49 protein-coding genes and 3 tRNA genes are annotated in these 45,534 nt (G+C 48.0%); 6 read left to right on the plus strand and 46 right to left on the minus strand.

What is annotated here, in order from left to right; all coding sequences use genetic code 11:
- On the plus strand, positions 1-1,129 hold a 1,129-nt coding region (locus GT1_RS18825; RefSeq protein ID WP_188400012.1), incomplete at its 5' end, for a collagen-like protein.
- 166 nt (positions 1,130-1,295) lie between these two features.
- Here the strand turns inward: GT1_RS18825 and GT1_RS18830 are convergent.
- Positions 1,296-1,712 (minus strand): cupin domain-containing protein, encoded by a 417-nt coding sequence (locus GT1_RS18830; RefSeq protein WP_223226373.1) that lies wholly within the window; start codon positions 1,710-1,712, stop codon positions 1,296-1,298.
- Between the two features lie 217 nt (positions 1,713-1,929).
- Here GT1_RS18830 and GT1_RS18835 point away from each other — a divergent pair, with 217 nt between their 5' ends.
- Entirely contained in the window at positions 1,930-2,127 is a 198-nt protein-coding gene (locus GT1_RS18835) for a hypothetical protein (RefSeq protein ID WP_075757317.1), read from the plus strand.
- A 144-nt stretch (positions 2,128-2,271) separates the two neighbouring features.
- Here the strand turns inward: GT1_RS18835 and GT1_RS18840 are convergent, their stop codons facing one another.
- The 20 genes from GT1_RS18840 to GT1_RS18935 form a co-directional block, all read right to left on the minus strand.
- Positions 2,272-2,541, minus strand: coding sequence for a hypothetical protein (locus GT1_RS18840; RefSeq protein ID WP_188400013.1), 270 nt, complete (start codon positions 2,539-2,541; stop codon positions 2,272-2,274).
- 125 nt (positions 2,542-2,666) lie between these two features.
- Positions 2,667-3,443, minus strand: a complete 777-nt coding sequence (locus GT1_RS18845) for a Zn-ribbon-containing protein (protein ID WP_188400014.1) — start codon at positions 3,441-3,443, stop codon at positions 2,667-2,669.
- A 47-nt stretch (positions 3,444-3,490) separates the two neighbouring features.
- Complete coding sequence (locus GT1_RS18850; RefSeq protein WP_188400015.1) at positions 3,491-4,036, minus strand: hypothetical protein; 546 nt, start codon at positions 4,034-4,036, stop codon at positions 3,491-3,493.
- Between the two features lie 109 nt (positions 4,037-4,145).
- Positions 4,146-4,874, minus strand: coding sequence for a polysaccharide deacetylase family protein (locus GT1_RS18855; protein WP_188400016.1), 729 nt, complete (start codon positions 4,872-4,874; stop codon positions 4,146-4,148).
- A gap of 252 nt (positions 4,875-5,126) precedes the next feature.
- A tRNA-Arg gene (locus tag GT1_RS18860) sits at positions 5,127-5,202 on the minus strand.
- Positions 5,203-5,220: 18 nt separating this feature from the next.
- A tRNA-Gly gene (locus GT1_RS18865) sits at positions 5,221-5,294 on the minus strand.
- Positions 5,295-5,315: 21 nt separating this feature from the next.
- Positions 5,316-5,392 (minus strand) — tRNA-Pro (locus GT1_RS18870).
- A 113-nt stretch (positions 5,393-5,505) separates the two neighbouring features.
- Positions 5,506-6,063 carry a Fe-S-containing hydro-lyase gene (locus GT1_RS18875; protein ID WP_188400017.1) on the minus strand — a complete coding sequence of 186 codons (558 nt, stop codon included), beginning with the start codon at positions 6,061-6,063 and terminating at the stop codon, positions 5,506-5,508.
- 12 nt (positions 6,064-6,075) lie between these two features.
- A complete protein-coding gene (locus GT1_RS18880) occupies positions 6,076-6,921 on the minus strand; it encodes a fumarate hydratase (protein ID WP_075757308.1) in 846 nt (281 codons plus the stop codon).
- A 65-nt stretch (positions 6,922-6,986) separates the two neighbouring features.
- Positions 6,987-8,033 carry a [citrate (pro-3S)-lyase] ligase gene (gene citC, locus GT1_RS18885; protein WP_188400018.1) on the minus strand — a complete coding sequence of 349 codons (1,047 nt, stop codon included), beginning with the start codon at positions 8,031-8,033 and terminating at the stop codon, positions 6,987-6,989.
- 363 nt (positions 8,034-8,396) lie between these two features.
- Positions 8,397-9,935, minus strand: a complete 1,539-nt coding sequence (citF, locus tag GT1_RS18890; RefSeq protein ID WP_188400044.1) for a citrate lyase subunit alpha — start codon at positions 9,933-9,935, stop codon at positions 8,397-8,399.
- Positions 9,936-9,943: 8 nt separating this feature from the next.
- On the minus strand, positions 9,944-10,816 hold the full coding sequence (locus tag GT1_RS18895) for a CoA ester lyase (protein ID WP_188400019.1): 873 nt from the start codon (positions 10,814-10,816) through the stop codon (positions 9,944-9,946).
- Positions 10,816-11,106: a citrate lyase acyl carrier protein gene (gene citD / locus GT1_RS18900; protein ID WP_188400020.1), complete on the minus strand. Its 291-nt coding sequence runs from the start codon at positions 11,104-11,106 to the stop codon at positions 10,816-10,818. The genes GT1_RS18895 and citD overlap by 1 nt, the downstream gene beginning before the upstream one ends.
- A gap of 19 nt (positions 11,107-11,125) precedes the next feature.
- Complete coding sequence (locus GT1_RS18905) at positions 11,126-12,067, minus strand: alanine-tRNA synthetase second additional domain-containing protein (protein ID WP_223226374.1); 942 nt, start codon at positions 12,065-12,067, stop codon at positions 11,126-11,128.
- Positions 12,068-12,085: 18 nt separating this feature from the next.
- Entirely contained in the window at positions 12,086-13,330 is a 1,245-nt protein-coding gene (locus GT1_RS18910; RefSeq protein ID WP_188400021.1) for a methylaspartate ammonia-lyase, read from the minus strand.
- Between the two features lie 165 nt (positions 13,331-13,495).
- Positions 13,496-14,944: a methylaspartate mutase subunit E gene (locus tag GT1_RS18915; RefSeq protein ID WP_188400022.1), complete on the minus strand. Its 1,449-nt coding sequence runs from the start codon at positions 14,942-14,944 to the stop codon at positions 13,496-13,498.
- Between the two features lie 23 nt (positions 14,945-14,967).
- On the minus strand, positions 14,968-16,350 hold the full coding sequence (glmL, locus tag GT1_RS18920; RefSeq protein WP_188400023.1) for a methylaspartate mutase accessory protein GlmL: 1,383 nt from the start codon (positions 16,348-16,350) through the stop codon (positions 14,968-14,970).
- A 16-nt stretch (positions 16,351-16,366) separates the two neighbouring features.
- Positions 16,367-16,777: a methylaspartate mutase subunit S gene (glmS, locus tag GT1_RS18925; RefSeq protein ID WP_075757301.1), complete on the minus strand. Its 411-nt coding sequence runs from the start codon at positions 16,775-16,777 to the stop codon at positions 16,367-16,369.
- 5 nt (positions 16,778-16,782) lie between these two features.
- Positions 16,783-17,760 carry a GntR family transcriptional regulator gene (locus GT1_RS18930; RefSeq protein WP_075757300.1) on the minus strand — a complete coding sequence of 326 codons (978 nt, stop codon included), beginning with the start codon at positions 17,758-17,760 and terminating at the stop codon, positions 16,783-16,785.
- Positions 17,761-18,130: 370 nt separating this feature from the next.
- Positions 18,131-19,342 (minus strand): hypothetical protein, encoded by a 1,212-nt coding sequence (locus GT1_RS18935; RefSeq protein ID WP_223226375.1) that lies wholly within the window; start codon positions 19,340-19,342, stop codon positions 18,131-18,133.
- Positions 19,343-19,701: 359 nt separating this feature from the next.
- Between GT1_RS18935 and GT1_RS18940 the strand changes: the two genes are divergently transcribed.
- Complete coding sequence (locus GT1_RS18940) at positions 19,702-20,415, plus strand: FadR/GntR family transcriptional regulator (protein WP_075757299.1); 714 nt, start codon at positions 19,702-19,704, stop codon at positions 20,413-20,415.
- A 154-nt stretch (positions 20,416-20,569) separates the two neighbouring features.
- Here GT1_RS18940 and buk read toward each other — a convergent pair whose 3' ends face one another.
- The 22 genes from buk to GT1_RS19050 form a co-directional block, all read right to left on the minus strand.
- Entirely contained in the window at positions 20,570-21,646 is a 1,077-nt protein-coding gene (gene buk / locus GT1_RS18945) for a butyrate kinase (protein WP_188400024.1), read from the minus strand.
- The gene (locus GT1_RS18950; protein ID WP_188400025.1) at positions 21,636-22,565 is read right to left on the minus strand and encodes a phosphate butyryltransferase; all 930 of its coding nucleotides are present in this window, start codon (positions 22,563-22,565) and stop codon (positions 21,636-21,638) included. Before GT1_RS18950 ends, buk begins: the two co-directional genes overlap by 11 nt.
- Before the next feature lie 27 nt (positions 22,566-22,592).
- Complete coding sequence (locus GT1_RS18955) at positions 22,593-24,314, minus strand: methyl-accepting chemotaxis protein (RefSeq protein WP_188400026.1); 1,722 nt, start codon at positions 24,312-24,314, stop codon at positions 22,593-22,595.
- A 167-nt stretch (positions 24,315-24,481) separates the two neighbouring features.
- Positions 24,482-25,786, minus strand: coding sequence for a (Fe-S)-binding protein (locus tag GT1_RS18960; protein ID WP_188400027.1), 1,305 nt, complete (start codon positions 25,784-25,786; stop codon positions 24,482-24,484).
- Between the two features lie 3 nt (positions 25,787-25,789).
- Entirely contained in the window at positions 25,790-27,172 is a 1,383-nt protein-coding gene (locus GT1_RS18965; RefSeq protein WP_188400028.1) for an FAD-binding oxidoreductase, read from the minus strand.
- A gap of 213 nt (positions 27,173-27,385) precedes the next feature.
- The gene (gene larA, locus GT1_RS18970) at positions 27,386-28,681 is read right to left on the minus strand and encodes a nickel-dependent lactate racemase (RefSeq protein WP_188400029.1); all 1,296 of its coding nucleotides are present in this window, start codon (positions 28,679-28,681) and stop codon (positions 27,386-27,388) included.
- A gap of 36 nt (positions 28,682-28,717) precedes the next feature.
- Positions 28,718-29,929, minus strand: coding sequence for a hypothetical protein (locus GT1_RS18975; RefSeq protein WP_223226376.1), 1,212 nt, complete (start codon positions 29,927-29,929; stop codon positions 28,718-28,720).
- A 79-nt stretch (positions 29,930-30,008) separates the two neighbouring features.
- Entirely contained in the window at positions 30,009-30,560 is a 552-nt protein-coding gene (locus GT1_RS18980; protein WP_188400030.1) for a 2-oxoacid:acceptor oxidoreductase family protein, read from the minus strand.
- Positions 30,557-31,309 carry a thiamine pyrophosphate-dependent enzyme gene (locus GT1_RS18985; RefSeq protein WP_188400031.1) on the minus strand — a complete coding sequence of 251 codons (753 nt, stop codon included), beginning with the start codon at positions 31,307-31,309 and terminating at the stop codon, positions 30,557-30,559. Before GT1_RS18985 ends, GT1_RS18980 begins: the two co-directional genes overlap by 4 nt.
- A gap of 2 nt (positions 31,310-31,311) precedes the next feature.
- Positions 31,312-32,379: a 3-methyl-2-oxobutanoate dehydrogenase subunit VorB gene (locus tag GT1_RS18990; protein WP_075757291.1), complete on the minus strand. Its 1,068-nt coding sequence runs from the start codon at positions 32,377-32,379 to the stop codon at positions 31,312-31,314.
- Between the two features lie 14 nt (positions 32,380-32,393).
- Positions 32,394-32,597: a 4Fe-4S dicluster domain-containing protein gene (locus tag GT1_RS18995; RefSeq protein ID WP_075757290.1), complete on the minus strand. Its 204-nt coding sequence runs from the start codon at positions 32,595-32,597 to the stop codon at positions 32,394-32,396.
- A gap of 268 nt (positions 32,598-32,865) precedes the next feature.
- Positions 32,866-33,342, minus strand: coding sequence for a metallophosphoesterase (locus GT1_RS19000; RefSeq protein ID WP_188400032.1), 477 nt, complete (start codon positions 33,340-33,342; stop codon positions 32,866-32,868).
- On the minus strand, positions 33,320-33,946 hold the full coding sequence (locus GT1_RS19005) for an XTP/dITP diphosphatase (protein ID WP_308507637.1): 627 nt from the start codon (positions 33,944-33,946) through the stop codon (positions 33,320-33,322). Before GT1_RS19005 ends, GT1_RS19000 begins: the two co-directional genes overlap by 23 nt.
- Positions 33,947-33,949: 3 nt before the next feature.
- On the minus strand, positions 33,950-34,693 hold the full coding sequence (gene rph / locus GT1_RS19010; protein WP_188400033.1) for a ribonuclease PH: 744 nt from the start codon (positions 34,691-34,693) through the stop codon (positions 33,950-33,952).
- 33 nt (positions 34,694-34,726) lie between these two features.
- Positions 34,727-36,046: a histone deacetylase gene (locus GT1_RS19015; protein ID WP_188400034.1), complete on the minus strand. Its 1,320-nt coding sequence runs from the start codon at positions 36,044-36,046 to the stop codon at positions 34,727-34,729.
- A complete protein-coding gene (locus GT1_RS19020; protein ID WP_188400035.1) occupies positions 36,043-37,716 on the minus strand; it encodes a hydantoinase/oxoprolinase family protein in 1,674 nt (557 codons plus the stop codon). Before GT1_RS19020 ends, GT1_RS19015 begins: the two co-directional genes overlap by 4 nt.
- Before the next feature lie 52 nt (positions 37,717-37,768).
- Entirely contained in the window at positions 37,769-38,533 is a 765-nt protein-coding gene (locus GT1_RS19025; RefSeq protein ID WP_188400036.1) for an acyl-CoA dehydratase activase, read from the minus strand.
- 32 nt (positions 38,534-38,565) lie between these two features.
- On the minus strand, positions 38,566-39,558 hold the full coding sequence (locus GT1_RS19030) for a 2-hydroxyacyl-CoA dehydratase (protein WP_188400037.1): 993 nt from the start codon (positions 39,556-39,558) through the stop codon (positions 38,566-38,568).
- Positions 39,559-39,714: 156 nt separating this feature from the next.
- Positions 39,715-40,386: a coenzyme F420-0:L-glutamate ligase gene (locus GT1_RS19035; protein WP_075757283.1), complete on the minus strand. Its 672-nt coding sequence runs from the start codon at positions 40,384-40,386 to the stop codon at positions 39,715-39,717.
- 11 nt (positions 40,387-40,397) lie between these two features.
- Complete coding sequence (locus GT1_RS19040; RefSeq protein ID WP_188400038.1) at positions 40,398-40,940, minus strand: hypothetical protein; 543 nt, start codon at positions 40,938-40,940, stop codon at positions 40,398-40,400.
- 54 nt (positions 40,941-40,994) lie between these two features.
- Positions 40,995-41,816: a glutamate racemase gene (murI, locus tag GT1_RS19045; RefSeq protein WP_188400039.1), complete on the minus strand. Its 822-nt coding sequence runs from the start codon at positions 41,814-41,816 to the stop codon at positions 40,995-40,997.
- A 73-nt stretch (positions 41,817-41,889) separates the two neighbouring features.
- Positions 41,890-42,291, minus strand: coding sequence for a thioesterase family protein (locus tag GT1_RS19050; RefSeq protein WP_188400040.1), 402 nt, complete (start codon positions 42,289-42,291; stop codon positions 41,890-41,892).
- A 301-nt stretch (positions 42,292-42,592) separates the two neighbouring features.
- Between GT1_RS19050 and GT1_RS19055 the strand changes: the two genes are divergently transcribed.
- On the plus strand, positions 42,593-42,874 hold the full coding sequence (locus tag GT1_RS19055) for a DUF2325 domain-containing protein (RefSeq protein WP_075757279.1): 282 nt from the start codon (positions 42,593-42,595) through the stop codon (positions 42,872-42,874).
- Between the two features lie 291 nt (positions 42,875-43,165).
- Here GT1_RS19055 and GT1_RS22600 read toward each other — a convergent pair whose 3' ends face one another.
- Positions 43,166-43,288 (minus strand): hypothetical protein, encoded by a 123-nt coding sequence (locus GT1_RS22600; protein WP_255430469.1) that lies wholly within the window; start codon positions 43,286-43,288, stop codon positions 43,166-43,168.
- Positions 43,289-43,430: 142 nt separating this feature from the next.
- Positions 43,431-43,694 (minus strand): GlsB/YeaQ/YmgE family stress response membrane protein, encoded by a 264-nt coding sequence (locus GT1_RS19060; protein ID WP_181382950.1) that lies wholly within the window; start codon positions 43,692-43,694, stop codon positions 43,431-43,433.
- Positions 43,695-43,926: 232 nt separating this feature from the next.
- Here GT1_RS19060 and GT1_RS19065 point away from each other — a divergent pair, with 232 nt between their 5' ends.
- Together GT1_RS19065 and GT1_RS19070 are read left to right on the plus strand one after the other, a co-directional pair.
- A complete protein-coding gene (locus tag GT1_RS19065) occupies positions 43,927-44,382 on the plus strand; it encodes a hypothetical protein (protein ID WP_188400041.1) in 456 nt (151 codons plus the stop codon).
- 90 nt (positions 44,383-44,472) lie between these two features.
- Positions 44,473-44,718, plus strand: coding sequence for a hypothetical protein (locus GT1_RS19070; RefSeq protein WP_188400042.1), 246 nt, complete (start codon positions 44,473-44,475; stop codon positions 44,716-44,718).
- Positions 44,719-44,980: 262 nt separating this feature from the next.
- Here GT1_RS19070 and GT1_RS19075 read toward each other — a convergent pair whose 3' ends face one another.
- Positions 44,981-45,370 (minus strand): hypothetical protein, encoded by a 390-nt coding sequence (locus GT1_RS19075; protein ID WP_188400043.1) that lies wholly within the window; start codon positions 45,368-45,370, stop codon positions 44,981-44,983.
- Between the last annotated feature and the right edge of the window lie 164 nt (positions 45,371-45,534).

Raw genomic sequence — 45,534 nt, forward strand, 5'->3', positions numbered from 1 at the left:
CGGACCGACTGGACCTACTGGCGAAACTGGAGCTACCGGACCGACTGGACCTACTGGCGAAACTGGAGCTACCGGACCGACTGGAACTACTGGCGAAACTGGACCTACCGGCGAAACTGGACCTACTGGCGAAACTGGAGCTACCGGACCGACTGGACCTACTGGCGAAACTGGAGCTACCGGACCGACTGGACCTACTGGCGAAACTGGAGCTACCGGACCGACTGGAACTACTGGCGAAACTGGACCTACCGGCGAAACTGGACCTACTGGCGAAACTGGAGCTACCGGACCGACTGGACCTACTGGCGAAACTGGAGCTACCGGACCGACTGGACCTACTGGCGAAACTGGAGCTACCGGACCGACTGGACCTACTGGCGAAACTGGAGCTACCGGACCGACTGGACCTACTGGCGAAACTGGAGCTACCGGACCGACTGGACCTACTGGCGAAACTGGAGCTACCGGACTGACTGGACCTACTGGCGAAACTGGAGCTACCGGCGAAACTGGAGTTACCGGACCGACTGGACCTACTGGCGAGACTGGGTCTACTGGCCCAACTGGACCTACTGGAACGGCTGGTCTATTTATGGTCCCATTCTCTACTGGATATACTGCTATCGCAACCCCCACAACAAATGCAGCTGGCCAATCTTTGCGCATTGCAGTTACTGGTTTTGGGGAAAGTGGACTCAACATTGCACTAGGAGCGCCTAACGGCAATACTTTTTCGCCTGTTATAGCTGATGATTTTTATATGTTTACCTTACCTGCTGACGTAATACTCACTAAGATAGTGGCAAGCGTGGTGAACGGTGCAGCTATTGATCTCACTGCTTTTAACAACCTTGTTCCCTATATTGTTATTGCGACTGCACCACCTAATAGCAGAAACTTCACATTTGTTCCAGAAACTTATTTCGATACAGCACCATACCTAGGGGGACAATTTTACGCCATTAATACTACTATTGTAAACGGCGAATCAAATGACATTAGTGTTACATTGACAAAGGGAACACAAGTCATGATCTGCCTGGGACTTAAAATGCCCGTAGGTCCATCATTGGCACTAGCACCAACGATGGGATTTAATGGCGGTCTGATTATGCGTTTGGCATAAATTTAAGTACCAGTATTTTGGTGCTCAGATTATAAATTCCATTGTAAAGCGGCTGGTCAATTGACCAGCCGCTCTTTCGTCATATCGATACCGAAAATACCGTTTCTTTACTATTAAAAATGTCAGCAATTCTGAATGGGGCATGCTCTAGCCGCGGGCTGTTTAGTTAATAACTGTGTTCGTGTTCGTCTTCCTCGGCATCTGCCTTTGTTAGATGTATTGTTCCTTTTGGATGTTGGGGTGGCGCATAGATTGAATACAGTTTCAACGGTCTTTCCCCAGTATTAATTAAGTTATGCCAGGTCCCTGCTGGAATAATAAAGGCATAACCAGGGCCTACGTTTTTTTGGAAACATAAATCATTTTTGCGAAGACCCATTTTAACAATCCCTACCCCTTTTTCAATACGAATGAACTGATCAAGATCGGAGTGAACTTCCAACCCGATTTCACCGCCAACAGGAATACACATTAGAGTTAGCTGCATAAATTCGCCCGTCCACATAGTGGTGCGAAATGCCTTATTTTGTTTTGCTGCCTGCGCTATATTTATAACAAAAGGTTTTGGACCATGGTCAGACAATTGATATCATCCTCCTTTTCCGGAGTTTATTACCATTATATGACGCTGCGCAGAATTAGGTGATGTAATCTATTATGTCTTCCATACCTGTCCTTGTCCCATGTAATAGTAATAATATTACATTTTAAGCAGGAATATATTGTAAGTTAATCGTATTTTATAATTGGAAAATATTAACATAGTAATTAATATATAGGAAGTTTTAGAGGTGGTTCATATGCCATTAACCAAAGAGCAAAAGAAAAAAATTTATGAAGAAGAACGTGAACGTATTAGAGCCAGAGAACGCATCGAAGCTGAACGTGCTCGGCGCAACCAGCCAAAATTCCCAAAGATAAAAGAACGGATAAAAAATTGGATCATTGTGTTAGGTTTTTTTCTTATGCTTTACATTGTATTAGGTGGAAATAACTAGCCAATCATGGACAAGTCCCTTATTCCTGTCCCACACAGTGATGTTTAATCCATTGTTTGCAATCCTTTAACAATTCGATTACCTTCTTCTGCTCAGATTGTGCTGCAATCTGAGTCATAAAAAAAAGCCGGCTATTATACCGGCTTATATATTAATAACCTTTTTAAGTCTATCTATCTCTCTGTCATGTTTACGTATTAATAAGTCTTGTGTATCAACCTTCATAGCTATAGTATTAAGCTTCTCTATTATCATATCATTGACATCTTGTTGAACTTCTCTAGCGTCAATTAAAGCCTTTAACATAGTACCGTGATTATGTTCTATGCGTGTTGTAGCAGCTTCAATACGTGCTTGTCCCGCTTTGAGTTCCTTAATCTCAGCAAGCATCTGTTTTAGTAATTCTTCCACCATACCACCTCTTAGCAATTATTATAGCATATCAGGCCTGCCACGATAACGAAGTTCGAAAACTTTTCTTCCATGACAAATCCGCCCTTGCCATCCTCTATTGTCTTATAAGTAATAAATACTTATTGCTAGCCTATTGATCGAACTGACCAAGCAATATTTGATAATAACCTGCAACTGTCACACTGAAAATTAAATAATCCATGAAGTGGCTCTTGGAGTAACCATTCCCCTTTACATGATGGACATTTCCTTGCTTGCTCTGTTTTCAGTCCCTTACCGCTTGATTTCAGCAGATAATAGTATGTAGGTACTCCAGTCGTAACGGTTATTCGGTTACAAATCTCTCTTCCTCTTATTGCGAAACTACTATCGTGTTTCGAAAGTTGAGCAAGGCCAAACCGTTCTCCTGTACTGCAATTCATTTGAAGAGTATCACAGGCTTTATAATCGCTTTCCCAGGTAATGATATCCCGGTATTCATCATCCCTGGTTGCCGGCAATCGATACAGAGGTATACTCCCAAAACAAATTCCACACCGGATAGGTGATTCAAGTGATACATATGTCGTATATAAAATATAAGATTTCGGTTTTTCACATTTGCATATATGATCGCTACATGACTCTGGCCCTAACACTTTCCAAGTATATTCAATGCCTAACTCATCCATTTTATTAAGCCATTTTAGGACATACGTATTTGCTAAACACTTATCCAAAGAATTCTCTCCGGGTACAAGAAGAAAGGTCCGGTATCTATCTCCAGCACTTACGACGGGAAACTCTCGACCCAGAATCTGCCCGTTCATCCTTAATGCGCCTAATAAATGATCAAGTACCTCCTGTATTTGCCCAGGACCCTGCGATACGGCAGGTTTAAAGATACCTTCTACAACAAACATGAGTCCATTCTTCCTTTATTAAAAGATTCCACAAGTAGCATATTTGATTACTGCCTATCCGCTTCATGCAGCGGCGTCCTTTTCCACCGATATTCATTGATGAGTTTTGGTTCAAAGTTGTCATATTCGGAGTTATAGCAATGCACGTGAGGGCATGGAATATTTACTGATTCCTTCTTCAATTCCATTCTGTCAATAATATGTAGGTGGTCACCTGTAAAACCATATAAATATATGAGGTTATGCCGATCATAAACGATCGTTGTATTTGTTTCAGGTGAATGAATCCATATATCATGGCGTGCGTCATTCTCAAAGAAGTCTTTATAGCAATTAAGCAGCGTACTGACTTCATCATAAGTAATTTCCCCACTTTGGTATCTACCTTCTTCACATGAATGTGGGGTGTGCAGGACATACAAGATGTAAAACGGTCCATTGCACACGCCTATTAAATCTAACATTATATCAATATGGCTTTGCGTGAGTCCCAAAACAATCCTTTCAGAGCTACTGTTTTGCTCCACATTATATATGTCAGCGTAATGATACTCCTGGGATTCACTGTTGCAGTGACTGCCAAATTTAAACATTCATTCACATCCTTGGAATTCACAAACTCATTTATTATACTACTTCTATTTTCTTCCCTTGTCCTTAAAAACCTTTATGAATAAGTAGCAGCCCCAAACCATCTCCTGCTTAATTTTTAAAAGGACTACTAAAAGGCCTGAACGTATGCCCAACCTCATTGTACTGTAATAATTCGCTTACGGTAACAAATGTATAACCGCGCTCCCGAAGACCGTCTATTATAGTACCAAGTACGCGTGGCGTTGGAATTGGATATTGTCCATCATGCATTAAAATAATACTTCCAGGCTTTACTTCTTTATAAACTTCATCAATAATTCTCTTTTCAGGTGGACACTCCCAGTCTCGTGTATCTATTGACCATAAAACCACCTGATAGCCCCGTTCTCTGGCTATCCTAATCACTCGTTCGTTGCAAGCTCCCCCGGGAGGTCTGAATAAAGTCGGCATAGCAGTAATTGGCAAGATCACTTTTTCCGCTTTTTCAAATTCCTCTTCAATTTTTTTATCGCTTAACTTTGGTAACGACGAATGACTATAAGTATGAACTCCAACTTCGTGACCGTCGGCTATTTCTTGAGCAAAAATTCGAGGATTATTCTCAACGTTTTTTCCTAAAACAAAGAATGTTGCCTTTACGTTTTTGTCTTTTAAAATTGCAAGTATTTCGGGAGTCACCTTAGTGTGTGGTCCATCATCTATTGTCAATGCAACGACTTTCTGAGTAGTAGGAACTTTAGAAATTATTTTAGTGTCGTTGGATGACTCCCTATCTATTAGCACAAACATTGCAGCCATTATTACTGCAGCGCATAGCATCAAGTGAAATCTTCTCATGTGTACTTACCTCCTACAACATATTTTTATTGGTAGTAAAAACCTTCATCAGAAGCACCTCACTGTGCCAAATATATGCAAGGTATACTCAAATATTTCACTAAATTTAAGTTATTGACAAAAAAAAGCCCCAACCCGGAGGTGTGGCTATTTGATGGTGTAAAGTGGGAATAAATGATGATAGAAATACCATAAATAAACATTTATTTACATAACAAAAAGCTTCCGATTTCTCGGAAGCCTTGATTTCTCTGGCACGCCTGGTAGGAATCGAACCTACGACCAACCGCTTAGAAGGCGGTTGCTCTATCCTCTGAGCTACAGGCGCATAATTATGAAAATAGAATGGAGCGGGTGAAGGGAATCGAACCCTCGTAGCTAGCTTGGAAGGCTAGTGCTCTACCATTGAGCTACACCCGCAACAAATGGTCATATATAATGTGGTCGGAGCGGCAGGATTCGAACCTGCGACCCCCTGGTCCCAAGCCAGGTACTCTACCAAACTGAGCCACGCCCCGTAGTCACAAAACATATTATACTGATATTTCAATTGTTTGTCAAGCAGCTACTTGTAAGGTATTTTTTACTGCTGCCCGACACCTGTTTCGGCATTGGGCAGCAGCCTGTTATTTTACAGATTGCGGTATTTAGCCTGTCCTTCATCATAGAAGTTCCGGCCTTCACTGTCAATAACAACAATGGCCGGGAAGTCTTCTACCGTTAAGCGGGACAATGCTTCAGGTCCAAGATCCTCGTAAGCTACTACTTCATATTTCTTAATGGTTTTGGCAATAAGCGCCGCTGCGCCGCCGGTGGCGGCAAAATATACGGCACCATGCTCTTTCATGGACTCTACCACTTCCGCCGAGCGATAGCCTTTGCCAATCATGCCACGTAAGCCTTCTTCCAGCATACGCGGAGTGTAAGCGTCCATACGGCCGCTGGTGGTGGGGCCGGCCGAACCGATAGCATTGCCTGGCTTGGCAGGAGCCGGACCAACATAATAGATGATCTGGTCGGTGAAATCAACCGGCAGCTTCTCACCTGCCGCCAAGGCTTCGGTCATACGCTTGTGAGCAGCATCGCGGGATGTATAGATAGTGCCGGTAATAAGCACCAGGTCACCGGCTTTAAGTTCACGGGCTTTTTCTTTAGTCAGCGGGGTGACTATTTTAATAGCTTCTTTCATCTGGCGTTCCTCCTACAATTCAACTTCGGCATGACGGGTGGCATGACAGTTGATGTTAATCGCCACAGGCAACCCGGCAATATGTGTTGAATAATATTCAATGTTAACAGCCAGCGCTGTCACCCGGCCGCCAAGGCCTTGCGGACCGACCCCTGTATTGTTGACAAGCTCAAGGAATTCTTGTTCCAGCTTGGCGTACTCTTCATGCGGGTTGCGTTTGGTAATAGGGCGCAGCAAGGCTTTTTTCGCCAGCAGGGCCGCTTTTTCCATAGTGCCGCCAATGCCAATACCAACAACGATCGGCGGACAGGGATTAGAACCGGCGTTAAAGATGGTATCAACAAGGAATTTCCTGATTGCCGGCAACCCATCGGACGGCTTGAACATTTTTAAAGTGCTCATGTTTTCACTGCCAAAGCCTTTGGGAGCCAGGGTAATTTTTAATTTGTCACCGGGAACAATGCTGGTATGCAGTACTGCCGGAGTGTTATTCCCGGTATTCTTACGGTTAAACAGCGGTTCCATAACCACTGATTTGCGCAGATAGCCTTCGGTATAGCCTTTGGCTACCCCGGCATTAACGGCATCTTCTAAGTTGCCGCCGGTAATATGGACATCCTGGCCAATTTCCATGAAAATTACCGTCATGCCGGTATCCTGGCAAATAGGCATTTGCTCGTCACGGGCAATACAGGCATTTTCTACTAACTGGCCGAGAATGGCTTTGCCCAGGGGTGATTCTTCTCTTTCCTGGCCTGCCTCCAAGGCGGCGCGGATATCATCTGTCAAATAATAGTTGGCATCAACAGCCAGTTTAGCTACAGCGGCTGTGATTTGAGAAGCTTCAATTGTACGCATCATATCCTCCTTTTTAACGGTTACGCGTAACTCGTTGTACGATTCGAACAGGTTTAAGGGTTGCATTAATGCCGCGAATGACTGGCTTTAATGCGGGCAATGACAGGCTGAGCCTCCGGTGACAGCAGATACTGATAGGTTGTTGCCGGCACCAGTTCTTTGATGGCAGGCCAATTTTCCTGGCGCACAAGTTCTCGCACGCGCGAGGCACTGATAGGCTCACTGCCGCTCATAATCCGGGGCATAACAGTAAGACTGATTCCATATTGCGGCAGTAGGTCAGCCAAGGCTTCGTTATAACTGGAAGTTGTCGCACAATATGGCTCATCACCGACATACCGCCTGTCAACACCAAGTGCCGGCGCAATGTAGCGGGCAAATACCGTGGCATCCAGACGGGTCTGAGCTTGAAAAGCAGCCTCCCCCCGGGTAAAGTAAGCGGGAAAGGTCGCCGCGGAAATAATATATTTTCCGGCAGGCAATACCAGAATATTATCAAATTCGGCCAAACCTTCCTGTACCAGGCGCAAGCGTACTTCAAAAGGAAACAAAGACCGCTCTTCACTGACAACCAGTACAACAACTGCCTTATTATCTGCGGCTGCCTTGGAAATTACCGCTTTGTGCCCCAGGGTAAACGGGTTGCAGTTGACAACAAGCGCCGCTCTGGGACCTGCAGGCAGGCTTTCAGCCTTTTTAGCTATTTCCCGGCAATATTCCTCAATCGAACCTAAGCCTGCTTCCAGCAGCACGGCGTGCGGTTCGGCGCGGGCAATTTCTTTAAAACCTAATCCGGCGAACATCGGAGCGGCAGTAGGTTTGGTGTAAATAAAATAATGATATATGCCGTGCTGTCTGGCCTGCTGCATCAGTTGGCTTACCACATTGGCGGTTAGCCCTTCTCCCTGCAGCCGGGGTGAAACAGCAATATTCCGCAGCACTTCACCTGCCAGCGAGCCGGTGGCAACCATCTCCTCATTCTGAAAAAAGGCTACCGTATATTCAACAGCACCGTCAAAAGTGAGGTCAAAGTCTGCCAAAAAGGCACGGACAGCCTCCACTTCCCGGGTACTGTCAAGGTTAATTTCCCGCATATCATAGTTACCCCACATACCACACACCCCTCCTTAAAACACCGGCAGCCATAGTACCTTATCGCACCTAATTCTTTGGATTATATAGCAGTCTTTTTCCGCCCTGCGTTGTTGGCCCACGGGGCATAAGGGCAACATCGGTTTCTGCTGTCGCTATCGCTCGGCACAAACCGTGTTTACTTTATCGTCGCCTTACATATGTCCGATATGCGCGGCTCCTCCGCCTAGCAGGGCGAAAAAATCTTTGCCACCTAATCTCAAATTTTAAATGCGAAAAGGTACTACATGAAAAACCGAGATTGCCACGCTGGCACTCGCAATGACGGTAAGTCACTTGCCAGGAGGCAGCCGGAGCAATCTCAGGTTATGGTCAACATAGTACTAGCCTACTTGTTTTACAACATCAATTACAGTACCGTCACGGTACTCAACTACAGCAACAATTTTGTCCTGCGTGGAGATGCTTTCCGGTACACCGGCAATTTTTTCAGCCAGTTCTTTTAATTCTTCCACAGTTTTAAGCGGTAAACCTGCCGCTTTAAACTGCTCGTACAAATCGGTCCGGCGGGGATTAACCGCAACACCGCGTTCGGTAACCAGCACGTCGACGGTTTCGCCGGGTGTGGTTGCTGTCAGCACCCTGTCCATGATGATCGGCAGGCGGCCGCGCAGCAAATTGGCAACAATAATGGTTACTTTAGCACCGGCGGCAGCATCGCTGTGTCCACCGGAACCGCCCATAACCACACCGTCGGAACCTGTTACAACATTGACGTTAAAATTGGTATCAATCTCAGTAGCACCCAATACTACGGCATCTAATTTGTTTACGGCTGCCCCCTGGTTGAACGGGCTGGCATAAAAGTCGGCTCCCACTTCCAGGTGATTGGGATTGGCTGCCAAAGAGCGTACGGCTTCCAGGTCAAATCCTTGCACGTCAATAAGCTTCTTGAATAAGCCGCACTCCAGCATTTCCACCATATAGCCGGTGATCCCGCCTAAGGCAAAACTGCCGGTGACATTGGCTTCTTCCATCATTTGGCGCACATAGTAAGCAGCAGCCAGTGATGCTCCGCCCGCTCCGGTCTGGAAAGAGAAACCGTCTTTAATAAGTCCGGCGGCTTTGATGACTTTCGCGGTAGTTTCGGCAATTTTAAGTCCCACCGGGTCGCGGGTTATCTTGGTTGTGCCGGACACTATCCCTTTGGGGTCGCCAATTGAGTCTACTTTAACCACATAGTCCACCCGGGTTTGCGGAATGGAGATAGGAGACAGCGGATAAGGCATCAGGTTATCGGTAATAGCCACCACATGATCGGCGAATTGCGCGTCAGGCATGGCATAGCCCAGCGAACCGCAAGCCGCAGGACCTTCGATACCATTCAGATTGCCATAGTCGTCAGCTGCCGGAGCAGCAATAAAGGCTACGTCAATTTTGAGCTGGCCGCATTCAATGGCGCGGCCCCGGCCGCCATGCGTTCTCAGCACAACCGGGCGGGGGAACTCGCCCCGCGATACGGCCTGGGCTACCGGACCGGACATGTAGTTGGTGTCAAGGCCGGTAACCACACCGTTCTTAACATGCTCAAGAATGGGTGCATGCACCGGGAAAACAGAGCTTAAAGCAACAGTCAGATCTTTAATTCCCAGCTTGGCAGCCACTGCCAGCACCATATTTACAACACCGTCACCATTTCTGAGATGATGGTGAAAAGACAAGGTCATACCGTCGGTAACAGGGATGCGTTTAAATACGGTTTCCAAATCATCTGCCAGTTTTTGCTCACCAGGCAGAATCCGTTTCACTTTAGGCGCCCGGCGCTCCATATCAGGCATGGTGGCAAAAGCGCCGGCAAAAGGCCGTACTTTGCCATACCCCTCAATATATTCAGGCAGCTCGCGGCCGATGGCATTTTTCAGTTGATTCATTATACGCCCTCCTTTGCCAGGCCCAGCAAACGGGCTAAATACAGGATACGTTCCGCTCTGGCAACAATGGGCGCATCCACCATTTTGCCGTCAAGCGAAGCTACGCCTGATCCTTCGGCTTCGGCTTTACGGATGGATTTTATCACCCGCTGTGCCCAGTCAATATCCTTCTCAGTAGGATTAAACACTTTATGGATGTCGTCAATTTGCCGCGGATTTATGGCTAATTTGCCTTTGAACCCAAGCTGTTTGGCAAGTTCGGTATCCTCAATCAGACCTTCCCGGTCATTTACATCGGTAAACGGGGTATCGATCGATTGAATGCCGGCAGCAGCGGCACTATTGACCACAATGCTCCTGGCACTGAAAATTTCGGTTCCTTCTTTGGTACGTTTGGCACCAAGGGCTGCGGTATAGTCTTCCGCGCCAAAAGCCAGCGCCACTACCCGCGCATCTGCTTTGGCAATGCGGTAAGCTTCGGCAATACCGGCAGGAGTTTCCAACAGAGCAATCAGCTTAACCGGGGGTTGTCCCGGCTGTTCGGCAGCTGCTGCCATACGAACCACTTCAATAATATCTTCCGGTTTTTCCACTTTGGGAACAAGCAGCGCATCCGGGCGGCAAGGCACAATTGCCTCGATATCTTCCCGGGCAAAGGTGTCAAGGGGATTGATGCGCACTACTTTTTCACTTGCGGCATAATCCACGGTTTGTAATGCTTGGGCAACCAGCAGACGGGCAGCGTCTTTTTCCTGAGGCGCTACTGCATCCTCCAGGTCGAGAATCAGGGCATCGGCCCCGAATACGCCGCCGTTTTGCAGCATGCCAGGATTGTTGCCTGGCATAAAGAGCATAGTCCGGCGCAAATCCATTATATCATCTCCTTTTGGAGAATAATGCCGGCCCGGCTCAGAGCCGTGAGGGTACGGGCCTGAATTGTGCAGTCAAGCGCCCCTCTGTCAACGGCTTTAATATATACATCGGTAACATTTTGCTTGGCAGCTACGGCGGCAATGGCTTGCTTGATCGCCTGACCGTACTGGGTCAAAACGTTGCTCTCAAGCTCGATAACGACACCGCTGCCTTTACTGCCCGGCGCAACTGTTATCATAATATCATTCGATTCTAAAGTACCGGCTTGCGCCGGTTTGAGTGCATTCATACTAACCTCCTGAAAACCTCTAGCAATTGATGGTATTTAAAAGTGTAAAGCCATCAAGGGTGTCAGACCTCGGTCCAACAAGACCGATAATGAGATAGGTACGGGTTTTAGGGTCATATTTATATTCCGGAACAAGCCGGAAATTCTCAATATCTTCGGTATTACGCACATGAGTGCGCGGTCCTGAACAGGACCAGGACAAATCGCCAATCTTAATATGGCCTTCATCACAGTAGCTGATAGCTATTCCTTCATCAATCAGCTTCTTAACCTTAGTTTCAACTTCTTTAATATCGGCAGATAGCTCCAGCGGATATTCAAGGACAAAACCGTGATGGACATCACGATGGCTAAATTCCAGAATAGCGCCATACTCTTCCACCAGAATGCGGTTGGTAAGGTCTTCCGCCGTATGTGCCATCTTGCGGAACTGCAAAGTTTTGACAACAACGTCGCGTATTTCCTGCGGCACCGGCCCGAACACCGTCGGCCTTACAACAATAACCTCGCCGCCAACGCCGATGAGTACATCGGCGTTGGTTTTGAGCATAGGATACAAAAGATCAAAATGTTCGACGATAACCCGTTTATTATGAGTCAGCGCCAGGGTAACAGCTTCAACCAATTCGTGTATTTGCGTAAACGCCAGTTCAAACCGGATATCCACATGATAGGTATGGCTTGAAAAAAAGCCTCTGTCGATATTTTTGAGAAGCGGCAGTGGTCTGATATTTACGCCGTCGTCATCATTGGTAAGCTCAAGACCGGGAAACATGCCCTTGACCAAGGATGATTTGCCTGCGCCGGCATCACCGATAATACCGATAAGCCGGTCAAGCGGCGATAAATACCGTTCACTTAATTGCTGTCCCAAAGCGTACATCCGGTTGCGTCCACGCGGTGCAAAATAACTGGAATACATCAGTTGATTGCCGTAACCTGGCATCGTGGCAGACTTCATAAACGAGCTCCCCCTTTATTACTTACGGGCGTTACGTACTGCTAAAATACGTTGCATTTCATTATAAACGATCATATAACCTTCGTCTACACCCATACCAGGTTTAGCCAGAATTTGTACAGGCTTGGTAGCCATAGCAGCGTGGACGCATACTTCGGCTGAACGGTTAGTTTCGTTGCAGGTGCCGCCTTGATAAGCGCCAACCCCTTTTTCATGGCAGTACAGTACAGCTTCGATGGTGTTGTTGATGCCGCCAAGGTCAGGAGTTTTGATTTGCAGCATGTCGCCGGCGCCTTTATCGGCAAAGTCTTTGATGTCTTGCAGTGTGTTGCACCATTCGTCGGCAACAATTTCAACATTGATTTTTTCTTCATGCAGACGGGAAGTAATTTGGGCAAGTACTTCAATTTGTCTTTCACGCTCTTCCACGTCAACAGGACCTTCAATGCGGAGTTTTAAAGGAGCTGCGGTTTTTTCCAGTTCACGCATATAGGTTACAATGCGCTCAACATCGTTGTTGAAAGCCTGGCCGATAGTGCCATACACGTCAATATGCAATACCGGCTGGTACTCGCCAGTGGTTTTGAGCTGTGCTACACGATCTCTCAGCCAAGCAACATATTTAACCAGCAGTTCGCCGTTTTCGCCCAGTTTTTCTTTAACATTATTGATAAGACCATGCGGCAGTACTTCAGCGGCTTTAATAATCATTTTGTCAACATTGTTATAGCGGTCATCGCCGGACTGGGTGAAGATAGCAATGGCTTTGTCGCTGACGGTAGTATTGTATTCTTCGGCAACCACTTCGCACATGAGTTGTTTTTTCGCTTTGGCAACACCGTCAAGGATGGCCTGGGTTACGCCATAACGCAGTGCGGTATGAATCCGCTTGCCACTCTCGTCGTTCAGGCTGTCAATTTCTTCGGCAAGCGTTCTGAAAGAGGAAAGCTCACGGCCAACCAGACGGGGCTTAATCATTTTTTCAATAACAGGAATGAAGTCGTCGGCCAAGAACAGCGGGTCGCGTCCGCCTGCACCGCTGTATTGAACGGCTGCGCAATCGCCGTAAGCAATTTGTCCGTCTTCAAGAACAAGCATTACCGATACAGCTTCGCCGGCTTGGCGAACTGATTTAAAACCTTCGGTAATAGGTTGTCCAATGTAAGTGAAACCGTCATGGCCAGCGCCGGCTTTGATCGCCCGCTGATCGTCAAAATAAAAACCGGTACGGCCTTTGGAGCATACTACGTCAACTATTTTCATGATAAAATCTCTCCTTATTTTTAAAAATGCAGGGGTGAGATTGCTTTGCCTTTGCTTGACAACAGATGAGATTGGTACCCTCCTGTAGCTATTGCAATACTGCGCAGCAATCTCACCCCCCGATTTTTCTTAACTTACTATATGGACGGCGTTCTTATATCCGTATTACGGACGGCCTACCAGACGGCCTTTGGAGATGGCATAGATATCATCAATTACCATCTGGAAGCTTGCTGCACGGCCTTCTGCCTTGGCACGCTCAGCAATTTTGTCCTGGTGGAAAGCAACAATATCAGGCGTGAACGGCAGGTTGCCAACGTCAAACAGGCGAACAGCGCCATAGTTGTCACGTGCAGGCAGAATTTTGTTCAGGCTGAATTTGCTTGGTGCAAACGGTACGTCAAGTACACCGGCTTCAAAAGCGCGTACAGTACCGACAGCATAGTCGCCATTGCCCAATTCGAATACCTTGTCAAGAATGCAACGGGCTTCAGCTTTAATCATGTTGATTTCAAGCTCCAGCTCTTTAGTTTGCGGGAATACCTGATCTTTAAGCATGTTGATCATTTGCTTGGTAGTTCTAAGGCCCATAGCATTGGCTTCCTTAGTCGGAATACCCAGTGCTTCGTGCGGGGTCTTAACAATAACCTTGGTAGCTTTGGAGAACGCCGCAGCCGCAGCACCCCAGGAAATTACGCTGAAGGCTTTAGCTTCATCTTGCGGGAAGCCGCCCATCCATTGATGGAAAACAGTAGTAAGGACCATATCTTGATAGCCATGCTTGGCCATGTATTCTTCACCAAGTTCTTCCAATGCTCTGATAGCAGCAATGTCTTGTACCAAGTTACCGCACTGACCATAGCCCAGGGTAATATTTTTTACACCCTGCTCGGCAGCAAGGATACCTTCAATTACAGCAACCGCATGGGAAATGCTTGGCGGAACTAAGGTACCTGTCAACGGTCCGAACGGCTCGCGGTTAATTTCGATACCATGCTCAGCATACAGACCAGTCAGACGGTCGCAATACTGCCAGTCAAAAATGGTTTTTTCCAGAGAAACGCTTTTTGCGTACGGGATATTGTAGGAAATACCGCCACCCTCGTAAGAGGTGTAACCGGCAGCCATGGTGATTTCCGCCAACAGTCTGGCATCAGGAGTGCCATGACGAACCTGAAGCGCTCCGTCTACGCTTTCCACTACGCGGCGAACGCCTTCTACACCATGGTTAACAGCCGGGAAGCCATTCAAGAGCGAACGGCCGGCCTTGAGGCTTTCTTCGATGCCGTTTTGGGCTTCTTTGTATTGGTTTTGACGAGTGTAGCTGTCAATAGTCGAAGGCAGAAGATCAGCTTCCCCTTCTGTTCTAAGGAAGTTCAAGAGGTTGATATGCTCATCAATCAGAGCAACACCTGCACGCGGCTGAGTAAGGGTTTCCCCGTTTTTCTTAGCCTTTACCAACAGCTTGGCAAAATGACGCTTGGCCGGAATAGTTTCCTGATATTTTACGCCTTCTTCAAAATTTACACCTTCACCAGTTGGCCAGGTTTTGAGAACTTCTGCGCGAATGGCATTAAATTCGTCAAGCGACCACTTTTTATTCTTAAGTTCCATGCTAAGTAGCCTCCTCTAATCATTTATTTCGTTACGATATACTTTTTCATCATCCGTACAGCAACCTGCGGATATTCTTCTCCCAACAGGCCCATTGCGGACATGATATATTCTTTGTCAATAGGGAACCGGGCTTCTTTCGGTTTGAGCACCAGCGGATCGGCTTCATCAAACAATATGCCTTTTAAAATTTCTTCCGGCTCGGGATTGTTGACAATAACCCCGCCTGTGCCAATTACTGCCGTCACTTTTGTCAAATCCTTGCCCTGCTGGACAAACGTGCTGCCCATTGGCGTAAAGTAGCTAGTCAGGTGTCCGACATGCCTGTCCGCCCCCAACCGCACACAGGCTTTGCCCATGGCAATTTCAATCCTGGCCTCGGCTTCGGTTTGCGGCAGGTAATCAATATCAGCTTCCACTTTTAACACATAGGCCGCAGCTTCTGCTTCGGTAACTCCGGCAAATTCGGCAATCAACTCAGCTCCGGCTGCCTTTAACAGCGCTCCGGCACTGTAGCGCATACCCAGGTCGCCTTCGACCGTGCGCTTGCCAAACGGTTCAGCCAGACCTTTTAAGTTTACCCCGCCGACCGTCGGGTCGCCTTTGGCAATGGAATAGACATCAGTAGTTGCCCCGCCGATATCAACAACCATCAAATCACCCAGACCAGGCTCCTTGCCCGCTCCCTGACTTAAGAGCTCAGCGGCTCTAAGCACGGCAGCCGGTGTCGGCATTACCATACGGTCAACCATTTTATTGGCCCGGTTCAAGCCTTTTGCTTCGGTTATCCGCTTCAAAAAGATATCCCGGATCACGGCGCGGGCGGGCTCAATATTGAGTTCATCCAGCTTTGGCATAACATTTTCGGTAGGACGCACTACAGAAAGCTTTTCTGATAGAATTTTGACCACCGCCGGGGCTATCGATTTGTTGCCTGCCACGACAACAGGCACATCCAGCCCCAGTTCAGCGAGCATCCTGGCATTATGCAAAATTACTTTTTGATTCCCGCCGTCAGTGCCGCCGGCCAAGAGAATGATGTCCGGCTTAAGTCCGGCAATTTCTTCAATCTCATATTCATTCAGTTCATGAGTAAATACCTTCAGCACCTTGGCACCGGCTCCCAAGGCAGCCCGTTTGGCTGCTTCAGCAGTCATCTCAGGCACCAGGCCGACAGCTATCATTTTAAGCCCGCCGGCAGCGCTTGAGCAGGCAAGCACCTTCTCAAACTCCAGCTTGCCAGTCTTGGCAGTGAGTGCGGCTAATGCTTGATTCAAACCGTCCATAATATCTGTCTCGACAGTAGTAATACCTCTGGCAGTACCTAACACTTGCTCCTGTTCAACGTCTACTGCTGTAATTTTGGTATATGTACTGCCAAAATCGATAAGCAAAACGTTATTCAAAGCAAAGACCCCTTTATTATTTCAAGTCCTCTTTCAAATCGGCAAGCACTTGCTCAGGCAGTGTGCCTGGCGCATATACTTTGTCATAGCCCATAGCAAGGAACTTTTTCTCAACTTCAGTAAAATCAGATTTACCAACAACCAGGTTACCGCCAACATACAGCAGAATGTCTTCAATGCCGGCTTCACGGCAACGGTCTCTTAAACCACGGCAGTCAATTTCGCCGTGTCCATAAAGCGAAGCCACCAAAATTGCCTTGGCATCGGTTTCGATTGCCGCATTAACAAATTCTTCCTGAGGCACCAGCACCCCCAGGTTAATTACTTCATAACCGGCCGCTGTGAGAGCATGGTTGAGGATTTTGTTGCCGACTGCATGGCAGTCAGCGCCAATTACGCCTAAAATAACCTTTTCCTTGTTTGTCATCTCCACTACTCCTTTGCTTTATCAGTCTCTGCTACCAACCGGCCGATGACCTGTTGGAGCGATCCCTGGTCTATTTCGTAGTAAAAAGTGATGATATCCTGTGTTTCTGCAGCTGCCTGGCGTACCATTTGCTTCATCGACTCGGCGGCAATAATGACCTTATACCCGGCTATACATTGCCTAACCTGCTCCCGTTCAGTCCCGGTACAGGCTTTCAGCCCAATACCGTTACAGCCAATCTTGGTCAGGAGACGATCAAGCGCATCCACAAATTCCTGTGTTTTAGCAACAACAGCCACCTCAGTACCAGGCTGCAGTCGGGCCAGCTTAATGACCGCTTCGAGATTGGGTACAGAAGCCACAGCCAGCAGCTTGGCGGTATTGCCAAGCACCCCCGCAACAACCGACTGGTGTTCCGCCGTCGTGATCACCAGATCACAGGCGGCCAGAAATTCAACCTTTACCACACCGGCTAAGAGGTCTGACAGCACTACCGGTTCAAATTGCGCATGCGCCGTTTGACTGAGCTGAGCGATGAACTGTTCCACATATTCCAGGGTACAATCCACAACAGCCACCCTGAGCTGCCTGGTTGACAGTTCGCGTTCTTTGGCCCGGATGGCGGTAATGTTGGCAAACTGTTCCACAGTAAACCCCAGTTCAACCACCTGTACCATTGCCGCGTCAATAATTTTGAGCGCCCGTTCAATCCGGCTGCCTGCGACATCCGCGCCAGCCGCCGTTATATCTCCAGCCTGTCCGCGGACAAAAGTACCGCGTCCCTGCCGGGCCTCAAGAACTCCTTCAAGCAAAAGTTCCTTATAGGCAACACTGACGGTATTGCGGCTAATGCCCAGTTCTTCGGCCAAACTGCGTTCTGTCGGCAGCTTATCGCCTTTTTGGTAATAGCCTGTCTTGATTTTGTCCAAGATGTACGCTTTTACCTGCAAATAAATAGGTATGCCAAGTTTTTGCACAATCATAATATCATCATCCCACCAAATTGGACCATTGGATTAATCCAATTTGAATTTCTAAAGCTATTATCTCATACCATTTGCGAAAAAGCAAGAAAATTCTACAAAAAAAATACTGTATTCATTAAACTTTTTTTATCTGCTTTTCACCTCTGAAAATAGTGTTTCCTGGCTATGTATTTTTAGCCGTCCGCCAGGTCTTATGTTGGCACGCAAAACATATATATCTTGTCAGGACAAAACCAAGAGGGGTTATAACAAAACTTGGGGCACGCCTAAGCGTGCCCCAAGTACAAATCATGCATCAGCAACCCTATATTATTGTCTTTTATTCTAACCTACTGATATATATGGCATTTCGACTTCTGCCTTACTTTTATAGTGCTTCTTCGTCAATTCCCATTTCTTTGCGCTTTCTGGCATTGTTCCTGATTTTGATGGTACCGACGATAATTTCCGGAATAAGTACGAAGAATAAGCCGATATAACCAACCGAGCCGTAACCTTTTACGACAATATTGGTCAGGCCAAAAATCGATATGCCTGTACAGATTGCAATCGTGACAAACGAAACAAAAATTCTGCGCACCCGGAGGCTTTCAAACATACCTTCAGGCTTTATCACCGATTCAAACCGGGCAACGGCAGCAAAGGTCAGCGCTACCCCGCTGCCCAGCAAGGCAACGAACAGAATGAGGCTATACAGCACTTTCAGCCAGTCTATGCCAAGATGGGTAGTGACATAGTATACCGGCAGCGTCTGTTTCACAGAACCGGGCGCAAAACCAAGCAGCATGAGACAGACAAGCAACAGAAAGACGCCATTGAACAATGTGCCGAAGAACATGAACCAGTTGCATTCCTTGGTGGTCTTAATATTTTGCGCCGCCGACAGCATCGGCATCGCCGTGAACGATTGGAACCCGACATAAATAAGCATCAGCCAGACGGCTTCCCCAAAACCGGTGCCAAAGGTTTCCTTGGTAGCGATAAAATTCTGCCATTGGAGCGCGCCGGCCTCAATACCCAGATAGGCAAGCAGGCCAAGGGTGGGGATCAGGAAATAAGTCTTGAAGTTCAAGGCCTTAATAATCAAACCGCCGCCGAAGATCGTCAACAGCAAGGTGATGAAACCCACTGACGTAATACCGATACCGTAATTAAGTCCCATGGTACTCTGGAGCAGGGAGCCCGCACCCGCTATCGCCGTGCTTACGGCACAGGCGATCAGCATAAGGTTCCCGAATTCAAATATAATTCCAAACTGCTTTTCGTACGGGTGATAGAGAACATTGGCATAGGCTTTATAGTTGTATGCCTTGTGATCTTTGGCTAACACAAGGGCATTCCGGTGGCCCCAGCCTAAAAGAATCATAGCGATTATTGGCAGAAAAACGGAATACCAGCCAAATTTAACATAAAAGTTGACTTCCTGGTTGCCGGTGGCAAACCCCCCGCCACAGTGGGTGGCAAACCAGACCGCCCCCATGGAAAGTCCGATTCCCCACCCCATTGACATCGGTTTTTTCCTGCCTGGTTCTGCATTTCCCGGGCCGGTCATCTGCTGCCCGTTATTGATATTACTCATCCTCTCGCCTCCAATGTATGTAGTTCACCGCCGCCTTTAATGGCCTAAAAATAATAAAGTTCGTTGTTGGCATACTCTTCCTTTCTTGATATGATATTACCATCATACTATTGTGTAAATAACCTGTCAATCGCGAAAGATATTCTGGCATCGGTGTTACCCTTATCCTGTCCTAGCAGAAAGTTATGCTTGCTGTCAGGACAAAAAAAACCGCCGTAAAGGCGAGATTAATAATTCCATAATTATGAATCTGAAAAAAATTGAATCTTTAAACTGAAAACTTTTACCTGTCGAGTTGAAAAATATTTCAAATTCATGTAATATAAATAAGATATCCTAGATTTACCGGAGGATCAACTATGGCTCAAATTAAAAAAGTCAAATTATCTGATACAGTAGTCGAAGAAGTTTTAAAGGCTCTTGAAAACGGCCGGTTTAAGCCTGGGGAAAAAATCCCGTCAGAAAGTGTTTTGACAAAAGAATTTGGTGTCAGCCGGACGACCTTGCGAGAAGCATTTCAAAAACTTGAATTATTGGGCAAAATGTCTATTCGCCAAGGTGACGGAACCTATGTAAACGATGGTCCGCCACCTACTATATATAACCATATCAACTCTGCCTTCATATTCGGCAATACCGATATGACCAAGCTTTTGGAAGCCAGAGAATGTTTAGAGATGTATGCGATAAAATTAGTTGCCAACCGTGCTACCGCCGAGGATGTTGCCAGACTCTATGAGAGTATTAGCTCAGAAAAAGATAACTTGACTCCCCAAAATTTCCCAAAACAGGATTTCTTATTTCATCAGCTGCTTATTGAATTAAGTGACAACCCGATTCTTTTGGGTTTCTGGACTTCCATCATGTCTCTGATTAAGGAAGAACAAACCCGCATAGCCAATATACCGGGTGTGCCGGAACAAGCATGGGAAACCCACAAACAGATTATTAAAGCCATTGAAAAAAACGATGCCAAGAAAGCCCAAGCTTGCATGCAGCAACATTTATCCTTATTGCCGGGAATTGTTTTATCAGATGTTTCTCACAGAAAAAGCCGGGAAAATAACAAATAGGTTCTACGGAACCATACCAATAAAAATAGCCCCTTCCAGGGGCTATTTTTATTGGTATGGTGAGTCAAGACTCCCGCCGCTACAGGCGGTGTCAGTTCAGGTGGAGTCGACTCTCCACCTGAACCCACGATGTTTCAGCAAAGCTGGAACAAGTTCACTGGTATACTTTGGCCTGCTCCTCACCGCTAAGCACTCGCAGCGCCCCCTCCGCCAAAGCAATCATTTCATTTTCTCCCGGAACAATCTTAATATCGGCGATGAATTGTACCCGGTCTGTAATCAGTTTGACAAGCAGCTGATCATATGCAAGGCCACCGGTCAGAACAATAGAATCCACCCGGCCGGCCACTGCGGCCGAACCTGCCGCAATCTCTTTGGCAATCTGATAAGCCATGGCTTCATAAACAAGTTTTGCTTTGGCATTACCTGCTGCAATCATTCTTCCCACTTCCCTGCCGTCATTGGTGCCCAAATAACCTACTAATCCCCCTTGGCCGACAAGCAACTTCCTGACTTCACTCATTGAATACTTCCCGGAAAAGCACAATTCAATCAAGTAGCCGGTAGAAATACCACCTGCCCGTTCCGGGGAGAATGGCCCCTCTCCGCAAAGGGCGTTATTGACATCAACGACTTTTCCTCCTGTATGGACACCGACAGATATACCACCGCCCATATGGGCAATAATTAGATTAACTTCATTATACGGTTTTCCCAACTCCCTGGAGATTTTACGGGCAACCGCCTTCTGGTTCAACGCATGAAAGATACTTATCCTGTCATAAGCGGGAAGACCGGATATTTTCGCAATGTCGGCAAGTTCATCAACCACCACCGGATCAACAATGAACGCAGGAATAGCCAGAGTATCCGCGATTTCCTTCGCAATGATTCCACCCAGGTTCGAAGCATGCTCCCCCCTGTGGGCAAGACGCAGATCTTTGATCATGGTTTCGTTAACCGCATATGTGCCGCCTTCGATGGGTTTTAACAAGCCGCCCCGCCCCACTACGGCATCCAGGATATCAATAGCTATGTTGTTTTCAGCCAATAGTGTAAGTATCCCATTTTTTCTAAACTGGTATTGTCCAATCACAGTTGTAAATGCTGCCAGTTCCGCATTCGAATATCTGACTACCTCTTCATACAGCAACTGTTCATTGTCATAGACCGCCACTTTGGTGGACGTTGATCCTGGATTGATTGCTAATATTCTAAACTTATCCTTCATAGCTTTTTTCCTCCTCACTTTTACTTGCCATTAAAACACCGATTGCTATGGAGTTGAGCTTTACAATATCGGAATCGGCCCGTGATGTCAAAACAATCGGGGCTTTAGCGCCCACGATGATTCCCGCTATTTGGCCTCTTGCAAAAAACACGATGGATTTATACGATACATTTCCCGCTTCGATAAACGGCATTAGCAGAATGTCGGCATTACCTGCCACCGGCTGGGTAATGCCCTTATGTTTAGCGGCCTCTGGTGATACTGCATTATCCAAGGCAAGCGGTCCTGCGACAAGGCAGCCTGTTAGTTCGCCGGCTTGGTTCATTTTTACCAGTGCCTCGGCCTCCAGGGTAGCCTTCATCTTGGTATTCACTTTTTCTACCGCGCAGATACAAGCTACTTTGGGATTATCATTGCCAAGTGCATTAGCAACTTGTACTGCATTTTGGATGATCTGCTTTTTTACCGCTACATCTGGTTCAATATTCATGGCCGCATCGGTAATATAAAACAATCTGTCATAGCCGGTCACACCGGCTACCGCCACATGAGACAGTACGTTTTCCGTCCTAAGCCCGAATTCTTTATCAAGTACAGCCTTTAGTATTACGGCAGTATCTACCAGTCCTTTCATAACTATTTGCGCTTCTCCCTGTGCAACCAGTCGTACCGCCGTTCTACAGGCTTCAATACTGTCTTTTTGGTCAATGATTTTGAACTTATCTATAGCAATATGGTTGTCTTGCGCGATCTGCCGGATTTCAGCCTCATTGCCGACTAATATGGCGGCAGCTATCCCTAATTCCCGGGCACTATTGACTGCCAGCAGCACTTCACAGTCCTGGGCAACTGCCACAGCAATGGTTTTAGGCCCTTTCAGCTGAGAAATCTTTACAATTTCTTCGAACCTTGTTATCATGCACTACCTCCTCCAGCTAAAATGGGATTAACTAATTTGGAACTTATTTATCGTTGTCTGGAAACTCTGAGCCAGCTTGGCCAGGCTCTGGCTGGAAGCGGCAATTTCCTCGATGGCAGCCGAGTGTTCTTCGGTAGCTGCCGTTACTTTTTGGGCTTGTCCAACTGCCGTTTTACTGCAATCGTCGACATGTTCCACAGAGGCTACCACTTGTTCACTGCTATTTGCCAGTTGCTCTATGGCAACAGAAATATCCTGCACTTGTTCAGATACTTGTGTTACCAGTGTTGCTATTTCACTGAACGCATACCCGGCCATAGTTACAGCCTCTGTTCCCACCTTAACCTCCCGGGTACCTTCACTCATTGCAACCACTGCTTTATTGGTATCCTCCCGAATTTCAAAAATCAGAGTGGCGATTTGCTTTGCCGCTTGCTGAGATTGTTCCGCAAGATTTCTCACTTCTTCCGCTACCACCGCGAAGCCTCTTCCCTGCTCTCCCGCTCTGGCAGCCTCAATCGCAGCATTAAGCGCCAGTAAGTTTGTCTGCCCGGAAATGCCTGATATTGTATCAACAATCTGGCCAATTTCCTGGGAGCGTTCACCCAGTTTCGTGATAACCTGGGCAGAATGGTTTACAGTCTGTTCAATATAAGTCATTTGATTGACAGCTTTCACCACAGAGGCATTACCTTCTTGGGTTTTATCGGCGGCCTTGCATGAGATTTTCGATACATGGCTGCTATTAGCAGCAACTTCGGTGATACTGGCTGACATCTTTTCAATTACAGTGGTTGCAGCATCGATTTCGTTCATTTGTTTTTCTACACCCTGGGCAATATCATTAATTGATCCGGCCACCTGGGTTGCCGCCTGAGCTGAGTGTTCAGCGCTGGCGGTCAATTGCTGGGAAGCTGCCGCCAACTGCTCTGAGGATTGAGCCATCATTACCACCATATTGCCAATGCCTTTGGCCATTGCGTTAATAGCACTGCTAATCTCACCAAATTCATCAGGTCTGTCAGCAGCGATAGCTAACCTTAGATCGCCTGCCGCATAGCGTTTTGTTGAATCAAGAATGGAATGTAAGGATTTTTTTATATAGCCGGGAATGGTGATTGTCAAAAATCCGGCAATAAGCATAGTTACAGTACCAATGACGGCAGAAATCATGATAATTTTTTGTATAATTTCCCGGATAACCGCCAGGCGGGATTTAACAATTTGCGTATTTTCCTCAGCTAACATGTGGCTGCCTTTCATAATCCCTTCAGCAAAAGGTACATATTTTTTTCCGATTTCAACAGACTGGATTTGTAATGCTTTAGCCTGTTCCAAATTACCGGCTTTCTGTTCGGCCATTTGCTCCCGGATAATTGTCACAAATTCACTTTCTGTCCCCTTTGTATATATAGTAGTGTCGCTTATCAGTTTTTCTACTACAGGCTGTTCTGCCGCATCAGTTACTGCCATAATCTGTTTTTCTATTTCAATGGCATTATTTAACTTTTTACTAAAGTTATCTAACATTTTTTCATTGCCATACGCAACAAAACCCCGTGCCTCACCAATCGCCCCGGTAAATTCATTTTCTACTTTTAATGATAAGGTCAACCTAGTGGTAGCCCTCTCTAATTCTATTACCTGATCACGGATGCCGTTAACGGAGTAATAGGAAATTATGCTTAATACTATAATTGAGAACATCATTGCCATAAAGCCAAGCGTAATTTTTGTACCTACTTTCATATTGCGCCCCATAAAGTTCTGTTCAGCCCCCTTGAATTTCTCATGTTTTTACTATGAGTCTTAGCCTGAGGTCTCCAGCGACCGGCATATTGCCCGGCGGCTGCCTGCTTTACGGAAAATAGCAGCCGCCAGGCGGCCAGGTAATGTAAATTTGGGTGTTTTCTGATTTATGGCTGCTTGAATTGCAGGCATTTCCCCGCTTCATATGCCTTGTCGAGCAATTGCACAACATGAAGGCATTCTTGATTCCTTCCATTTTGAACCAGTCCGTCAACAATATGCATTCGGCAGGAACCACAGCTGGTTACAACCGTATCGGCAGCCGTTGAAGCAATATCGGCAATTTTGCGGTCATTGATTTTTCGGGAAACATCATAGTGCGCCAAACTGAAGGAGCCGCCTGCCCCGCAGCAGCGGGCCGGTTCTTTCATTTCGACGAATTTCACTCCCGGGATGGCAGCGACAATGACACGCGGCTGAGCAGTCACTTCAATTCCCCTGGCCATATGGCAGGGATCATGCATAGTTACCGTGGCAGGTACCGGTCCCAAAGTATCTTGCCGGAATCGCAAGACATCAACCAAAAACTCACTGATTTCATAGGTCTTAGCAGCCAGGTTCCTGGCCTGCCGCTGTAAGTCCGGCTCATCATGGAACAGTTCCGGATACTCGATTTTAAAGGCTTCCGCGCAAGAGCCGCAGGCGGCAACAATATAATCAGCATTGACGCGTTCAAAAGTTTCAACATTGTGTTTGGCAAAAACTTTAGCCAGTTCAACGTCACCGGACATATACACCGGCGTACCGCAGCAGTGTTGTTTCGCCGGTATGGTGATTGCCACATTATTGGCTTTCAGTACATTGATTACTGCCTGACCGATATCGGTGTATACATAGTTAATGGTGCAGCCAGTAAAAAATGCCACTTTCATTTGCGGTTTAGCTGCATTAATATGTTCAGGAAATTGGCTGCGCAGCGGCGTGGCCGCAAAGGGAGCTAACACTCGCCGCCGGTCAAGTCCGGGCATCGGAAAGCGGGCAACAACAGCCATTCGTCCGGGCAGTTTTTTCATTTGCAGCGGACCGAACAGGCCGGCCATGCGCAGAGCGAAATCAAACAGCGTCCGGTTAGAAAGCAATGTAAACACTTGTTTTTTTATCGGGTTCAGACCTCTGGCTTTAACCGCTGCCTGGCGTCCGCGCAAGATAAGTTCGTCAGCTTTGACACCACAGGGACATTTAACAGCACATGCCTTGCAGGACACACACATAGCCATCCGCTGATCAAAGCCTGCGGAAATTTCGGCATTCCCGTTGATTACAGCCTCCATAAGCGACAGCTTACCCCGGGCCACCGCCGCTTCTGTCTGAATTTCTTTATAGATGGGACATACTTCCATGCAATTGCCGCATTTCATACAGTTAGCAAGAGCATCTTCAATGTCTGTCAGCAGCTTTTTATCCTCTTTCATACCTTAACACTCCCCGACTAGTTTTCCAGGATTGAGGATGCAGTTAGGATCTAACGCCTTTTTAATAGCGCGCATGGTTTTCATACCGACCTCGCCGAATTGGTCCTCCATATACTTCAATTTTCCCAGCCCGATTCCATGCTCACCGCTAAGAGTACCCCCAAGCCTGATGGCAGTGGTAAAGATTTCATCCATTGCTTTATAGACCCGTTCCATTTCCTCTTTGTCGCGCAGATCGCAGACGATGGTAGGATGCAGGTTGCCGTCGCCGGCATGGCCGAAGGTGCCGATTGTGACTTTATGTTTTGCGGCTGCCTGATTTACCGCCCGGATCATTTCCGGTACCTTACTGCGTGGAACAGTTGCGTCTTCGGTAAACGTAGTGGGCCTGAGTTTTGCCAGGGCCGGCAGGGCCGCACGCCGGGCTGCCCATATTTTGTCACGCTCGGCAGCGTCTTTCGCTACCTGGATTTGATCGGCATGGTTTGCTTTGAGCACTTCCACCACTTTGGCGGCTTCTTTTTCCACTACTTCGGGAATACCGTCAACCTCAATAAGCAGCACGGCCTCGGCTTCTGTCGGCAGCCCCACTTTGGCGTAATCTTCTACCGTTCGTATGGTTGCGTTATCCAGTATTTCCAGGGTAGCGGGAATAATTTTGCTGGCAATGATTGCGGCAATAGAGTTGCCGGCATTGTCTAAGTTCGAGAATATGGCCATCATGGATTTTTTTGCTTCCGGGGCGGGCACCAATTTGACAATGATTTTGGTTATAACCCCCAGGGTGCCTTCCGAACCGGTAAATAGCTTGGTTAGGTCATAGCCGGCTACGTCTTTCACATTCTTGCCACCGGTTTGTAAGATACTGCCGTCGGCAAGCACAACTTCCAAACCCATTACATAGTGTTTGGAAACACCATATTTAAGGCCGCGCAAGCCGCCGGCGTTCTCCGCTACCGTGCCGCCAAGGGTTGCTGTGGCTACGGTACCGGGGTCAGGCGGATAGATCAGCCCAAACTGTTCGACCGCTTTGTTAAGAGCGGCAACAATAACACCCGGCTCGGCGGTGGCAACAAGATTCGCCTCATCGATTTCAAGGATTTTATCAAAACGGGTCATCTGAAGGACAATCCCGCCTTTTGTCGGTACAGTACCGGCACTCAGATTGGTGCCTGAACCGCGAGGGTAAACGGGTATCTTTTCCGCATTGGCCAGCGCTAATACCTGGGAAACTTCATTTGTATTTGCAGGAGACACGACGGCATCCGGCATATGTGAAAAACCAGGAGTCGCATCATAGGCATAGCAGAGAAGATCTTCTTTATCGGTTAGAACATACGCTGTTCCTACTATCCTTCTTAATTCATTTAACAAACGGCTCTCCATACTTTTTTCACTTCTTTCTTTTATTTTAGTGTCATAGAAAAGCGGACACGCCCAAGCGTGTCCATATACAAGTAATGTATTAAAAAACCTATATTTATCTTTGTTAATGCGTCAAAACTCCCGCCTCTACAGGCGGCGTTAATTCAGGTGGAGTAGACTCTCCACCTGAATCCCCGAGGTTTCAGCCATGCTGAAACGAGTTCACTGTTGTTTTCACCTAACTACAGGTACCGTATTTGCTGCCGCAGTCATTACCGTAATTGTGTAATCTTCCCGTCCAAGCTTTTCTTGCGCTATTGCCAGTGCTTCTGCCGCAGTTGCCGCCGGAATCATGCCGGCTTTCCGGATAAACCCGGCATTCTCCTGTTTGGTCACAATGATCAGCGATATTTGGCGAGCTATATCGAGTAGCCTGTAAGCCAAAAATCCGGGGATGGTAAAGTTGGCCCGCAGAGCCATCTCATGCTCTAACATTGTCGGATAGTTAAACCAATTACTAAATTCGGCCGGCTCCATAATATCCGGCAATTCCATGAAACAAATTACAACACCTCCCGGCTTAGTCGCCATATAGGCATTGTCGATTGTTTTCACGCCCTGATATAGATTGATATCCTTGGGAAAACCGCCTGCACTGGAAACAACCAAATCAGCTTGCGCCGTAACGGGAACTCCGTAGATATCATCTACCATCTTAGTTCCTGCCAGCCAGGCCTCATGCCAGTGTCCGGCCACAAACCTGGCAAACTGATTCTCCGGTGTAAATACGGCATTCAGCAAAAAGTCCGGTTTAGCCAGAGCCGCCTGCTCAATCATATCCTCATTCATTTCATTGCCTTCCAGCTTACCGGAAATACAGTTCGGATTAAGACCTTTGCCCACTTCTTTATTCATACAAAACAGATGATTCCCCTGAATTGTCTTAAAACCGCTAATGCCAGGCAAAATGGCTTTGCGTCCGCCGCCGAAACCGGCCATTAAATGGTGAACAATGCCACCGGTCAAAATCACCTTGTCGGCCTCGGCAACGCTTCTATTGATATAGCAATCAACCCCGTTTTTGGTCTTACCGGTGTATACAAGCTGATCTTGATTATGGCAGTCGTGGTTAGCAACGGCGACCCGCTTGCAGACCTTATCGCCACACAATATGGCAAACTCTTCTTCCGTATTCAAACGGTGGGCGCCGGGAGCAATGACAATACATATGTTTTGGTCGGGAATGCCGGCCTCGTTCAATTCGTCTAATAAAACCGGCAGAAATTGATCAAATTTTACCCAGGCGCGAGTTATGTCACTAACTACTATGGCAACCTTGTCGCCTGGTTGAACAACCTCCTTAAGCGGCGGCGTTCCGATTGGATTACGGAGTGCCTCACGCACGGCTGAGGGTATATCGGCAATTGCCGGACATGGCTTGCCCACAACATTATTAATGATCTTTGCTTCCGGCAGGGCTACTGCTATCTTGCCATTGCCGTAACCAAACTCAAATACGGATTCACGCATACTATCCCTCCTATTTTTCGGTTTTTGCCTTACTATTTACAGCGCGTCCTCGTCAATGCCCATTTCTTTGCGCTTTCTGGCGTTATTCCTGATCTTGATGGTACCGACGATAAGCTCTGGGATAATTACGAAGAACAGGCCGATATAACCAACCGAGCCGTAACCTTTTACAACAATATTGGTCAGGCCGAAAATCGATATACCGGTACAGATAGCGATGGTGATAAACGAAACAAAAACTCTTCGCGCCTGGAGGCTTGCAAACATGCCGGCAGGCTTTATCACTGATTCAAACCGAGCAACGGCAGCAAAGGTCAGCGCTACCCCACTGCCTAAGAGAGCCACGAACAAAATGACGCTGTACAGCACCTTCAGCCAGTCTATACCCAATTGAGTAGTAACATAATATACCGGCAAGGTCTGTTTCAGAGAACCGGGCGCAAACCCCAGCAGCATGATGCAGACAAGCAGCAAAAATATGCCGTTGAACAGGGTGCCAAAGACCATGAACCAGTTGCATTCCCTGGTGCTCTTAATACCTTGCGCTGCCGACAGCATGGGCATAATGGTAAAGGACTGGAACCCGATATAGATCAGCATAAGCCAAAAGGCTTCCCCGAAGCTGGTCCCGAAGCTTTCCTGGGTAGCAAGAAAATTCTTCCATTGGAGCGCACCGGACTCAATGCCCAGATAGGCTAAAAGACCGAGAGTGGGAACCAGGAAATACGCCTTAAAGTTTAAGGCCTTAATAACCAGTTGGCCGCCGAAGATGGTTAAGACTAAGGTGACAAATCCTACCGCCGTGATACCGATACCGTAATTAAGTCCAATGGTGCTCTGGAGCAGGGAACCTGCGCCGGCTATCGCTGTACTCACAGCACAGGCAATCAGCATAAGATTCCCGAACTCAAATACAAGACCAAAATATTTTTCGTAGGGGTGAAATAGAACATCGGCATAGGCTTTATAGTTGTACGCCTTATGATCCTTGGCCAATACGAGGGCATTCCGGTGACACCAGCCCAGAATAATCATCGCAAATATTGGCAGGATAATCGAATACCAGCCAAACCTGACATAAAAATTAACTTCCTGGTTGCCTGTGGCAAATCCCCCGCCGCAATGAGTGGCAAACCAGGCCGCTCCCATGGAAAGCCCGACTCCCCACCCCATTGTCATCGGTTTTCTCCCGCCTGGCTCTGCACTTGGCAAACCGGTCAGCTGCTGCCCTTTATTGATATTACTCATCGTCACGCCTCCAATGTATATATTTCACCTGGAAGAACGCAGACTTACTACCCCTTATTAAGTTACAACTGAAAAATAGCTACTGCTTGGTTTTAAGCTGCATCACATAATCATACCCTTTGGTTAGCGCCGCTTGATTTGCCGGTATCATTCCGGGCTTCGCGGCAAATTTCTTGGCAAAAGCATCCATAAGAGATTCTTTGGCTACCACAGCGGTAGCAGCCAGCAATGCCCCTAATGCCACCATATTGATCATCTTGATGTTGCCTAACTCATTAGCAATTTCATTGATGGGTACAAGGTAGCTCTTGATATCCTGGCGCTCCACCTCCTTACTGACAAGAGAACTATTAATAATCATCGCTCCATCAACCGCCATGGCTGACTCGAACTTATCCAGTGACGGCAAGTTCATAATTACGGCAGCTGCCGGCTTGGTAACAATCGGCGCCCCCACAGACCCGTCGGTAATGATGACAGAGCAGTTAGCGGTGCCGCCGCGCATCTCAGGACCGTAAGACGGCATCCATGATACATTCTTGTTTTCAAGCATTCCCGCATAGGTCAACAATTGTCCCATAACCATAACCCCTTGACCGCCAAAGCCTGACATGACAATTTCGTGTCTCATTGTTTCACCTCCCCAATATTTTTATAAACGCCAAGCGGGAATTGCGGCAGCATGTTTTCCTTTAACCAGGTTTTGGCCTCTACCGGCGTCTTGCCCCAATTTGTCGGGCAGGTAGCCAATACTTCCACTAAAGCAAAACCTTCACCGCGAATTTGAACTTCGAAAGCGGTTTTAATGGCTTTTTTAGCCTTAGTCATATTAGCCGGATCATTAACCGAAACACGGGCTATATATTTAGCTCCGTCCAGGGTTGCCAAAAGTTCGGACAAACGGATAGGCGACCCCGCCACTGCCAGCTGGCGTCCGTAAGGAGAGGTTGCGGTTACTTGGTTTACCAAGGTTGTCGGCGCCATTTGGCCTCCGGTCATACCATAAATGGCGTTGTTTACAAATATTGTTGTTATCTTTTCACCCCGCGCAGCGGCATGCACTACTTCCGCCATACCAATGGCGGCGATGTCTCCGTCTCCCTGGTATGTAAACACTACATTTTCCGGATGTACACGCTTAATACCGGTAGCCACCGCCGGAGCACGGCCATGTGCTGCCTGTTGGGAATCTATGTTAAAATATTGATCTGCCAGTACAGAACAACCAACAGGTACAACACCGATCGTCTTTTTTTGTATCCCCAGCTCATCAATCACTTCTGCAACTAAACGATGAATAATACCATGCTGACACCCCGGACAGTAGTGTGTCGATACATCCAGCAGCGATTGCGGTCTAGCAAACAACTTCTCCGCCATTGTTATTTGCCCCCTTTTGTTTCAAATATTTCGACTATTTGTTGGTAAACATCCTGCGGGCTCATCATCATACCGCCGGTGCGGCCATAAAAGTGAACCGGCCTGGAGCACCGGATAGCCAGGCTAACATCTTCAACCATCTGCCCGGCACTAAGCTCTATTGTTAAAACAGCAGCCGCTTTATCAACCGCCTTTAACAACGCCGCCTTCGGAAAAGGCCACAAGGTAATCGGCCGGAACAGACCTACTTTGTAGCCCTGTGCTCTTGCCATTTCCATCGCTGAATACGCAACACGCGACGATATTCCATAAGCCACCAGCACTAACTCGGCATCTTCGGTGAAGGTTTCTTCCCAGCGCACTTCCTGTTCCTGAAGCAGTGCGTATTTTTTTTGCAGCGCGTCGTTTACCGCTTCCAATGCCTCAGGGTTAAGGCGAAGCGTATCTATTATATTAGGTTTGTCCCGCTCACCCATGCCGGTTGTCGCCCACGGCTTTTCCACCGGGATTACCGGCAGATTATGAAAATCAACAGGTTCCATCATTTGACCAAGAGCACCGTCGCCTAAAAGCATTACCGGATTTCGATATTGGTCCGCAAGGTTAAACGCGAGCACAGTCAATTCTGCCATTTCCTGAACACTGTTTGGTGCAACCACAATACAGTGATAATCACCATGACCGCCGCCTTTAGTCGCCTGAAAGTAGTCTGCCTGACCTGGCTGTATGCCGCCAAGACCCGGGCCGCCTCGCATGATGTTTACAATTACGCAGGGTAATTCACCGGCAGCAATATAGGAAATACCTTCTTGCTTAAGGCTTACGCCCGGGCTTGAAGAAGAAGTCATTACTCTCGCGCCGGCACCGGCTGCACCATAAACCATATTAATGGCAGCTACTTCACTTTCCGCCTGGAGAAATACACCGTTTACCTGCGGCAAGCGTTTGGCCATGTATTCGATTAGCTCAGACTGCGGGGTGATAGGATAACCAAAATAATACCTGCAACCGGCAATAACAGCGGCCTCACCGATAGCTTCGTTACCTTTCATCAATACCTTCTCTGCCATTTCTCCACTCCCATTCATTCGTAGATTTCGATTACTACATCCGGACAAGCCTTGGCACACAAGGCGCAACCCACACATTCGTCAGCATCAGGGCAAGTTGCGGGATGATAGCCCTTAGCATTAAAATCAGGAGACATTACAATAATGTTTTTTGGGCACACATCCAAACATAACTCGCAACCTTTACATTTTTCCTCACGAAAAGTTGGTTTTGGCATACTTTCCCCTCCTTAAAAATTGACTAAGCTTGCCAAACATGAATTCCACATTCCTTCTTTCAGCCTGGTCTTTGTCAATAATGAACAGGCAACGTATTACCTTAATATCATATTATCATCATACCATTGAGTAAATAATCTGTCAATTGCGAAAGATATTATGATATTATTTATTTTCTTTTACATTTTAAAAAACAGTGCTCTCACGTACTATTTTAGCCTTCTCGCAAAAAACAAAAATAAGAAAAACCCCGCCGTAAAGGCGAGGTTATAATTCCATAATATGTTCTTCAATTACACCATTTTCCTGAATATGCAAGATTCCGTAGCCCGGCTTGGAACCGCCCCGGGGCGCTCCCGGGCTGCCCGGATTAAACAGCAGCCGTCCGTCATGCCAGCCGCTATAGGGAACATGCGTATGACCGAAAACCACGATATCAGCGCCATATTGGGCCCCCCACCAGACAAGCTCCTGCATGCCATACTTCACATTATAGCGGTGGCCATGGGTCAGCCAAATAGTTTTACCGGCCAATTCCGCATAGGCATCCACAGGCACAGCCGTCGTCCTGTCACAGTTTCCCGCCACCACCGTTACCGGCAAGCCGGTCAGTTCTGCCAGTTTCCAGCCATCCTGAAAGTAGTCGCCGGCATGGAGCCAATGATCAACCGGACCGGCGGCGGCAATTACCTGCCGGAGTGCGGCTATATCGCCATGGGTGTCACTGATAACGCCGATTCTCATGTTCAAGCGCCGCCAGTTGCTTCACTAATGCTTGTATCGCGCGGCCGCGATGGCTGATATTGTTTTTTTCCGCTGATGACATTTCTGCCAGTGTGCGCCCAAACTCCGGCACCAAAAACAGCGGATCATAACCAAAACCCTTACCCCCGCGCGGCTTGGAGAGAATAACCCCGTCCACTGTCCCTTCCGCGGTGAGCAGCACTTGCTCCGGCTTAGCCAGAGCAAGCACACAACGAAATCTTGCCTGCCGTTTTTCATCAGGTACACCAATTAAATGGGCCAATAACTTTTTGTTATTATCTTCATCACCGGCGTGTTCGCCCGCATATCTGGCCGAATACACGCCCGGCGCTCCCTGCAGATAATCCACCTCTAACCCGGAGTCATCGGCCAGACAAAACTTGCCTGTCAGCCGCGCGTAAAAGCTGGCTTTAGCGCAGGCGTTCTCGGCAAAGGTCACACCCTCTTCCGGTGCTTCCGGATAGCTCCCCAGGTCGGCCAATGAACTAACCTTATAGGGCAGTTCGCGTAACGCCTCTTTAAATTCGGCAATTTTGCCGGCATTTTTGGAGGCGACAATAATTTCAATCATGCTTTCCTGCACCGTTTATCCCTCCCGGCCTACTTTCCATGCCAACTGGCCCAGTGTTTCTTTTTGGATGTCCAGCAGAATGTCAATCCCCTGACTGCCCACTGCAATCATTTCATTTAGCTGTGTTTGGCTAAAGGTTCCTTTTTCACCGGTTCCCTGCACTTCAACAAATTCACCGCTGCCGGTCATGACCAGATTCATGTCAACAACAGCCATAGAGTCTTCACTATAACATAAATCAAGATAAACTCCCTCAGGCATAACGCCGACACTCACGGCCGCCAAAAAGTCCTTGACCGGAAAGGGCTTCTGACTATCGCCCCAAATGCGGCTTACCGCATCAACCAGAGCTACAAACGAACCGGTAATGGCGGCTGTCCGGGTCCCGCCGTCAGCCTGCACCACATCACAGTCCAGCCAGATGGTCTTTTCCCCTAAGGCTTTAAGGTCAATAACACTGCGCAACGCCCGGCCAATCAACCGCTGAATTTCGTGAGTGCGGCCGCTTTGCTTGCCTCTGGCAGCTTCCCGGACATTACGGCTCTGGGTGGAACGCGGCAACAGGGAATATTCGGCACTCACCCAGCCTTCGCCTGACCCTTTCAAAAATGGCGGAACCTTTTCTTCAATAGTAGCCGCACAAATCACCTTGGTGTCGCCAAACTCAATAAGCACCGATCCTTCGGCATATTTTAAATAATTGCGGGTAATTTTTATTTTTCTGAGTTCGTTGTTTGTGCGTCCGTCTGCTCTGGCCATGAAAAGCCCTCCTAAAAAATATTAAAAATTTAGTTACAGTTGTTCCAGCCTATCCTCCTGCTTATCCTGGATAAAGCAGCAGTCATGCCGCCCCTCTTGCCGCGCCTTATGTACCGCATCACGCGCCTGTGCACGGCAGGCCGGGCAGCTGTTGCGGGGGATAATGGCGGCAAATGCTGATTTCATCCCGAACGGGTAGCCCTGTGCCTGGGTGTCAATGAGCTGATAGCCATGACACCGGGGGCAAAGCCGCACAGTTTCCGTTTGCCGTTCCTGAATACCGCTGTCATCATAATAGATATTCCGGCGTTGCTGCCACCAGTCGCCGGCCTTGGCGACGGCTTCGCGGCGCAACCTGTCCCGCCCCTGCCAAATGTCCTGCCACTCGGCTACCAGTTTGGCAATATAGTTGGTGGTTGCCGCCGATTGGCGCGGACAACGGGCATGGTCCGGTTCAATTACCCGGCTATAGTCCAAACCTGCCATCGCCAAAATGATGCCGGTATTAACATAAGGCAGCGCGTCTTCAATAGAATAGCCGCCTTCCAGCACCGCAATATCGGCCTTCAGCTTTTCTGCCAGGCGGGCATACCCCTGGGCTGTCACCGCCATATTGGCGAGTGGATCACTATAATGATTATCCTGCCCGGCTGAGTTAATAATCATGTCCGGCCTGAAATCCTCCAGCATTGGCAGCACCAGCCGGTCAAGCACCTCATGCAGCCCCGCGTCGGTGGTGCCTGGCGGCAGCGGAATATTAACCGTAGAGCAGAAGGCTCCCGGACTGCCCAGCTCACTCATGGCGCCGGTTCCCGGATACAGGGTACGTCCATCCTGGTGAAAGGAAATAAACAGCGTGTCCGGATCATGATAAAAAATATCCTGGGTGCCGTCGCCATGATGGACATCGGTATCGACAATGGCGATACGCTGCACCCCATAATGGCGGCGCAAATATTCCACCATAACGGCCTCAATATTAATGGTGCAAAAACCCCGTGTACCATGCACCACCCTCATGGCATGGTGTCCCGGCGGCCGCACCAGGGCAAAGGCATTGGTCACCTCACGGCGCATCACGGCTTGGGCCGCGGCAATGGCGCCACCGGCGGAAAGCAGATGGGCATCGGTAATCAGGGATTCAATATTGGGCACACCGATGTGAACCCGCTCAATATCGGCCAGTCCGGCAAGCTGCGGCCGGTATTCCCTGATAGCCGGCAAATCCAGCAGTCCTTCTTCCACAATTTGATCCCGGGTATAGAGCAGGCGTTCTTCCCGTTCCGGGTGAGTGGGGGTTATCGCCCAATCAAACGCCGGAAAAAATACTAATCCCAGCGATGCAGCCTTCATAGTTCCGCCTCCCGCATTTGTACCGGCATCAACACGCCAGGCTTGATCTGCAGCTTGCAGGTCATAATTTTCCCGATGGTGTTAAAACCGCGGATCAGGTTGAATTCTTCTTCATACAGGCGTTCACTGTAGCCGGCGGCTTCCGCCATTCCCCCGGCCGCCGCCCGCTCTGCCAGATGAGTACCGGCGGCAGTCCAGGCATCCTCTAAAGTAAAGCGCCGTTTATCAAACTCCTGGATAATGCCTAATTCCGGTACTGTATAAAAACCCTGCACCGTATCGGCCCTGAGCGTAATTTCGGTTGTCGGCCTGGCAGCAGCGGCACCGACAGCATTGGCTACCATATGTCCCGGCGGTATCTGCCAGGGCAGTTCCAGCTGCTCGGCCACCAGCGGCGCAAGCCCTCTGGCAGCACCACCTACCCCAATCAGCAGTTCCGGCTTAAACGGCCGGCCTGTCACCAGTTCTTCCACCTTGTACACCGGTCTTGCCGCCTGTTCTGCCAGCATATCCCGCACTGCCTGACATACGGTGGCGGCGGCCAGCCGCAGCGTTTCCCAGGCAGCCTCTGCCGCTGTCTGCGTAGCCTCAGCAACCTTTTCCATCGCCTGCCTGGCCAGCCCGATGTCGCCATAGTCAATTAACCCGGCAACCCTAAGCGCGTCCGTCACGGCAGGCGCTAAGCCGCCATTGGCCATAGCCGGGCCGCAGCGCATCGGACCAACAGCCAGCAGGCCGTTTTCCCGGCGCACATAGCTGTCGCCGCCGATCCCCACCGAGCGCAGGCAAAAAGAACGAACCGCCGTAGGATAATCCTTCACCCTGGCTCCGTCCGGGGCAAATAACGGCATACCATGTTGCCATAAAGCAATATCGGTTGTGGTACCGCCCATATCCAGCGAGATGGCCGGTTCCACCGGCTTGGTCAAAGCCATAATCCCCAGCACGCTGGCTGCCGGTCCGGTAAAGATGGCCTCAACCGGCGTTGATTTGGCTGTCGTCAGCGGCAGCGTGCCGCCGTCGGCTTTGAGTATATATACCGGCGCAATAATATCCCGTTCAGCCAGAGCCGCCTCTATGGCTTGGGCAAAACGGCTGAAGATGCGCCAAACAGCCGAGTTATAGTAGGCTGAATTAATGCGCCGCAGGTAATTGAGCGAACCGGAGACCTGGGTGCCAAGTGTGACATGCTTGGGCTGCAGATATTTATTAACCCAGTCGGTTACCAGATGCTCCTGACGGGGATTACGCACCGCAAATTTGGCGGCTACGGCTGCCACCTCATGGTCCTCAAGCTTACGGCAAACGGCCGCCACTTCCGCTTCTGCCGGACAGGCCTGCTCCCGCCCGCGATGGTCGGTATAGCCTGACAAAAAGTGAGCTTCGCCGGGTATCAGCCCGGTTACATTCAGCCCCGGACCCGGCAGCAGGAATAGAGCAACTTTGTCGGTTTTCCCTTCCACCAGCGCATTGGTTACAATGGTTGTCGAAAGAGAAGCCCGCCGGATTTTTTTAGCATCAACCCCTGTAAGCACCTTGTCGATAACGGTAACAACCCCGTTTAGCAGCGACTGCCGGGTGGTGGGAGTCTTGGCCGCAGCCACAACCTGGCCGTCGGCAATAAGTACCGCATCGGTAAAGGTTCCGCCAACATCAATTCCCAATAACATGCCCTTCGCCTCCAAACAAAACCGGCTGTACCCGGTACTAAAACTCTGTCAGTTATTTGTCTGCTTTATATACGGCACAGCCAATCGCCCCATTGAGCTGGGGATGCTCGGGGACAATAACCTCTGCCCCCATTTCCCGGGTAATAAATGTCTTGATGGCACTGCCCAACGCCACGCCGCCGGTAAATACGATTTTATCGCTTTTGAGCGCACTCAGCATGGGTTTAATCCGTTTATAAATACTATAGTTGACCCCGGCTGCCAGTTCAGCCGTAGTATACCCTTCCACCATTCGCCCGATGAGTTCCGATTCCCCGAAAATAGCGCAGGTAGCGCTAAGCTCTACCGGATTTTCACTGTAATCGGCCAATTCTGCCAGCGAAATGTCCAGCACGGCTGCCATATTTTCCAGATAGCGTCCGGTACTGGCCGCACATTTGTCATTGGTTTGAAAATCCACCATCCGGCCTTTGCGGACTTTGATGACCTTGCTGTCCTGTCCGCCTAAATCCAAAAGCGTAAAGTCTGTCAGTCCGGTCTGATAACTTGCGCCCAGCATATGGGCTTTCAGCTCGGGAATAATGATTGCGCCGACAATAGCAATGGTATTGCGGCCATAACCGGTGGCCGTCAGACTGGTCACCGCCGGCAACCCCAGCGCCCCGAAGTCCACCGCCAGGCCCTTGTCTGTCCGCTGGCCATACTCCCGGTAAAACCTGGCTGTCTCATATACATTGGCGGCGGTAAGCTGTTTGGTGCCGGGATTCATAATGACCAGCTTCACACTACGGCTGCCCAGATCGATACCACATTGCATATGCTTTGCCTCCTTCTAGTAGTCTGCCAAGACTAACGCAGCATCTCCAGAAAGCTGTCAATCCGCAGCCTGGTTCTGGCATCAATTTTTCCGGGTTTATCTCCTTCAATGGTCAGAATCGGTATGTTCAGTTTCTCGCGTAAAATAATGTCCTCAATCTGACGAAAACAGAAGCTTTGCACATAATGGACAATACCGTCCAGATTGCGCCTTTCTATCTCGGCCTCAATATCCTTAATCCGGCCAAATACACCGTACGGATAGGTATAAAGCCGGTACTGCTCAACAATATCGTCGGTAACAAACGGCATAGCAAATTGCCGCTGTACTTCATTGTACACCACCCGGGCCCCCATAGTCTCCAAATAGGGGTATAAATCAGGAAAAATCGGCGGCACACCGATAAAGCCCAACCGGAGATCATCGGTATATTCGGCGGCACTCGCCGTCTTGGTCAGGAAAGCATCCACATCTGCCTCAAAAGCAGTCAGATCACTATTAAAATCACTGCAGCTTACCTGGTACAAATGGTTATGGAAACCGCTAACCGTGTTTTCCTCCCAGGTTAGCCGGTCAATCTCAGCTACTTTCAGGCGCAGCTTGTCTAACTGGTGTTTGACGGCAGCTACCGCCTCCCAGTCGGTTCCCAGGGCGCCCATTAGCTTTTCCATTTGCAATTTCAATAAATCGTAATCCCGGTCATACGGATAGGCAAAGGGAATGGTCTCAACCCCTGCCAGCTCATAGGTTTCCATCAATGCATGAGTATTGCTGCAGTCGCCCTGGGTAACGGCAATGACCTTGTCAATACCGTCACCGGTATTACCATCCCGATTAACCACGATGGAATACAAGCCCTTGATCCAACCGCAAATATTGCGGGGATACCCGGCCTCTTCGGCAGCTTCCACGAATTTTCCGGCTTCCGGGCTGGTAATAAATATATTGTTAAGATCAACAGGGATATGCCCTGCCGCCAGAATAATTTCAACCGGCACAGTTGTTGTGATGCCGATGCGGGCCATAGTCATCTCGCCTCCTAGGATAAAGAAAACACGGCTTGCGCCGAGCCTCTGGCGAAAGCGCAAGCCGATGTTGATCCTGTTTTTAAGAAAGTATACTTGCTGTTGGGACATGTAAGACAGAGGATAGCCTCTATCCTCTGTCTTATGGAAAGAATATTATTGCGCGGCAGCTTTTTGGGCAACCAAACCATAATTTTTAATAATAACAATCGGCGTTTTCTGACTGGCATTACCAAACGGGTTATCTATGAGAATCCGCGCCAGTTCGGCAGGGTCAAGCCCTTGCGTCACTCCCAGCACAGCCGCCCGCTTGAGGTCATTGACATCAGCCACCGCTGCACCATGGCACCCCAGCCGCTGTTTTATGGCTTCCGCCACCCCATGGGGGTCGGCAGGCCCGTACACCAGGTGCTTATCAAAAGGCGGCATCGTGCCGGTAACATCGTCAATCAGCGCTGTCTGCCCACCAGCCAGTTGGTAAAACAGACCGTTTTTCCCCACCAGTTTGCCAAGCATGCCAATAAACATCGACCAGGCTATCCGCCAGCTGCCTTCTGCATTCATGGCACTCTGCATGCCATAGGAGCTGGATAAACTGCCTTCCTGCGGCACAAAGCGGCAAAGCACCCTGGCCAATAAGGACAGCGTCATCTCCTCCGGCCGCACAATTCGCCCCTGGGTAATGGCGACAACACTTTCAGCCACAGTTACCACATCATGGGGACCAATATCCTCTTTGGCATATTTTTCAATAATATCAACAATATCATCTTTATCGGTAAGTATCCGGGTAGGCACCGGTTGCAGCGCTAGCGCCTGCTCAGTCATATGTATTCCCCCTATCTGGCTGCGGCCTGTTCGCCGGCAGCAAGAGCCCTATGTATTTCGTCGGCCGTCATAACCAGCCGCTCTTTGTTTATATACCATGGACCGCGGGCAACCACCTGATAGACAATGTCAATAGGCATGTCTACCATATCGGCAAGCGCAGTCTTGATATCGCCTGATTTTGCCGTAAATTTCACCGTCAAAATAATCGAGCCGCCGGTATTTTTAAGAACAATGTAGGCTTCCCAGTAACCGTCACTCCGGTTAGCCTTGTCCAGCGTCAGACGGGAATCAACCTCCACGGCGTCAAACTGTTCACAGGGCAACAAGTGCCGGGGATATACGTCCATTAAGGTACCACCCTGAGTTCCATTATTGACAAAGGGAATCTGGCTCACAAAAGTTGCCGTATCCTCGGTGATGCCGGTCAGGCTGAAAGCGGTACGCTGATCAACCACAAATTTGAAATTAGCATCTCCCTGGTTGGCGATAAACAGCCATATGCCAACCACCACGCCTACCACAATAAGTAATAAAATAGCTAGAAACTCCACACTACTGCCTCCGTATCCGGGTATCATCGGACAGAAACCCTATAATTTAAACTTTTATCTATAATCCAATAAATTAACCAATTCAAACCTGAGAGAGAGTTCCTCCGCCCAGGGAAATTCAATAGCACCGGCGACAAATTGTTCGGCCCGCGGCAAATCGGAGGAAAAGCACAGCCGCACCCTTCCTTGCGCCCGCGTGGTAAGCTTGTCATGATGGGCAAGTGTAGTACGCGCCTCGGCAGCCGTTTCTCTGGCCGGGTCAATAAGCACCACATCCGGACCCATAACCTGCCTGATCACCGGAATAATAAACGGATAATGGGTACAACCCAGTATCAAGGTGTCAATCGCGGCCTCCTTGAGCGGCAGCAGATAATCGGTAACCGCACTTTCCAGCTCAGGCCCAAAAAGCTTTCCCTGTTCGATAAAGGGTACAAGCCGGGGACAGGCCTGAACCGCAACCGTTGCCGCCGGTTCTTCAGCTTTAATTGCCTGGACATGTTTACCACTGGCAATGGTAGCCGCTGTAGCCATAACGCCAATGCGCTTGTTGCGGCTGGCAGCCAGTGCCGCCCGGGCACCATAGTTTACGCCTGTCAATAAAAAGGGGACTTTGGTACCTGCTTGTTCAAAACCAATTGCTTTCATGGTATTGCAGGCAATAATCGCCAGCTTGACTTGCTGTGCAGCAAAGAAAGGTAAGATTTCATGCAAGAATCGTAAAATTTCCGCAGGCGGTCGTGAGCCATATGGAGTCCGGGCAGTATCGCCAAAATAGATAACATCTTCTCCCGGCAATAAGTTAAGCACTTCCCGGAGAACGGTAAGCCCACCCAGGCCGGAATCAAAAATCCCGATTGGCGCACTATCTCCCATGACGCCACCTCCTATCTACTTAGTCTTTCTTGGCGCCATATATAATATGCAGGCAAAGGGTACGTGAACAGGTTTACGGGAAAGGCGTACTGAGTTTGGCAAAATACTTGTCCGGCAAACGGATAATCCGGCCTTGTCTGTCCGTAAAGGCGTTTTGGGTACGCCCGGTAGCCAGCAGCAGGCCGTCATGCTCTCTCAGCGCCCGGTAAGTAAAGATCATTTTTACTTTTGATACTTCAGCCAAAACAGCTTCGATAAGAATACAGTCATCAAATTTAGCCGAAGCCCGGTATTTGCAGGCCACATCGGTAATCGGAAAAACAATATCCTCGTCCAGCATATCGGTAAGCAAAATGCCAATCTGCCGCAAATACTCCACTCTGGCCATTTCAAACCAGCGAAAGTAATTGGAGTGGTGTACTACTCCCATCAAATCGGTTTCAACAAATCTTACTTTATCCCGTACGGTAATCATACGCACATATCCTGCCTTATTTATTGATAAAAAGCTATACTTGCTGTTAGGATAAGAAAAAAAGCACGCTATCAGCATGCTGGTAGAAGAATTTATGTATTTATTGTACTCTTGATTGGACATTTTTGTCAATGCCAGATTGCGCTGCCGGGGGCAAACTCCCGCTGGCGGTAACGTAAATTTAACCTTACAATAAAATTAATGAGAATAATTCTCAAATTTTCCATACATGCTATTGACGTGACGTATCATTCGCTTTATAATTTAATTGAGAATAATTTTCATTTAAGGGGTGGCAATCATGTCCGTATTTATCGTAGGTGCTGACGACTTAGGCAACATTCCCGCCAATCTCCTGAAAGCAGGCGTTAAATCAATGAAGCACTTCAAAGGACGCAAACGGGTGTCTGAAGATATTCAGATACCGGCAGACACTGATTTAGTATTAGTCTTCACCGATTACTTATCTCATAATATTGCCGAACTGGTAAAACGCAAAGCCAAGGAAGCAACACTGCCTGTAGTATTTTCCAAGCGCTCATGGAGTCATCTTCAGGAAAAACTCCAGCCCTTCATGCAATGAGCGAGCCAAATAGTTAAGCCTGGATAAATAGTATGATTTATCCAGGCTTAACTATTTGCCGCTTCAGGTAGGACTAAGAAAATGTTGAGGCGCACAAAACATGTATACATCCTGTTTTGGACAGAAAGAACCTCCTGCAGCTATTGCAGGAGGCCATAAAAGAAATGTATGTCAAAGAAAGAAGAAGAGGGAATGGCATTGCTGCCTTTCTTGGTTTAAGTTTATATTAATTACTGTTATTTGTCAATAATAATTATCCAAAATATTTCAGTTGTCTTAGCCATTGACAGCTTATGCCAGCAACACTGCCAGATAAACGATACCGGCAAAAACCATCAGGCTCCCTCTTAGCGGCCATACCCGTGCTTCCGGTTTGCCGGCTTGCTGTTTTGTTGTGTTTTGAGCTAGTAACATAAATCTCACATCCTCGTTTTAATTAAACATGATTACTAATTAATATTTATTGTATTTTACCATAATTTATGCTGCATTACAAGCTTGTACAAAAAAATACCCGGCAACATCAAGTCACCAGGACAGGCAAGCAGCAGAAATATTATGGTTTTTTCTTATTGGCCGCAGGTGCGACATGGGAAAACATCCTTATAACCCAGAGAAGTATAATGGCTCCGGCAGTACTTGCAATAATTGCTCCGATGGTGCCATATGTGGTTATTCCCAAGAAGCCGAATAGATATCCGCCAATAAAAGAACCGACGACGCCTGTTGCCAGGTCGCCCCAGAGCCCAAATCCCCCGCCGCGTGAAATCATCCCAGCCAGCCAGCCGGAAATCAAGCCAATGGCCAAAAACCAAATCAATTGCATGATTGTTTACTCCTTTCCTGCAATAATGATTGTTTGCTTTCTATCGTTCCCCTTTTGTTTCCGCGCTATGCATAATTTACTTTGCAGCCTGCTGCTGCATAGCCGCCTGATGTAAGGCAGTGCCTATCCGGCTGATGTGAGAGGGTTTTACCGGCCTTCGTATAGAGTCATGGATATTTGCCATAATATCTATGACTCTATCATGATTTTTAAGGAGGAACGGCTCATGAATAATGATAAACCGCTGCTGGCCGCGATAATTGGGGGACTATCGACTCTCTCAGCCGAAATTATTTCCCGTATTATGCTTGCTCTCGGTATTGGCCAGTATAGTATTTATCTGCTGGACAGCCTGATCTTAACTCTGAACAGGCCGAATTTTTTCCTGGGTCTGTATATTAATTTCGTGATCGGCGGACTGGTAGGACTCATATTTTATTATCTTATTAAATGTATTGGGCAGGCTAACCTAATAGTAAAAGGTGCCTTTGTGGGAATGCTTGCCACAACAATAGCGGAAATGATTTTTTCATCAGGCATTGAAGGGACCCATATCCCGCTCAGGCCCATTGGCGACTATTATCTCCATATAGTTGGATCTGCCGGTTTTGGTCTGACGATGGGTATTGCTTTTAAAGCTTACATATTCTTTAAAGATACTGCCGGCAGCAGCTCAAATTAGCCGGTATCCTCCCTTAAGAATCAGTCAGATCATCATGCAGCCTGAGTTAAATAATAACAACATTGGCGCCTGTGCCCCGAGCAGGCGCCAATGTTGTTGAAAGTCGCCGGCATCGGCGCAACTATCCTGCCGAAGTCAGTAATGAGCTCTTTTCCGCTGCTGGAAATCGAAATGATGGACTTTGACGACACCGGCTTTCAATATGAAGTCGGGGTTGTCTGGCTGCAGACCGGTATCTGTCTAAAAGTGCCCGCCACTTCATTAAATTCTTGCAGTCTTCGTAATGACGATTTGGAAGCCAATAAGGAAAAAGGCAAAACAAAAACCGCCCCATGAGGCGGCCTATGGTTGAAGATTTCCAATTTCGAGATCACAATCTCAAGTGAATTCGCGCTAATAATCTTCTGGATTATGAAGCAATTAAGCGGCTAACCTCCGGATTCACCGACCACTCTTGTTGCGAGCAAGGGTGGTCATTATGTTTCTATGACTATTATAACCTATTTATGACAGGATTACTACAAAAACTAATCATTATAGCTATCTGTTAACCATAATGATTAGTTTGCGTGTAAAAAGCGCCTTTCATCTCAATAATTTAACGGAGGAACCGAATGGTTAAATCCGGCAAATAATGCACTAATGTAGAAAACACCTCTGATTTGAATCTCTCATCCTTAAGCATGGCTTCGAGAGCGCTACGCTCAACGGTCATATATGGTTTAACAACTCCTAATAGGGGATGGTGAATTTCGGATTCTAAAACACCGCTCTTTACCTCAGCAATGTCTATGCCATTTGTGATAAAAGTATACGTCCCGACGACTGCACCATTTTCAGTGACCTGCATTCCCACCATGTTTTTCCGTCCGGCAAATACTCGCTCCATCATGGTAAACATAGTCGGATGGTTTTCCCTAAAACTCTTAAGCACCTCGCGTCTAAAATTCACTAAATCATTTTGGACTAAAGTATCCAAACTCATCATATTCCCTCCAATTCGTTTATACGGGTTTATAGTTTCCTTTTTTGCTAAAAACATCCTCATTTTAGTATAATATATTAAATTAAACATAAAGACTAACTATTAAAAGTCAAGCCCTAAGTTTTAAAAAAACTGAGCATGGGAAATGGGTAATCGGACACGAAAAA

It is taken from the genome of Sporomusa sp. GT1 (assembly GCF_014634905.1).
In the GTDB taxonomy this organism is placed as follows: Bacteria; Bacillota; Negativicutes; order Sporomusales; family Sporomusaceae; genus Sporomusa; species Sporomusa sphaeroides.

Coding starts and splice junctions, on each gene's coding strand:
- GT1_RS18985 (WP_188400031.1), bottom strand. CDS start 31,309: ATGGCGGAGAAGTTGTTTGCTAGACCGCAATCGCTGCTGGATGTATCG.
- citC (WP_188400018.1), bottom strand. CDS start 8,033: ATGTGGGGTAACTATGATATGCGGGAAATTAACCTTGACAGTACCCGG.
- GT1_RS19035 (WP_075757283.1), bottom strand. CDS start 40,386: ATGACTGAGCAGGCGCTAGCGCTGCAACCGGTGCCTACCCGGATACTT.
- GT1_RS18990 (WP_075757291.1), bottom strand. CDS start 32,379: ATGGCAGAGAAGGTATTGATGAAAGGTAACGAAGCTATCGGTGAGGCC.
- GT1_RS18910 (WP_188400021.1), bottom strand. CDS start 13,330: ATGAAAATAGTTGACGTAGTATGCTCCAAAGGCCGTACCGGTTTTTAT.
- GT1_RS19050 (WP_188400040.1), bottom strand. CDS start 42,291: ATGATTACCGTACGGGATAAAGTAAGATTTGTTGAAACCGATTTGATG.
- GT1_RS18980 (WP_188400030.1), bottom strand. CDS start 30,560: ATGAGACACGAAATTGTCATGTCAGGCTTTGGCGGTCAAGGGGTTATG.
- GT1_RS18975 (WP_223226376.1), bottom strand. CDS start 29,929: ATGAGTAATATCAATAAAGGGCAGCAGCTGACCGGTTTGCCAAGTGCA.
- GT1_RS19030 (WP_188400037.1), bottom strand. CDS start 39,558: ATGGCCCGCATCGGCATCACAACAACTGTGCCGGTTGAAATTATTCTG.
- rph (WP_188400033.1), bottom strand. CDS start 34,693: ATGGCCAGAGCAGACGGACGCACAAACAACGAACTCAGAAAAATAAAA.
- glmS (WP_075757301.1), bottom strand. CDS start 16,777: ATGACAAACAAGGAAAAGGTTATTTTAGGCGTAATTGGCGCTGACTGC.
- GT1_RS19065 (WP_188400041.1), top strand. CDS start 43,927: ATGAATAATGATAAACCGCTGCTGGCCGCGATAATTGGGGGACTATCG.
- GT1_RS18915 (WP_188400022.1), bottom strand. CDS start 14,944: ATGGAACTTAAGAATAAAAAGTGGTCGCTTGACGAATTTAATGCCATT.
- GT1_RS18835 (WP_075757317.1), top strand. CDS start 1,930: ATGCCATTAACCAAAGAGCAAAAGAAAAAAATTTATGAAGAAGAACGT.
- GT1_RS19025 (WP_188400036.1), bottom strand. CDS start 38,533: ATGCAATGTGGTATCGATCTGGGCAGCCGTAGTGTGAAGCTGGTCATT.
- GT1_RS22600 (WP_255430469.1), bottom strand. CDS start 43,288: ATGTTACTAGCTCAAAACACAACAAAACAGCAAGCCGGCAAACCGGAA.
- GT1_RS19075 (WP_188400043.1), bottom strand. CDS start 45,370: ATGATGAGTTTGGATACTTTAGTCCAAAATGATTTAGTGAATTTTAGA.
- GT1_RS18935 (WP_223226375.1), bottom strand. CDS start 19,342: ATGAGTAATATCAATAACGGGCAGCAGATGACCGGCCCGGGAAATGCA.
- GT1_RS18965 (WP_188400028.1), bottom strand. CDS start 27,172: ATGGAGAGCCGTTTGTTAAATGAATTAAGAAGGATAGTAGGAACAGCG.
- GT1_RS18960 (WP_188400027.1), bottom strand. CDS start 25,786: ATGAAAGAGGATAAAAAGCTGCTGACAGACATTGAAGATGCTCTTGCT.
- GT1_RS18895 (WP_188400019.1), bottom strand. CDS start 10,816: ATGGATTTGCGCCGGACTATGCTCTTTATGCCAGGCAACAATCCTGGC.
- buk (WP_188400024.1), bottom strand. CDS start 21,646: ATGAAGGATAAGTTTAGAATATTAGCAATCAATCCAGGATCAACGTCC.
- GT1_RS18930 (WP_075757300.1), bottom strand. CDS start 17,760: ATGATTGTGCAAAAACTTGGCATACCTATTTATTTGCAGGTAAAAGCG.
- GT1_RS18905 (WP_223226374.1), bottom strand. CDS start 12,067: ATGAAGTCTGCCACGATGCCAGGTTACGGCAATCAACTGATGTATTCC.
- GT1_RS19015 (WP_188400034.1), bottom strand. CDS start 36,046: ATGAAGGCTGCATCGCTGGGATTAGTATTTTTTCCGGCGTTTGATTGG.
- GT1_RS19055 (WP_075757279.1), top strand. CDS start 42,593: ATGTCCGTATTTATCGTAGGTGCTGACGACTTAGGCAACATTCCCGCC.
- GT1_RS18880 (WP_075757308.1), bottom strand. CDS start 6,921: ATGCGTACAATTGAAGCTTCTCAAATCACAGCCGCTGTAGCTAAACTG.
- GT1_RS19020 (WP_188400035.1), bottom strand. CDS start 37,716: ATGTTATTGGGAATTGATGTTGGCGGAACCTTTACCGATGCGGTACTT.
- citD (WP_188400020.1), bottom strand. CDS start 11,106: ATGAATGCACTCAAACCGGCGCAAGCCGGTACTTTAGAATCGAATGAT.
- GT1_RS18955 (WP_188400026.1), bottom strand. CDS start 24,314: ATGAAAGTAGGTACAAAAATTACGCTTGGCTTTATGGCAATGATGTTC.
- GT1_RS19000 (WP_188400032.1), bottom strand. CDS start 33,342: ATGAGAATCGGCGTTATCAGTGACACCCATGGCGATATAGCCGCACTC.
- GT1_RS18840 (WP_188400013.1), bottom strand. CDS start 2,541: ATGGTGGAAGAATTACTAAAACAGATGCTTGCTGAGATTAAGGAACTC.
- GT1_RS18875 (WP_188400017.1), bottom strand. CDS start 6,063: ATGAAAGAAGCTATTAAAATAGTCACCCCGCTGACTAAAGAAAAAGCC.
- GT1_RS18855 (WP_188400016.1), bottom strand. CDS start 4,874: ATGAGAAGATTTCACTTGATGCTATGCGCTGCAGTAATAATGGCTGCA.
- murI (WP_188400039.1), bottom strand. CDS start 41,816: ATGGGAGATAGTGCGCCAATCGGGATTTTTGATTCCGGCCTGGGTGGG.
- GT1_RS18940 (WP_075757299.1), top strand. CDS start 19,702: ATGGCTCAAATTAAAAAAGTCAAATTATCTGATACAGTAGTCGAAGAA.
- GT1_RS18950 (WP_188400025.1), bottom strand. CDS start 22,565: ATGATAACAAGGTTCGAAGAAATTGTAAAGATTTCTCAGCTGAAAGGG.
- GT1_RS18850 (WP_188400015.1), bottom strand. CDS start 4,036: ATGTTTAAATTTGGCAGTCACTGCAACAGTGAATCCCAGGAGTATCAT.
- larA (WP_188400029.1), bottom strand. CDS start 28,681: ATGCGTGAATCCGTATTTGAGTTTGGTTACGGCAATGGCAAGATAGCA.
- GT1_RS19070 (WP_188400042.1), top strand. CDS start 44,473: ATGTTGTTGAAAGTCGCCGGCATCGGCGCAACTATCCTGCCGAAGTCA.
- GT1_RS18995 (WP_075757290.1), bottom strand. CDS start 32,597: ATGCCAAAACCAACTTTTCGTGAGGAAAAATGTAAAGGTTGCGAGTTA.
- GT1_RS18845 (WP_188400014.1), bottom strand. CDS start 3,443: ATGTTTGTTGTAGAAGGTATCTTTAAACCTGCCGTATCGCAGGGTCCT.